The sequence below is a fragment of the Cytobacillus sp. OWB-43 genome (assembly GCF_034651445.1).
Lineage (GTDB): Bacteria > Bacillota > Bacilli > Bacillales > Cytobacillaceae > Cytobacillus > Cytobacillus kochii.
The window spans coordinates 1,441,790-1,499,460 of sequence record NZ_JAYEFF010000001.1; the positions used below are offsets into that span (position 1 = coordinate 1,441,790).

Consider the following 57,671-nt stretch of genomic DNA (forward strand, 5'->3'; position numbering starts at 1 on the left):
CAAACTTGTTATTGGTATAAGCACAACAGCTGCGATAATAAAAGTAAAAAATGTTACGGCAAACGGAGAATAGCGGTTGAGCGCAAATTTACCAAATATTGTATAAAGCGCATAACCAATACCTGAGCCTAAACCAGTAATTATACCTAAAATGGTTATTTGACTCTCTCCTAAAGCTAAGCCTGCAATTAATATACAACCTGCCATTGTCATAATAACGGCGATAATTTTATTTATTGTCATTTTCTCTTTTAAAAACATAAATGATAGAATCGTTACAAATGCAGGTGCTGTATAAAGAAATATAACTGCCATGGAAATACTCATCTCACTCATTGTCGTGAAATAACAAAAATTGAATAACACGATGCTACAAATGCCTGTACCCAGGAAGTACCGTACATCACCTACAGCGTGTAACTTCATCTCTTGGCGATAATGGATAACACCTATCAGCAATAAAAATAAAACAGCAAAAATAGCGCGAATCGCTACGATTTCCATTGAAGTGAAACCAGCAGAAGCTAATCCCTTCACAAATAAGCCAATAATTCCCCATAAACTTGCTCCAGCCGCAATCATTATAAAGGGCAGAATACGTTTCATCTTCCACTCCCCGTTTCTAGCGATATCTAGTTTAGTTGATAAATTGCACGATACTTATCTGTTAAATAATCAATAAGATATTGTACATTTAAGCCTTCTCCAGTTGCTGATTGAATGATTTCTAATGGCTCTTTCATACGCCCGTAGCGATGGACATTCTCAGTTAACCACTCTCTAATAGGGGTAAGATTGCCCTCTTCTAACAATTGATCAAACTCAGGTATACTCTTCAACATACTTTGTTTTAATTGTGCTGCGTACATATAGCCTAACGCGTAAGATGGGAAATATCCAAAGCTTCCGCCTGCCCAATGAACGTCCTGCAACACACCCTCAGCATCAGTTTTAGGGGTAACCCCTAAATATTCTTCATATTTTTCATTCCATAGCTGTGGTAAATCCTTCACTTCTATTTCATCATTAAATATTGCCTTTTCTAATTCATAGCGAATCATAATATGAAGTGGGTAGGTTAATTCATCCGCCTCAATACGAATCAAAGATGGCTTAGATTCATTAATTGCACGATAAAATTCATCTAAGGTAATGCGGTCAAATTGGTCTGGGGCATATTGATTGAGCAGTTCAAAATTATGTTCCCAGAACCCTTGATGACGACTAACAAAATTTTCGTAAAACAGTGATTGCGATTCATGGATTCCCATTGATGCGCCATCACAAAGAAGTGTATCTACCAACTCCTTAGAAATATTTTGCTCATATATGGCGTGTCCACCTTCATGAATCGTACCAAATACAGCCATGCGAAAATCATTCTCGTCATATCTCGTTGTAATACGGACATCTCCAGGATTAATACCAGTGGCGAATGGATGTACCGTATCATCTAGACGACCTGCATCAAAATCATAACCCATTTGATCAAGAATTTGCAGTGTGAATTCCTTTTGTTTTGCCTTCGGGAAAGTATCATAAAGGAAATCTGTACTTGGTTTATTCAGTGAGTCAGCGATGTCTTTCACTAATGGAACAATCGATTGACGTAACTTACCAAACACTTCATCTAAGGTTTTTACTGTCATCCCTGGTTCATATTGATCTAATAATGTATCGTATTTATGTTCTTTATATCCCCAGTAACCGATAAAACGTTTATTATAATACACAAGTTTTTCTAAATAGGGTAAAAACATTGCGAAATCAGACTTTTCTCGCGCTTCTTCCCAAATCGTTTCTGCATGTGCTTGAATTGTAACATATTCTTTATATTCATCTGCAGGTATTTTCTTGTTTAAGTCATACTCTTTCTTACATTCTTCTACCAATCTATTTGTCCGTTCTGAAAGACTCTCCTTTGCCTCTTTATTACTTAGTTTTCCTATGTATGCTGCCATCTCCTCGCTCGTTGACATTGCAAATAATTCAGAAGATAACATACTGATCGTTTCAGATCGTTGCTCGGCACCTTTTCTCGGCGCACCGGTTCTTAAATCCCAGTACATGAGTGAAACAGCCTCTTTATAAGCCATCATTTTTTTAACAAACGCTAAAAACTCTTTTTCAATGCTTAACATCGTCGCATTCATCTTCGTCTTTCCCCCTTCTTATTTCTAGGTTTATTTTAGCATATTCCTTTCTATAAAACTTGTTGTTTAATATCACTATATTGGCCTAACAGCGCTTCATTCTCAATTAACCATTTGTTTTTTCGCTTAATTTTAAGAAAAAAACTATTCATATATAATAAAAATCAACCAGTAGAATCAAAAAAAGAGAGACCAGACAAGTCTCTCCTTTTTCATTTTTACCGTATATTCACTTCCACAGGAAGTATTTTAAACACTTTATCTTTCACATCTCCAGGTTGATCATCTTCTAGTAATATATGCACTGTACCATGATCCTCATTTGTACGAATAAGACGGCCAATTCCTTGTCTCATGCGCAACAACATATAAGGCATGTCCACCTCTTCAAAAGCCTTACTTGTTTGTTCTCTTTTTGATTGGAACACTGGGTCATTAGGTGGAAAAGGTAATGAATAGATAAAGACATTTTCAAGCGATTCACCAGGAATATCCAGCCCTTCCCATAAATGAACCGACGCAAGAATGGACTGCTCTTCATTTTGGAATTTTGAAACGAGCGTACTGATTTCTGCTTCACCTTCAAAATAAATCGGGTAGGTAAGTTTTCCTTCTGCATAGTCTTTAAACAATGCTAACTCTTCTTTCTTTGAAAAAAGAAGTAAACTACCACCTTGCACTTTATTTAATTGCGCAATCATATAATCCATTTTTTGTTGATGGTCGCCTGTCTCAAAGAATGGTGCCAAGGCAGTCATATTATTTTCGTAATCAAATGGTGATTCTACTGTGAAGGAAAGAAAATCATCCACACCTAAGCTTTTCGCAATATAGTTAAACGATTGGTCTTCAGATAAAGTTGCTGATGAAAAGATAAAAGGAATGTTCTGAGAGAATACTTCCTCTCTCATAATTTCTTCTACCAATCTCGGCATAATGATCAATGTTCTTTCTTCTTTTTCTTCTTCAAACCAGGCGATACCACTTTGGTCTTTAATAAATAGTGATAAAGAATAGGATATCTGCTCAAGATACTCTTCAACAACCTTTAGTTCGTATTCATTAATGACATACATTTCACTCTCAAACACGAGTTCTTCTTCTAGCTGACTAATATGGGCAAATAGTTTTTTCGCCTCGTCTATTAAAGCTTTCTCTCGTTTAATCATTTGTTTTTCAGAGCCTGTAATTTTCTCAGTCGTTTGTGATAGTATGCGAAAGAACATTTCACTTTGGTAAATTGTATCTTCAATTGTATGCAATGTTTTTTCACGTACATCGTTCGCCATTAATCTCGTTAATAAAGACTCTAAAATTTGTTCAGTTAGTCGATAAGTTAAAGCTTTTTGAGCAGCATATTCTAACAAATGTCCTTCATCAAAGACAACACTTGAAGCTTCTGGCAATAGTGGTAGCTGTCCTTCTCGCTTCCTTGATTCCTTTGTCCAAATATGTTCCATATAAAAATCATGCGAGCAAATAATGATGTCTGTTGATTGGCGATAATGGTCTCGATGCAATGTTTGTCCACAACGGTGACGTTTTTCACAAGTGAAACAATCTTGCAAAGAGTCCCAACCAATCTGCTCCCATTGATCATCAGTCAGCTCCGGATAGCTTTTGCGATCACCATAAGGAGTAAACTTTTTCATCGAGACATTTTCCTCAACAAAAGATGGGAGGCTTTCGTGTACATCCATAAAGATATCATCACTATCAATCGATGCTAGCTGTTTATCCAGCTTATTCAAACATAAATATTGCTCTCTTGATTTAGCTAAACGAACATCGATATTTAAATTTAAAGCTTTCTCTAACTTGGCAATATCTCCTTCTGGCTTTACTAACTGTTCAATTAACGTTTCATCAGCACAAGCAATAATCGCAGGCTGGTGGCGGTACCGCGCGTAACAAAGGGCATATAATAAATAGACTATGGTTTTTCCTGTTCCCACTCCTGCTTCAGCAAATACGACCTTTCGATCTTTCATCGCATTTTCTAATTGGAAGGCCATATAAATTTGTTCATCGCGTATATCAAATCCACTCTCTGGAAGTAGATCATAGAATACATCACCAATCCAATCCCCAAGTTTCTCGTAGAATGATTCTGTTTTTTCAACCGTAAACGGCATCTGACTCTGTTGCATGACGTTCCCCCGTTTTCTTCTTTTATGAACCCTATTGTAGCAAAAAAAAGTCGAAACCCCTCAATCATACAAGGTTTCGATAAGCGATTACTATCTCTTTAATTTATTTTTGATAATGAATACGATAATGCATGCCTAATTTCTTGTTGGGCAGATTGCAATTTTTTTAGTGCATCACTATCTTTCATTTGATCTGTTGATATCGCTTGTATAGATCCATCAATTGCTTGCATTATTTTGTGAAAATCAATTTGCGTATCTTTCATTATCATGACCTCCATGAACCATTCGATATATGTATTCTATTCACTTTTATGGCATCATATACCTGCTTTAAAAAGAGAAATACAATCATAAATCTCATGGAGAGTCCATTAATTATTGCGTGGAGGTCGCTTGCCCCAATATTGATAGTAGTCTGTTTTAATAAACCCATTAAAAAGTTTTCTTTTCTTTGTTGCAGGTTTTCCAAACACTTGTTCAAATTCTTCATCAGAAGTAAGGATATAAATAGACCATGTATCAAGTAAAGACAAAGCTTCACCCATTTCTTTATACATTCTTTGGACTGCTGGTTTATCACCTAACCGCTCACCATATGGCGGATTTCCTACAATGACACCGTAGTCCTTTGTTGTTGTAAAATCACGTACTTGCATCTGTTTAAATTGCACAAGATCGCCAAGTCCCGCTTCAAAAGCATTCTCTTCAGCAATTTTCACCATTCGATGATCGATATCCGTTCCAGTAATGTCTAGTGGTTGATCATAATTAGCAAGATCTTCCGCTTCCATTCTTACCTCATCCCAAACTTTAGTAGGGATAATGCCCCAACCTTCTGAAACAAATTCTCTGTTAAAACCAGGAGCGATATTCTGACCTATTAAAGCAGCTTCAATAGGTATCGTTCCTGACCCGCAAAAAGGATCGACAAATGGTTTGTCTGGATGCCAATTAGTAAGCATGATCAGTGAAGCTGCTAAAGTTTCCTTTATTGGCGCTTCACCTTGTCCAGTTCGATAACCTCTTTTATGCAATCCACTTCCACTCGTATCGATTGTTATTGTTGCTACATCCTTAAGAAGAGCCACTTCAATCTTGTACAATGGGCCATTCTCATCTAACCAACCATTTGTTTTATAATTATGCCTCAATCGTTCGACAATCGCTTTTTTTACAATTCCTTGACAATCAGGAACACTGAATAGTTTGGACTTAACGGATTTACCCGAAACAGGAAACTCTGCATTTTCCGGAAGAAATGCTTCCCATGGTAAAGCCTTTGTTTTCTCAAATAATTCATCAAAAGTTTTTGCTTTAAATTCTCCCACTTTGATTTTGATACGATCAGCAGTTCTTAACCACATATTGCTTCGTGCAATCGCATGCGCATCACCTTCAAAAGTGATTTTTCCATTATCAACTTGACATTCATAGCCAAGCGCACGAACTTCCTTGGCTACAAGTGCCTCTAGCCCCATTGCAGAGGTGGCAATCAATTGAAATTTAGACACAACGTTCATCCTTTTATCTCTTATTCGGTCTCGCTTAACAGCAAGTTTATTAAGTCTAAGCATATAATTTCGTTTATTAAAGTACACCTAATTAACTGATTTCTATTCTTTAATTGAAAGAAAAGCTCTCCTTATAATAGGAGAGCCTATAATTTCTTTTTTTACATTAATTCCGTTCTGTAAGCCATGTTTTGTTCTACGTACTACAAACGGCAATGTATTGCCTCGTACATAGTGGTAATCATCTATCTACAGACGAATACGCCTGTCCTTCCTATCAGTTCATTTCCTTTAGGAAAGTGCCCCTACCATAATTTGGGTTTCTCACTCGCGGGGTTTACCTCGTTCCACTCTTCTCATTTCTGAGAAGACTTCGTCACTGTGGCACTTTTATAGGTATTCATACCCTATCTTTAAAAAGACTTAGGTATTTTCCCTGCCGTCAACTGTTAAAGTTGCCCTAGCTTATGTCTTCGCCAGGCACGAACACTACTGGCATCTCAGCCTGTGTGAGCATGGACTTTCCTCTACAATTTAAAAAATTGCAGCGATTACCCGAACGTTATTAATGATACAACGAATATTATATGTAATATTCTTATGAATAGCAAGGGCTTTTTTGAAAGTCACTAATGTTTAATTAATCGTACAATTTACTCCCAAATACATGCTTCTCTAAATTTGATAACCTTTTAAGGATATCAAAATTTGTTGTACCAGCTGGTTGAGAAGCTGCTTGTGGTCTTTTATTATTAGACTCCTCAAGTTCTTTTCTTAATTTCAAGTTTTCATGTTGTAATTCTTCAATTTCAGTGTGGAAGGTTTCATAATCTTTAATAATTAAATCTAAAAACTTATCTACATCTTCAGGTTTGTAGCCTCTCATGGCGGTTTTAAATTCTTTTTCTAATATATCCTTACTTGTTAATTTTACTTTATCAGATAGCATTATACTCACCTCTAGTATCGCCAATAGTATTCTTTATTTTTTCAAATAACAACACTTTTGTCAATTTAATTTATCGGTTTCACGCGTTAAAATCCACTTTGGGTCATTTGATCTTCTTCTACTATTAATTGTATATCATAAAACGAGATTTGATGTATGGAGTAATTTTTTTTATTTTGATAATTAAGTGCCTCTTCAAATAAATATTTGGGAGACCCTTCTTTTTCCGTATCATAAAAAAGGATAAGACAATCACTCTTCGATAGATGAAAAATGTTTTTCATTTTAAATTGATTAGGATTTTCATAAGGCTTACGCGAAACTGCATCAACATAATCAGCACTTGCTACAATTGATTCATACCATTCCTTATTATCTTCTTTCCAATTCCCCTCTACATTTAAAAAAGGCGTAATCACACCTAACTGTAAGTGTTCAAATCCTTCCTCCTGCAACTCGTACACGACCTCTGCAGCCCATAGCTCCGTTCCAAGCTGTCCACTAATGAGCACCCACTCTAATCCTTCATCAAGTAATGAAAGCAATTGTTTTTTTATGGCTCTTTTAATATACGTCACTGCTTGTTCATCTTTTTTAAAAATTCCTAATTCGAAAGGCTTATAACCTGATACAGTGGTTACTTTTACCAATTTTAACTTCTCCTTGCGTCTATTTCAAATACTTATTAGCCTAATTTTAACATATTCCCTTATTTAAATCGAAAGATTATAAAGAGAGGACAAGATATCTTTAGTTTTAACGTAATGATACCTGGAAATGATAGAGTTTCTCTTCCCTTATATGTCGAACCAATCTTTTCTAATAAGTGAACTTTTTAAACCAGCTTTATTTTTATTCCTACATTAATCGTATATTTACGAGCAAGTTTCTCAGCTTTCTTTCCTCACTTTGCTCATTATTGAGAAAGTTCGGATAGCAAACCGAAATTCAATCATAATATGCCCTCCAAATACATGTTGTATATTCTTTTTCTCACGCTATTAGTGAATAATTAAAAAAGGACCCATACAATATTATGAGCCCTTTAGTGATTCATGTTCAATACCTTCTAAACCTTCTGTTGAAAGGATGAACTGGCAAAGGGCGATACGGTACTTGCCCATGTAAAGCCGGTACTTCTGAAGAAGGATGATTGAAATGTACATGCTGATAATTAATATGTTTCACTGTTGTCGTATGACTGGGATGAAAATGTGGAATAATGATGGTCTCATAAACATGGTTAACATGATGATTAGTTGGATGAACAATCGGTTGCAAGTCATTTGGTTTAGGTGGAAATTGGTGCATAAAAATCTCTCCTCTCAATCGATAAAAAAACCTTTTTTTCATTCTATGAGAAGTTAGGAAATCTGCCCTGAGAAATTCACCTATAATCGCACCCAAATTATTTCATTATATAAATAGTAAACTATAAAAACTATCCTTCATCGTGGTCATAAACACGGCTGTAATAATAACGACAAAAAAGAAAATATATAAAATAGCTCTGTACATTTAAATATCATCCTCGCAATTAGCATTCATTTCATACACGGAATATTGTACAAGGAAATATCTTATAAAACAACTAAGAAAGTTGTCCTTTTTAGTGGTGTTTTTTTACAAATACAAATCCGAATGTCGCAAACGAAGTAAGTCTAAAGTCTTATAGAATTTCAGACAGCAATCTGTCGGCAAAGAACCTTTCCTCTTTCTATAATAGGATTGAAGAAAGAAATGGAGGTTTTCCAATGACAAAGATATGGTCAAACGGCGCAGCTGTTGCTCAAGTAAGAGTCGCACGTCCGACAAATCAACTAACAGAAATAGAACGGTTTTATTGCAGCGGTTTAGGGTTACAAAAGATAGGGTCTTTCCAAGGTCATAGTGGATATCAAGGTATAATGATTGGTTTACCAAATGCTAGTTATCACTTAGAAATAATCCAACACGAATCTGGACAGCCTGTTCCTTCACCTACAAAAGAAGACCTATTAGTTTTTTATATTCCTCAATTATCAGAAATCCTAGAAATAAAAAATAGGTTGCATAGCTTGGGATACCACTCTGTTTTACCAGAGAACCCGTACTGGGAGGAGAAGGGTTTCACATTTGCAGACCCTGATGGCTGGGGAGTCATTTTAATGAATACTTCAGGTATATAAACAAAGCTTTCCACCGGGACAATTACTCATCCTGGTGGATTCTTTTCTGTAATTTCCTTAAGAGTCTTTCACGCCGTTTATACAGACTCTCTTTATGCTTTTTATATTTCTCTTTCGTTTCAATTTGCTTTAACGCCTTATCTGTATATTGTATCGCTCTCATGAGATCAGGCAGCCTGTGTTCATATATTTTTGCCAACTCAACACATGCGCTAAATTTTTCTTGGTCATCACCATCAGAGGAAACCATCTGCCATAACTCTGCTGCTTTCCCCCATTGCTTTTTCTTTTTTAACTGCCAAGCCAGCTGATGTTTCGCTTTTATACCTGCCACATCATTCATTTGTGCTAATTCTTCATACCCCTCTTGCGCTTTTTTGATTTCACCAATAGAGCTAAACCACCTTGCTGTCTCATAGGCTTCTCTTGTGGTTTGCTCTTTATCTAACCCTAGTAATTGGTTAGACAAGTGGATATATAATGTGATCAGTGAGAGGATGTCTATTTCATTATGTTTCATTATACCTAGCATGCCTTCAGGGTTTTTAGTATCTAAATAATCAAAGTAAATCATCGGCGCAAGATAACCTGGGATATCATCCTCTCTTTTTACACCTAATACTTCTCTTTCAACAATAGATAACTTCGTCCGCTCAAGTTTATGTTTCCATAACCTTCTTGAAGCATGATATAAATCAAAATGACCGAATGGCGGTAGTTTGGGTAAATGTTCTCGAATTAATGTATGCCGTGTTTGTAACTGGGGCCAATCAAACGCTTTACCGTTATAGGTCACCATGGTTGTATAATCAATTGATTCTAAGAAGCTTTTATATAGAGCGATTTCTCCTCCAGGGTCAGGTAATATATGTTGTTTTAATGTGACGCCTTTTCGACTCACGCTCGCATACCCTAATAAGAAAATCGTATTGCCTACTCCACCTCCAAGCCCTGTCGTTTCAGTATCAAAAAAGAACAAATCCTCTGCTTGATGGCCTCTCGCTGTTAATGGGTGACTCTCGGTAGTTTCGTTCCATTTTTCAATGACCTTATATAATTCTTGAAAGCGGTAATTTCCATGTAAGTAATCTAAGGGATAATGAATTTCTCTAATGAGACAAGTACTACCTTCTATATCATGATAAGGAGAAACATGGTGTTGTTGCCATACGTCTTGGAAAGGGAAAACGGATGGGGATTTCTGCTCTACTTCTACTTTTTTTTCGGTAGTATGAGACATATGTGATTGTAAACGATTCAATTTATTTTTTAATGACACACTTCTCACCTACTCCTTATAGCCATGTTTGAAATAACTTTAACACATCACCTTTAGCCGTCTCAGAAGAAAGATCTGTTCCAATACAAGAAGGACAACCTGAGTCACAAGGGCATCTCTCAATCATTGAGATGGCTTCTCTTATTAGTTGATCAATTTCATCGTAGACTTTCTCACTTAATCCTACACCGCCAGGGTATTTATCGTAGAAAAATAATGTTGGTTTTTCATTATGAATAGCTTTTACTTGCGGAACGACATGAACATCCGTCTGATCACACATAACGAATAATGGCACGATTGCTTTAAGGGCATGAGCGGCACCTATTAAACCTTGCTCCAGTCGTTCTTTTCCGAACATCAATCCTTCTGCAAAAAAGGTCACCCACGTAGCACTTGTATGCAATTCTTCTTCTGGTAAAGAAATGGGTCCAGAGCCGATGTTATCATGCGTATCAAATTTAATTTTTTTGAATATCGTTGCCATTGCCGTTACACTCACATCACCATAGCCAATCTGTTCGTTTCCAATTCGCTTTGTTTTATCTTCCTCTAATACTTTTAATTCGACGGCTAAGTTGGCGTCTGTATAATAATCGACTGCCACTTCTCGTACAAAAGCTTTTTTCTCTTCCCAATCTAAATACTCAACTTGAAATTGAGTACCTTGGTGGAGATAGATGGCTTCATCATGTAACAATGTCATCGCAGAAAAACGGTCCATCTCACCAATCACCTTCACATTCGCCACATCTGATTGATCGATTATGACAACATTCTCTTGCGATGCGGACCGTAAACTGACATTATGAGCTGGAAAAGAATCATTCATCCAATAATACTTGTCTTGATTTTCGTGCAGTACCTGTTCTTCAGATAAATATTCTAATACTTCTTCAGTTTCAAAGCGACCAAATGACTCTCCTTTCTTAAAAGGCAATTCATAGGCAGCACATTTAATATGATCAATGAGAATGATTAAGTTATCTGGATTGATTCTTGCTGTTTCTGGATTTCGTTTAAAGAAATAATCAGGATGATCAATGATATATTGATCTAATGGGTTTGAGCTAGCAACCATAATAACGAGTGATTCACTATGTCTACGCCCAGCTCTACCAGCTTGCTGCCAAGAACTAGAAATTGTCCCTGGATAACCAGTCATAATACAAACTTGCAGCTGACCAATATCGACGCCAAGTTCGAGTGCGTTTGTACTGACAACTCCATATATCTCTCCATGACGCAAACCCTTTTCAATCGATCTTCTCTCAGATGGAAGGTAACCGCCACGATAACCTCTGATTGCTTTCGGTCCAATCTTATGCTTGACTAGCTCTTGTAAATACTTAAGTAATACTTCCACTCTCACACGGCTTTTAGCAAAAATAATCGTTTGTACTTTGTTCATTAGCATTTCACTTGCTAGCCTTCTTACCTCGAGTGTCGCACTTCTCCTTATATTTAATGGCTTATTGACAAGCGGTGGATTATAAAACACAAAATGTTTACGGCCGCTCGGCGCACCATTATTGTCAATTAATTTCATATTTGTTTCTGTTAGCTCCTCTGCAAGTTCAAGGGGATTGGCAATAGTCGCAGAAGTGCATATAAAAACGGGTTTACTTCCATAAAACTCACAGATTCTTAATAACCTCCGTAGAACATTGGCTACATGAGAACCAAATACACCGCGATAAATATGTAATTCATCAATAATAATAAAACGAAGATTTTCAAATAATGATACCCATTTCGTATGATGTGGAAGAATTGCTGAATGAAGCATGTCCGGATTAGTCATAACAATATGGCCAGCTCTTCTCACTTTTTGTCTAATATTTGAAGGCGTGTCACCATCATATGTATAGCTATTAACGGAAAGAGATGACTCTTCAATCAATTCATTGATTTCCATTTTCTGATCCTGAGCAAGTGCTTTTGTAGGAAATAAATATAAGGCCCTTGCTTGTGGATTATTTATGATAGTCTGCAATACTGGCAAATTGTAACATAAGGTCTTTCCCGACGCTGTTGGTGTAACAGCAACAATGGACTGATGAGCCATAACGGCATCGTAACTTGAGCGCTGATGAGTATACAGACGGGATATTCCTCTTTTTTCTAAGGCGCTCATTAAATGAGGATCTAGTCCAATCGGCATATCCGCTACTTGCGCTTCCTTCTCTTCCAATGTATGCCAATACGTTATTTGTTCTCCAAATTTATCGGATTGCTTGAGCTCTTTAATCAGTTCTTGTAAATTCTTTTTCACCTTCACGTTCTTCACCTCATCACTTTATTCTAGCGAATAAACGTTCGCAGAAAAAGGTTTTTTTACGATTTATTTATTAGAATATTATTCCATCTAGCCTATTTGAGTTTTAAAATCACCCAAACTTTATCGAGTGCATAGAATAAAAGGAATGTTTGATTTATTTGGGAGGGAGTTACATGAGTGAAAAAAGAAAGGAGCCGTTCGGAGATTTAATGAAATCCATGAATCAGTTTTTTCATGATAAACCTGTAAAAAACTTCATGCAGACAATGGACGACTTTTTTAAAAATCCGTTTCCTTTCGCTACTTCTTTTCATGTAGAAGTAAATGAAAACGCCGATGATTATATTATAAAAGCGGAACTACCAGGCATAAACCGTGAACAAATTGAATTGAATGCCATTAATAATTATATTAAAATTACGATTCACCGACTCGATATTGAGACAAGTGAAGATGACTTACAACAAATATATCAAAAAAAACAGGCATTCCAACAATCAACTAGGACGATCCCTTTACCTTTTATTATCGATGAAAGCACCATTCAAGCTTCTCACACAAATGGCTTACTCATCGTAAAAGTGCCTAAACCAAAAGGTAAAAGGATCAGCTTACAATAATATAATGACTGTAAAGCAAGTAGTAAATCTATTTTCTACTTGCTTCTGTATTTAACCACTGATTAAAAGCTCCTGAAGGTACACTGAAGTAGTCTCGTGTAAACTGAAGGAAAATTTCAGTATCTACTTCTCTTCCGGCAAACTGTTCGTAAAAGGAAGATAAATATTTCTCACCTACTTCTTCGGGACTAATCCCTCTATAAGCGTAATGTTCTTCGATTAATTCGATTATTTCCCAAGCAGGTTGTGCATTTAATATGGCTTCATGTTCAACCTCATTGATATTGGTATTGGATACTTGGCTTCCATTCACATGCTTTTCTAATGTCCCTAATTCTTCTTGTAAGTAAGCCAAAGCCTGTTGCTTACTTTCCTCACCTTGATCAACGCCGTATTGATAAGCAGCTAAATGCGATAGACCCGATCCAATCCAGCTATCATTTTGAGGATCCTGACTGATAGCCGATGCATAATAGAGAGCAGCCACCTCTTTAGCTAATATATATGGATTCCGAGCTTCTTCTGGATTCAGCATGACCATACCAGGCACACTCTCAGTTTCCAAGGAATCGCTAATAAAAATATCTGCTTGCTTAAATGGTAGAGGTGCTATCGCCTCTTCAAAATAATCAAAAACTGCCATGATCTCTTCTTCAGCTAAGTCCTTCCGTGATGAAGATTGATGCAAAAAGCTAACCTGCGTATCCTTTTGTGTAATCCTTTCACTTTTCTCCCAATTATCAGATACAATAGAAAAGGAGAAATTCTTCACATCATCGATGGAAACCTCTTCCTTGTCATTCTCAATAGCAGAAGATATAAATGTATATCCTGGTTGAAGGTCATAACTCACTTTAAATGAAGACAATAATGCATGATGATGATGAATATATGGATTATCTTTTGTCGCTTCTGCCCATCTTCCGTTTTTATATGGTGCTAAGGTAAAATACCAGTCTTGGAAAATATCAGCATCCTCTATTCCTCTCATTCTATAGTTAAATTGCACATCAAATTGACTCTCGCCTTGCCATTTTTTAGGTAACGTAATGTAATAAACGTCATCCTTTATTTCATATGGTAGATTTTCCTGGTTTACAATGATTTCATTCAGTTCTAATTGAGCTAAATTTCTCGGTGCAAAAAAAATGAGCTCTTTCCATTTATCTTCTGATTCGTTCTTAACTGACACTTCTTCTTTCACTGTAAACTCATTTGCACTTTCCATGGAAAGCTCTAAAGAATAGTCTCCTTTATTTTCATTTGTTACACCAATTTTCGAATCACTATATTGATTAACAAATATACCACCTAAAACAAATAATAGTAAAAGGATAGCAAAACCTACTTTATGTAAACTAAAGTTTAAAAATCGCTTTTCTCCTAATCTTTTTCGTGTTGGTCTCCCTTTTGGTTTAATTCCAGTTTTGATCCAAGGCATTCTAGCATAATCTGTTTGGAATTTATTTTTTAACCCCGCGGTTAATAAGCTAAAAGATATCGTGGTTATTAACAAAATGATAAGTGGCACCATTAAAATATATTGATTGCCCATCAAATTCTCTCTCGCTTGTCCAACAAGACCAGATAATTCTTTTGTAACCGATAAATAGATAACAGGATCATTTCTAACAATCGTTCCACCGATAAAAATATTTAATAAAGCTAACTGTCCCATGATTGTAATCACATAAACAATTTCCATTGTGAACATCACAAGTAAAGATTCTTTTAATTGGGGAAACACGTTACGCCATAACAGCCTCCACCTCTTTGCACCAAGAGTCATTGATGCCAAAACAAAATCTCTTTTATAAATTTCAGCTGTTTTTTGCCGAACAGAAGATACGATACTAGGAGTACCAATAAGTGAGGCAATAACGATGAAATATGCTATAAGAATAGGCGTTTCCAATATAGAACCAAAATTAATAGGCAACAAGCAGAAATATAAAATTAAAAATGCAGGTACATAACTCCAAGCTCCTTCAAAAGCGATAATGAAAGACGGTGTTTTTTTCCATGTACCAATAAACATCCCCAGTACTGTACCGATTATCATCTTTATCGTAGCAACTGCAATGGCAATCCACACCGTATATCGCAAACCATAAAGTATCATTGATAATAAATCGTACCCCCACCGATCAGTCCCTAAAGGGTAAGCCATTGATTCAAATGGTTTTAATGGTGGTGAAATGACATCGCCATCAATATACTTCACCTCTAAGGCCATGAAGATGGAGTGTGGTGCTATTTTCGGACCAAATACCGTAAAAAATAAGACAATCGTTACACTAACTATACCTAAATACAATGCGTAATTTCGATTATATATCTTATTCATAAATAAACCCTCGTTTAAATAAATAAAGTAAAAGTCTAATAACTACAAAGACAAGTAGAGAAATGAATAGCATGCCAAATAGCCCGATGGCAATAGGCTGAGGATCACCAAAACTTTGAAAAACAAACTTGGTTAGACCTGACACGTTGAGCAAATATTCCACAATAAATAAATTACCGATGGCAAGGGATAAAACTTTCACCAAATCAGCTACGAGAAACGGCTCAATATTTTTATACACATGCTGAAAATTAATACGATCAACTTTCAAGCCTTTTGCTACAGCTGTACGAATATAATCTTCTCCAGCTATTAAAAAGTACCTCTCAGAAATCAATTTAAATAGATAAATAGAAGGAGCAATCGCAACAAGAACCATCGGGAACCAAATATTCAATGCACCTCCATTCGGTAAAAAGGAGACGACTCTAAAGCCCGTCCATTTATAAATATTCACCGCAAAGAGTAGAGCAAAAATAATAAAAATAAAATCTGGAATGGTTGAGATAATATTCATCATGACACGGAAAATTTTTGTTAAGTAAAATCGACTTAAGAAAATACCGAATAATAAACTTAATAGAATTGAAAGTAATACACCCACAAAAACAATATAAAAGGAAGTGAAAAAATTATCTCCAATTTCTGAAGCAATCGACCTTTGCTCCATCCCTACATAATATGTACCTAAGCTGCCGGTGCTCAACTCTTTAAAGAAATTTCCTACCATTGATGGAAATTGAGCAAAATTCAAACTAACCGTACCATTAGTAGGGTTAACTAAAACGATTGATGGTAAAGTTGCTAGAAATAAAATAAGAAAGATGACGATAATCATTTGCTGGATATAACGAACCATTTCTTTCCCCCTTCTGCTTCTTTCGTCATGCTAACTATTTTTCATCTTTCCTACATTATTGTCAATATTTTTTTGATAATTCCCCCATTTCCGAATACAGGACCTTTCATTCAGATTTATATTTATTAAATAGCCTTTCAAATGGAAGAAAAAAGGGCGGCCAAATATTACTGTGCATTACCTCTTTTTTATGATGACATGTCTGAAACAAGTCATCATAAAAAGCCATGTGATTTTTTGCGGTCACATGGCCAAAGTAAGTATATGTCTGCATTAATCCAATTAATAATTGCCACCTTAAAGAACATTGCCTTTTACTTATTCATCAATGAACCTTATGATCATCTTATTAGCATTTAAACCCTACACCTTAAAGAAACCACCGACCCCTTTTACCATTGATGACACTTGGTTTACAGCATTCATCATTTGTCCCGCTGTATCCATCATTTTATTAAAATCGAGTGAACCATCTTGTGACTTAAAGCTATTCATAATCGATTGAACATTACTAGGTTGTTTCGCAACAAAAGATTGTTTTGGATAAGGGTTCATGGTGTTATATTGGCTTTGCATATTATAAGATTTATTTACCGGCTGTTCATTGGGCTCGAGTGGATTGTGAAAATAATTCGGACTATCCTGTAAAGGGTAGTTTGGTTGGTGATTATTTACATCATGTTGAGGTGGATACATATTCCCATATGGAATTGTCTGATAGGGATAATTATTCGTGTAAGCATAATTCATTTGAGATTGATTCCATAATGGCTGTTGTTGTCCATTCATTATTGGGTGTGGAACGGACTGCATTACCGGCAGTTGTCTTATTTCAGCAGGGTAGGACATATTAGATTGGTAAGGTGCATAATATGGATTAAAGCTCCATGCAACAGGCATATTTCGTTTACTTTTCTCATTTCTTTTACGGCCAAACATGGGCAAACATCCTCCTTATTCATCATCATTATACTGTATGATGAATAGGCGAATTAGGTGATTATCCTCAATAATATTTCCATTTTAAAAAAGATATCCTTACTTTTCAATCTGTCATTAATTGTTGAACTTTGTCGGAAGTTTAAATTTTTGAAAAATAAACAATCTATTTATTTCGTGTTACTATAAATTTAAAGATTTGTTTTTTCCTACATTTCTTTAAAACTTCATATTTCATCGCATGATTGGATGAGTATCCTTTTAAGATTATTTCATTATTTGGGGGAGGAAGATTCAAATGAATATTCACGAGCTAAAGCAGAAGTTTCAACAAGTGAAGGAAGTTAAGCCAGATCACGCGAACCAACTACTAGATTTCTCTAAACGAGCTTATATCCACAATGAAATTTCCATTTTGGATTATCGAAATCTTGTTCGTGAATTAGAATCATTAGGTGCTGTCATTCCTGAAAGTTTTTTTAAAGACGGATCCCTAATTACTATGAAATAGGAAAAAACATTCATAACTCAGAAGGAAAAAGGAGTCACTTTTTTAGTGACTCCTTTTTCCTTCTATAATTTATACTGAAGCTTGCTCTCCCTTTCCACTCATTCTGTGTAAGAAAAAGTCGCTCAATTATTTCATTCGCCCGAAGTTAGGAGCTTTAAATCCTCTGTCTTAGGCTTGTTCACACTTCACTTTCTTCTACGATTCTTAACAACGTCTCAACAACATATTTTGCAGACTGCAATTGATTTGTAAATCTCGATTTACTTGTTTCAGGGTAAAAGGCTTGAATGGAGCATGTTTCAATTTGGTCATAGGCGGAATTAATTTGCATCGGCCACAGCTTCTTTGTTGCTTTGGACTGTAAAAAATGAAGTGCTTCTTCCTTCCATACATCCAACTCTTGTTTCACCTTGTCTGCATACGGCTTAACTTCGCCGAAAAAATCCGCTTTTTTATTTTCTTTTCTACCATCTATATAGCGCTTCTCTATCCAATCCAAATGCATTAACATCTCTTTTGAGTGTTTGGCTAGCTTGTTCATCATGTTCATCTCCAGTCATTCTGTAAAAATCATAGATGAGCTAACCTTATTGTAGCTTACGACTATACTACTCGTAAATGATTAGCGATAACCAAGTTTGTATTTCACAAAATGTGAATCCGTCGTATCTTGTTGATGAAGCTCGTCCATCGGAAACTTTTCTAATTCCTCTAACTTTTCATGACACGCTTCTACTTTTTCTATTTGTTCTTCTTGTTGATTGAACTTTAATTGTTGTAGATTCTTTTGCACAGCTGTCTCTAAAGCCTCCAATTGATTATAGATATCCTCTAGCATGAGTAACAATTCTTGTTTTTCTGTCATATTGGGTTTCATTGACAAGTCATGCCTCCTTTAAGGTCGCGTCTTTGATATAATGTACATTCGCTTTCCTATTTCTTTCTCCTTTGCGATTGACAAAACTAGAACTGATTCGGCAAAGAAAGAAGGATTTTTTATATAATGACCTTCTTTCGACAGCATATGAATAAACGTTTGAAAATATGACTAAACGGCAACACTGAAAAGAAAATGAAACATTTTTGCCTTCTATTACGTCAAATATTACAAAACAAGTACACCTTGTTGGATTAGTGCTTTTTGACCACCCGATTACATCTTGCTTCTGGTATGATAAGGTATAGTTTGTGAGGTGAAGTCTATGGCATTTCATTACCCGAACGGGAGGAAATACGTACCTGCAGAAAAAAGCACATTAGAAAAAAGTAAACGCAAGAATCCGTCATATGGTAAAAGAGGTATGACATTGGAGGACGATATTAACGACAGCAACCAATATTACTTAGATAGAGGGATCGCGGTCATACACAAGAAACCAACACCAGTACAGATTGTTCAAGTGGATTATCCTGCAAGAAGTGCAGCCGTTATTAAAGAAGCATACTTTAAACAGGCATCCACAACTGACTATAACGGCATTTATAAGGGTAAGTATATTGATTTCGAAGCAAAGGAAACTAAAAACACTACTTCATTTCCTTTTAATAACTTCCATTTACATCAAATTGAACATATGAGGAACATCATTAAACAAAGGGGCATTTGCTTTGTCATTTTACGCTTTTCGACAACTGACGAGTTATTTTTACTAGAGGCTAAGGAATTACTCGTTTTTTGGGAACGTATGGAAAATGGTGGAAGGAAATCGATGACAAAGGATGAAGTGAGAGAAAAAGGGCATCGCATAATACTTGGCTTTCAACCAAGAATTGATTATATTAAGATATTAGATAACATTTATCAGCTTGATAGCTCAACATAAGGTTTGAGATAGAAAGGAAGGACTTATATGTCAGAACAGTATAAATCTAGGGAGGAGCGCCGAAAACAACAACAGCAATCACCTAAACCGAAGAAGAAAAAATCAGGGAAAACGCTATTCAAGAAGATTTTTCTCACATTAATTGCACTCGGTATTGTTGGGATGATTGCAGGCGCAGCTACATTTGCCTTTATGGTTAAGGATGCTCCCGAGCTAGATCCAGCACTATTAAAGGACCCTATTCCGTCGGTACTTCTCGATATAAATGGAGAAAAAATTACGGAAGTCGGTGCTGGAAATTTAGATTATGTTGAATATGAAGATATACCCGACCTTGTTGAAAATGCTTTTCTAGCAACAGAAGATGTTCGCTTTTATGAACATAATGGCATGGATTTAATTCGATTAGGTGGAGCAGTTATCGCCAACGTAACAAAAGGTTTTGGTTCTGAGGGCGCTAGTACGATTACACAACAGGTCGTAAAGAACTCATTCTTAAATAATGAAAAAACAATTAGCCGTAAAGCACAAGAGGCTTGGCTTTCATTCCAATTGGAACGAAAATATACAAAGCAAGAAATCTTTGAAATGTATGTGAATAAAATTTACATGTCAGAAAATAGTCACGGTGTTTTAACAGCATCACGTTTATATTTTGGTAAAGATTTGGATGAACTGGAGTTACATGAAGCCGCATTACTTGCAGGGATGCCGCAAAGTCCAAACAACTATAACCCGTTTACTCATCCAGAAAATGCTGAAAAACGACGTAACATTGTTTTATCTTTAATGAACCAACATGGATTCATTTCCGAAGAGCAAAAGACTGAAGCACAATCTATTCCTATCACTGAAGGGTTAGTTCCTGAAGGTGAAAGAGAAATAGAAGATGATACACCATATGATTCATTTGTCGATGTTGTCATTGATGAAGTAACTGAAAAATACCCTGACCTCGATATCTTTTCCGATGGTTTAACAATTCATACAACAGCAGACAAAGATATCCAAAAATATGTTTCAAATATCTTAAATAGCGAAGATGTCATACAATATCCAGATGAAGAATTCCAAGCAGGGATTACTTTATTAGATTCAAGTAATGGTGAAGTTCGGGCGATTGGCGGCGGACGGAATCAAGAAGTAAAACGTGGCTTCAACTTTGCCACAGACCAAAAACGTCAAGCAGGTTCAACATTTAAACCGATCGCCGGATATGCACCTGCCATTGAATTTAATCAATGGGGCACTTATCATACACTTGTTGATGAGCCATATAAATACAGTGAAGGAACCGAAGTAAATAACTGGGATAACTCGTTTAAAGGGACGATGACTATGCGCCAAGCATTGGCAGAGTCACGGAATATACCTGCTGTTAAAGCTATTCAAGAAGTGGGCACTGAGCAATCAATGGAATTTGCTAATCGACTAGGCTTTAACTTTAAAGATGAGTATTATGAGTCATCTGTACTTGGTACAAAGGCCGTTTCTCCAATGGAAATGGCAGGTGCTTATAGCGCATTTGCCAATGAAGGTTTCTATACAGATCCTCATACTGTCAAAGCCATTGAAATGCGTGATGGTACGAAGATTGACACCACACCTGAAAGTGAAGCGGTGATGAATGATTACACTGCCTTTATGATTACAGATATGCTGAAGACAGCTATCTCAAGCGGTACCGGTACAACAGCAAATATCCAGGGATTACCTGTAGCTGGAAAAACAGGAACAACAAATTATACAGCAGAAGAAAAACAAAAGTATGATATCCCTAACGGTGCAACACCAGATGCCTGGTTTGCTGGTTATACAACGAATTATACGGCAGCAATTTGGACCGGATATGAAAGTAGGAAGACTTACCTACCCTCAAACGGTTACGATCAGAAGATTGCCCAAATGCTCTTTAAAAACATTATGCAATATGCTTCAGAAGGGAAAGAAACAGCTGATTTCAAAATGCCTAACTCTGTTGAAAAAGTGGCGATTGAAAAAGGTAGCAACCCTGCAAAACTAGCAAGTGAATATACACCAAGTGATCAAATTATTACAGAGTACGCTGTCAAAGGAAATGCACCAAAAACAGTCTCTGAAAAGTTCGATAAGCTTGAAGCACCGAATGGTTTCAATGCCAAATATAATAAAGAAGCCAATACGATCGAACTCGTATGGAAACATAAAGACAAAGATAATACTCAGTTTGTGGTAACCGGCGCTATTAATGATGGCGGAGCCCAAGAGCTCACGACAACATCTGAAACATCACTTACGATTGAAAATCCTGAACCTGATAGCACATATACCTTCACTGTAAAAGCGGTTCAAGATGGTAAGGAAAGTGATGCTGCCCAAACATCTGTTAACATACCGGCCAATGAAGAAGAGCCAGAAGAAGTCGAACCACCTGAAGAAGAAACGCCAGGTGATGGACAACAACCACCTGGAGACGAAGAAGGTGGCAATGATAACGAGAATGGCAATGGTGACGGAAATAACAGCGAAAATGGCGATGGTAATGGAAATAACAATGGTGAGGGCAACGATAACAACAATGGTAATGAGAATGGTAATGGTAATGGTAATGGTAATGAAGATAATAGTGAAGAAGAAAATCAATCACCTGAAGAAGAACCATCACCACCAGATGAAAATCCTGAGGAATAATCGTTATTTTAAAAGCAGAGAAGCTATCTTCTCTGCTTTTATCTTACCTGTGTGATTTTCTTCAAAATATTCAAGCAGGCATTTACTTAAGTTTCTGCATAAGAAAAAAACACTCTTCGCATTTTTATTGCTTCGAGTGTTTTTTTCTTATCCTATTCTTAGCATCTAATTTAATCACTTCATTTATGAGTTCAATTAATTGAATAAAAGCTAAATGAAGTGCAGGTTGCCCCATAATAAATTGTAATCGATCGGCAAAGTTGAATGGGAGATGTACCAAGCCATCACCTATTTGTTGTTCATCCAATGATACTGGTTTTTCATTTAACCAATAAACATATTGAACTAAAAGGGCAACTCCCAAAACCATGAGTTGCTCTGCTTCCTGCTTATTTCTTTGTTGATGGGCTGATTTTAGCCTGATCTTTAATTGATCCCATTCTTTAAGAATCATTGCGATGAATCGCTCTGACTCTTCCCAAGGTTTTTCAGAAGCTATTCCTTGATACAACTTTCTTTCGTAATAAAATGGGACAAACTCTCCTACTTGATCCTGTATATTATTAAAAAAAGGATGTTGTAACCTTTTTAACCGCTCATTCATATTATTTTACGCACCTAAACTTTTCATTCTCTTTTTACCTTCTCTACAAATATCAAGAACGGGACATTCCTGACACTTTGGATTTTGTGCTTTGCAATGGTAGCGCCCAAAGAAAATTAAGCGGTGGTGGGTCACAGACCACTCTTCTTCTGGTATTTTCTTCATAAGTGCTTTTTCGACCTCTAGAACTGAATCCTTCCATCTACAAAAGCCAAGACGTTTACTTACCCTCTCCACATGTGTATCAACAGCTATTGCAGGGACATTAAAAGCCACTGATACAACCACATTCGCTGTCTTCCTTCCGACTCCTGGTAACTTTGTTAATTCATCCCGATCAGCAGGAACCACACCATCATAGTCATCTATTAACATCCGACATAGTTTTTGAATATTTTTTGCCTTATTTCTATATAAACCAATCGAGCGGATATCCTGTTGTAATTCTTCAATGGATACATTTAAATAATCCTCTGGTGTTTTGTACTTTAAAAAAAGCTTGCTCGTCACTTTGTTCACTAATACATCGGTACACTGCGCTGATAATGCCACCGCAATTACAAGTTCAAAAGGATTCTTATGAACGAGCTCGCAGTGAGCATCGGGAAACATTTCTCCCATCTTATCTAAACAATATCTAATGTCTTTCTTATTTAACATATATCATCACCATTCATACTATTGTTCTAACCAATTATAAAAAGGTAGCGACTCATTTCTCTTATCACTATTCTCTACACTTTTCATTCTCTTCACTTGGTTTTGTCTAAATTTCTTCCCTTGATTCGTTGCTTGTTCTACTGTTTTTATACCATTCTTTTTCCATTCAAACAAGATACGATCAATATAGCGGAAATTCAATTTACCAGATATGACCGCTTCTTTTAATGCTGCCTTAATGATTTTCACCTCATGATGGTCATCATCTAACCAAAGCGCTAGAGTTTCACATTCAAAAGGAGAGAGCGGCCTGCCAAATTCACTTTCAAACACTGAATACAAATCAATTTCGTCTTGCTGATTTTCTTTTGCTTCATTTCTTTTATCTGCAATTAAAAAAGCATCTGCTAATTTTTCCCAAAAATTATCTAAACAGTATTTTTCAAAGCGAATACCCTCTTCACTATAACCCTCATTTATAGTGATTAACCCTTTTTGTATTAAACGGCGAAGCATCCCCGCACAGTCCTCTGCTGAATAGGTCATTACTTCTGCAAGTTCAAAAGGTGTCGGGAAGTCATTTCCCTTATCACTAATTGAAATCAAATGGAGGATAAGGACTACTTCCTCTTCTTTTAGGTTCATTGCTTTGTACTGCGTTAATAAAGCTCCAGGAATTGTAATGTCTTTTTCCTGTAACCATTTTAATAATATCTTCTTTGGCATCATACACACCTCCATACAAGTATATCATGAACCCTTTTAAGAAAAGTATAGAAATGTATTCAAATAAAAGGTGTAAAAAAGTGAAAAAGAGCCACAAAATGACTCTTTTTCGTTTGTTATTGTGTGAAAAGCTTAAGGATATAAACGGTTTAGAAGTCTTGGGAATGGAATCGACTCTCTCACATGCTCCACACCACTAATCCAAGCAACTGTTCGCTCTAGACCTAATCCAAAACCAGAATGAGGAACTGAACCGTATTGTCTTAATTCTAAATACCATTTGTATGCATCCATGTCTAATTCATGTTCTGCCAATCTTTGTTTCAATAGCTCGTAATCGTGGATACGCTCTGATCCGCCAATAATTTCTCCATATCCTTCTGGCGCTATTAAATCCGCACAAAGGACAACATCTTCTCTTTCAGCATCTGGCTGCATGTAGAAAGGCTTGATTTTTGTTGGGTAATGTGTAATAAAAACGGGTTTATCATAGCTCTCGGCAATCGCTGTTTCGTGTGGCGCGCCAAAGTCTTCTCCCCATGTAATATCATCAAACCCTTTTTCTTGTAAAAATGTAATGGCTTCATCATATGAAATTCTTGGGAATGGTGCTTGAATTTTCTCCAATTTAGACACATCTCGGTCTAATGTCTTCAATTCAACTTGGCAGTTTTTCACAACAGCTTGGACAATATAGGAGACATATTCTTCTTGCACTTTCAGATTGTCTTCAAACTCATAAAAAGCCATTTCCGGTTCAATCATCCAAAATTCGATTAGATGGCGTCTCGTTTTTGACTTCTCAGCTCGGAATGTTGGCCCAAATGAGAAAACTTTCCCTAAAGCCATCGCCGCAGCTTCCATATATAATTGACCGCTCTGAGATAAGTATGCATCTTCATCGAAATACTTGGTAGCAAATAATTCAGATGTTCCTTCAGGTGCACTACCTGTTAGAATCGGTGGATCAACCTTTGAGAAACCATTTTCATTAAAGAATTCATATGTAGCACGAATGATTTCATTACGAATTTTCATCACAGCATGTTGTTTTCGTGAACGTAACCATAGGTGACGGTGATCCATCAAAAACTCTGTTCCATGATTTTTCGGCGTAATTGGATAATCAGTAGATTCATGAATCACTTCTACATCTGTAACGAGTAATTCATAACCTAAAGGTGAACGATCTTCTTTTTGTACTTTCCCTATTACGTACACACTAGATTCTTGTGTAACCGATTTTGCTGCTTTAAATACTTCTTCAGAAACATCTGCTTTTACAACCACACCTTGGATAAAGCCAGACCCATCACGTAGCTGTAGAAAGGCAATTTTCCCACTGGAGCGTTTATTTGCAATCCATGCACCTATTTTTACTTCTTGATCAACATATTTATACGTTTCAGCAATTGTCGTTTTAATCAATTTAATACCCCTTCCAAAAACATTTACCAATTAGATTCAAGTCGCCTTTATTATACCCTTCTCTGATTCTCGAGGCAACTTTTCATCATACATAACTCTAGCATGAGAAAAGGAAGTGAAGGGCTCCACTTCCTTTAACGATTACTGCAGTTTTTGATTCACAAATTCATGTATTCGACGAACAGCTGCTTCTAATAGGTCAAGTGATGTCGCATACGATAAACGAATATTTTTCGGAGATCCAAAACCAGAACCAGGAATAACAGCTACCTTCGCTTCTTCTAATAATCCTTTTACAAACGCATCAACATCTTCATAACCTGTAAGCTTTGCTGCTTCTTCTACGTTAGGGAATAGATAAAAAGCACCTTGTGGTTTAATACATGTGAAACCTGGAATAGCTACTAATTGTTGATAGATAATATTTAAACGTTCTTCAAACGCATTTTTCATTTCTTCTACAGGTTGCTGTGAACCATTATAAGCTGCAATCGCTCCGTATTGAGAAGGAGTAGTTGGATTAGATGTACTATGACTTGCAAGGTTTGTCATTGCTTTTATAATGGCTGTATTTCCGGCAGCATAACCAATTCTCCACCCTGTCATTGAATGAGACTTTGAAACTCCATTGATGATAATCGTCTGCTCTTTCAATTCTGGACTGATTTGTGCGATCGAAATATGCTGATGTCCATCATAAGTCAACTTTTCATAGATTTCATCAGAAATAATTAAGATATTATGTTTCAAACAAAATTCACCAATCGCTTCTAGTTCCGGTTTGCTATAAAGCATGCCTGTTGGGTTACTAGGTGAATTAATGATGACGGCTTTTGTGCGATCTGTTATAACTGTCTCTAACTGCTGAGGCGTGACCTTATATTCATTTTCTTCAAGACCATCAATAAATACCGGCTTTCCGCCTGCTAGTTTAACTTGCTCTGGATAACTTACCCAATACGGAGTTGGAATAATGACCTCATCACCTTTATTCAAGATGACTTGGAATAAAGTGTATAACGCATGCTTAGCACCACTTGTAACAATAATATCCGACGCTGGAATATCAATCCCTTGATCTTGTTTAAACTTGTTAGAAATGGCTTCTTTGAGTTTAGGAAGTCCTGCAGCTGCAGTATACTTCGTATATCCTTCATTCATAGATTGAACAGCTTCATCAATAATATGCTGGGGTGTATTAAAGTCTGGTTCACCCGCACCTAAACCAATAACATCAATTCCTTGTGCCTTCATTTCTTTTGCCTTAGCTGTAATTGCTAAAGTTGTAGATGGTGTCAGTGATTGCACTCTTTGTGCTAGTTCAAAGTTCATTATCCTAATCCTCCAGAATGTGTAATCTATCTTTATATATATAAGCTGACCATGGAATAGTCAGCCAAACCACTTATTTAAAGATTTTCTAATATTTTTAATTCTTCGTTACCTGTCTCATAATCTATTACATAATAATTCAGAAGGCCTTCGCCAGTTTTATAGGAAATCTCCCACAGAGGGATAGATTTTTCCATTCCAAGGTTGACAGAAATAATATCATTGGGATTTTTTTTATTCTTTACCTTTTCGATTGCTTCTTCTTTTGAAATCCCATCTTCTTTATTTTTTATAATCACTTCATCCTCAGAATCGGCTGAAACCCATACATACACCTCTTCATCTTCTTGTGTAATGCCATCAATAATGTAATACGTTTCATTACCATTATATAGAGTTACTCTTTTTACGGTCTGTAGATTCGCCTCATTTTCCGCTTTTTCTTTTGCCACTTTTTCCGCTTGATTTATCGGCTCCATCGCTTTTATATAAACTTTTGCCGAAAAACCGATAATGACAACCATAATGGCTAGTACGATGATTAGTATTTTTTTCATTCTTTTCACTACCTATGTACGATATATTGTAAAAACAGCTTTGCTATCATCATCCTTATCCAATGCTAAGCCGAACATTAAATCTTTTTCTTTTAATGTTCTGTTTAAACTATCAACAACTTTGTATAAATCTGGACTATTTTGAATCGTTACTGTTGATAAGATCTCAATCTTGCTTTCCATCTGTATTTCCTCCTTGACAAGTAAGGCCGATTTTCTCTGTTACGTCTAATAGTATACCAGTAAAAATGGTTTGCATAAATATTAGACGATTAGTTTTTAAAAATTATAACCATTCTTCAATGATATGAATCGTTTCATTCAAATCACACTCTTTAGCTTCAACAGACGGTATCGATTGTAGAAAAGCTTTTCCATAACTTGCAGTTTTAATTCTTCTATCAAATACAATCACAACACCCCTGTCGGTATTCGAACGAATTAAGCGGCCAAACCCTTGTTTAAAACGAATCACAGCTTCCGGTATAGCGAGCTCTTTAAAAGGATTTCCCCCATCTCTTTTCATCTTTGCAGCTTTCGCACTAGCTACAGGGTCATCAGGCGGTGCAAATGGTAGGCGAACGATAATCAAGCATGATAAGTCTTCTCCAGGAATATCTACACCCTCCCAAAAACTACTTGCGCCTAATAATATCGCTTTATCAAACTTTTGGAAATTTCTCGTCAATCGCGAGCGACTACCTCCTGAGATTCCTTGAGCAAAGATCGCGTACTCACTAAGAAAGTCCGATTCCTTTATGAGTTGATACGTTTCTTTAAGCATTTCAAATGAAGTGAATAAAATGAGCATGCGCCCCTTGGTTACTTCAGCAACGGAAATAATTTGCTCTGCGATACTGGCAATATACTCTTCCATTTTCACCGCTTTAATATCTGGTAAGTCTTTCGGTATAATCATTTTCACTTGTCTTTCATATTGAAATGGTGAAGGGATTTGCTGACTAGTACAAGGTAAACCTTCTAGGCCTAATTCTTTCTCCATATATTGAAACGACTGGTTTACGGTCATTGTAGCAGAGGCTAAAACAACACTTTTTTTCTTGGTAAAAAAGGACTGACTTAGCCGTTCAGAGACATCTAATGGTTCCGCATAAATAGAAGTGACATTCTGAATTGCACGTAAATCAACTTCTACCCATGATGCTAAGGGAGAATCTTGGCTGTTTTTAAAAAAGAAGTCCAACGAATTGACATAACCTTCTAATTCCCTTACAGCAGATGCGACATCTTCTAATAGAGGCTGTGACTTTTCCGCAATAGGAGATGGTCCATTTTGAATAGCATGTAGCCTTGCTGTCAACATTTGAATAACCTCTTTTAGAATAGAAGAAAACCTCTCCACTTGGATATCCATTTGACGCCCATATTTAGCGATTAGGTTTTGGACATTCATTTTCACTCGCACTAATTTACTCTTCTTAGGACTAGATTTTTGCACAAGCTTCGAAATTAAGTAAAAGAACTCATCCATTTCTGTATGTAAGCTCTCCATCATCTCATTTACCTCAAATGAATGAATAACCTCATTTGAAACACCGACTTCTTCTAGCAATTGCTCAAGCTGAAAGATCCACTCTTTTTGTTCGAATAATCCTAATTTATTAATCGTGAGCCGAACAGTCATAAAATCTAGCATGCGTCCAAAATAAGGAGATGCAGCTTTTACAAAATGATGAGCCTCATCAATAATTGCATATTGATATGATGGCAAGATATCATAATCACTGATTGTATCAGAAAGTAACATACTGTGATTCGTAATAATCAATTGTGCTGACTCAGCTTGCTTCTTTGCACGATTATAAAAGTCTTTTTCTCTAAAGTCCTTGTCGTTAATAAATAACATGCGGTTATTTTTAATTTGATTCCAATACAATTGACCGCCACTAGATAAATTAAGTTCGTCGACATCGCCTGTTGTTGTTTCCGTTAACCATACTAAAATTTGCATCTTCGTTAAGCATGTATCATAGTTATCATCATGACTTCTAAGTGTATGAATAAACTTTGCTAAACTAATATAATGATTTCTTCCCTTTAGAATACTTGCCTTTATTGGCATTGGTATCATTTGCGTTAGTAAAGGTAAGTCTTTCTGAAGCAATTGATCTTGAAGTTGAGTTGTGAAGGTACTAATCACAATTCTTTCGTTTTCCTGCAAAGAAAAAATAATAGAAGGAAGTAAATAAGCCAATGATTTACCTACACCAGTTCCCGCTTCAATAAGTGAATGTTGTTCGGAAATAAATGCCTTATAAACTGCATCCATCATCTGATATTGTCCCTCTCGTGATTCAAAAGGTTTGAACACTTTTTGCAAATAAGCTTCTTTTTCTTCTTTTGTATAAGGATACAAGATACCAGATTTGTTTAATTTACCTTCTTGCTTGTTTTGACTTTTACGAAGAGCGATTCCATGATCAATTTCTAAATTGCTAGGAAGGGATTGATGGCTCTCCTCTTTCCATTGAATCCAATCATCTAAATATAAATCTAAGTCACTTTTTAAGCCAAAGGAAATATCTTTTAATTGTTTCAAAGTAAGCAATGGTAAGCTTTTCATTTTCTGTTCTAATATTAAAAGTAATTCTGCTGTTACATAAGCATCGCTATCCGCTTGATGTGGTCTCACATGAGAGAGACCTAAGTTTAGCGATAAATCAGATAGCTTATAGCTATCCTCACTTGGTAAAAAAATCCTTGCCAGTTCAACTGTATCTATAATTGGCCCATAAAAACCGGCTAAACCAGCCATTTTAAACTCTTCCTGTAAAAACGATAAATCAAAAAGGACATTATGTGCAACGAAGTAGGCACCTTCAAGCATTTGCTCCACTTTCTTGGCAATCTCTGAAAATTTAGGTGCTGTGGCCACCATTTCGTCTGTTAGTCCGGTTAGTTCTTCTATAAATGGAGGAATACTGTGACTTGGTTGTACAAGTGAAGCGTACTGTTCAGTTATCTGTCCATTTTCAATCACTACTGCTGCTAATTGTATAATTTGATCACCCTTTTTAGGTGAATTTCCTGTTGTTTCTAAATCTACGACAACATATTTATTACTCATGGTTACACCTCGAACATTCTGTCACACAAAACGTTATCATAAAAAGGATAAAAGAGAAAGTTATCTTTCTTTATTTCGCAAATGAGGAGTTTAATCATCAAAAAGATACCCTTCGTTTATAGTAAATAATTCTAATAAATTTGCATAACCCTATCAATTTACACCTAACCAAATGAGCTTTTCTTCTCTTCTGAACACTTTTGCAAATTGTACATTCTATCTTCTTATTCACTCACGTTTTTTAAGAATATCTCACTAATCTCTTCCCAGTTATCAAGAAATGATTCCCTGTTCAGTTGATCCAGTTCAAGATAAAGATTACGTGCTTCTTTATCGACTTGTAAATAGTATGCCCGATAGTTTTCATCTAAGCGTAAGAAAACATCGGTATCTATCTTGTTTTCCTCATTTAAATAATTGATAGCCAATTGTAGATTTTTACGCTCTCTATTCATCTTTTCCTGCTCTTTTTGATGCCAGTCATTTAATTGTTTTTGCACCGTTTTATTAAGATTATTAATGGCATCATTGCTATTTCTATGCCATTCTGACCATACTTCAGCCATTTCCGTGGTTCGTTTAAATTCTGCCTTTAAATCCTCTTGATTTTGGACATTAATAAACTGCCCATTTGCAGCCCTTGCCATTTCTTTCAACTGCGTTAAGCCATCGTTATTAACTTGATAGCCAATGATTTGAACGACTGGACTTAAGTTAGAATCACTCAGTTTTTCCATTGCCTGTACAGGATTTCCTCCACAAGTTTCGATTCCATCACTCACAAGATAAATAATATTCGTATTCTCTGAACCATCATGTGATTCTAAATTAACCATTGCTTGTTCAACTGCTTTTGTCATTGGTGTCCATCCAGCTGGATTAAATTTACCTAGAGCATTTGTAAACTCTTTACTATCATAGGCTGAAAGAGAATACACTTCTTCTACAGTACTGCATGAAACTTCTTTATCTGCTTCATCTCCTGTTCCTTTATGTCCATATACAGTTAATGAAACTTTCGCTTTTTCTGGCAAACTATCAACAAATTGATTAATCGCTTCTTTTGCAAGTTCCATTCTTGTTTTACCATTTTCTAGGGCACCCATACTACCACTAGCATCAAGTAATATAGCTACATTATAATTTTTCTTTAATTGGCTTTCCTCATCTGTAACGGTTGGATCTGCAAATTTCATTGCTTGCCATTGATCAATCGGTACATTTGGCATACTTAAATTCTCTTTAAATAGGGAAAAGATGTCACGTTCATAAGCATCAATCTCTTCTTCTGTAGCCTCCATCGTAATAGAGGGTAGCTGATCAAGTGCCGACTTTACTTCATTGGAAAATTCCTTCATCGCCCATTCCCCTGTGTAACCATAGTCAACTGATTCCTTAAACGATTGGGGAATAGGTAACGAAGTTTGAGAAACTGGATTTTCTTCATCTTTTATATCATTTGCTTTATCTGCTACAGCCTCAATTGATTCATCCTCATCTAAAACTTCTTCTTTTTTTGTCTCTCCGTTACTACACGCAACAATGATGAATATCGACAAGACTGCTAATGCTAATAATAAAGCTGTTTTTTTCACCTTGACCGTCTCCTTCAATGGTTTATTTCTCTTTATCCCTTCAAACTCATACGAATTATTTTACCATTATTAACTAAAACTGTTGTCATTTTGTGCAAAAAGAAACTATGAATATAACAAGTCTGCAATGACCCCTATCTGCTTAGTAACTATTTGTATCGATAAACACAATAAAAAGCACAAACAAATCCTTTTTTAAAACAGAATTTGTTCGTGCTTATTCACTCAAGCATTTTTCTCAAACAGTTCTATAATTTTACAAAATCGTACTAGCTGGTTCCTGGTGAAGCATATCAATGATTTGATTATCTGCTCCCATAATCGCTACTTTTGGTTGATGACCTTTGAGTTTTTCCTCCGCTACTTGAGCATATGAAATGATAATCACAATATCCCCTTGTTGAACGAGACGTGCGGCAGCGCCATTAACACAAATAACACCACTCCCTCTTTCACCAGGAATAATATACGTTTCGAATCTTGCTCCATTATTGTTATTAACGATTTGTACCTTCTCATTTGGTAACATATCAACAGCATCTAAAATATCACTATCAATCGTAATACTGCCGACGTAGTTTAGGTTCGCTTCTGTTACTGTTGCTCTATGAATTTTGCCATTCATCATTGTTCTGTACATATTAAACCCTCCTCTATGACCTCATGCTGTGATGATGATATTATCGATTAAGCGGGCCTTGGTAAATTTCACGGCCAACGCTATAATGATTACACCATTAACTTCATCGCTTGGTTGTAATTCTGGATAAGAAAGAACCTCAATATAATCGACTTCACCACTTGTCTTCTCATGGAGCATTGTTTTCATCACGTCAATGATACGTGCTGTATTTTTTTCTCCTTCTGTGATGATTGCTTCCGCTGCCTGTAAACTCTCAAAAAGCACAGCCGCCTCTTTGCGCTCTATTTCTGTTAAAAATACATTTCTTGAGCTCTTTGCCAATCCATCACTTTCTCTCACCGTATCCACTGCAATAAGTTCAATCGGAAAATTTAAATTTTTCACAAGCAAATCTATTACAGCAAGTTGTTGTGCGTCTTTTTTACCGAAGTAAGCTCTTTCCGGCTGAATTATATTAAATAATTTAGAAACAACCACGACAACACCGTCAAAATGTCCAGGTCTAGAAGCACCACAAAGTCTTTCTGTTCTTTCTTCAACATGCATTGTTATTGCTTGCTTCTGCGGATACATTTCTTCTGCTGTTGGATGAAACAGGTAATCTACCTTCACTTCTGCTGCTAATTGCATATCTCTTTCTAAATTTCTCGGATAAGTGGCTAAATCTTCATTTTCTCCGAACTGTAGCGGATTTACAAAAACACTCATGACGACTATATCATTTTGTGAACGTGCTTTTTTAGCTAATGTTAAGTGGCCTTCATGCAAATAACCCATAGTCGGGATAAGCCCAATTGATTTTCCTTCTCGTTGGAAGCCTTTGATGATTTTCTGCATTTCTTTGATGCTTGTCACTTTTTTCATTTCTTTCCTCCGTAGAGACTTAAAAGTTCTTCTTCTTTCATATTAAAAGAATGGCTATCCTCTGGAAATTGTCCACTCTTAACCTCTTTTACATACGAAGAAATGGCTTCTTCCATCATTTCTCCACTATTTAAATAGCGCTTAACAAACTTTGGTACGCGCTCCACGCCATATGTGAGAATGTCGTGGTACACAAGTACTTGGCCATCTGTATGCACACCCGCACCAATCCCAATTGTCGGGATATTTAAGATTAATGATACTTCTTTAGATAGCTGTTGCGGCACACATTCAAGAACAAGAGCAAAAGCCCCCGCTTGTTCACATTTTCTTGCATCATTGATTAGTTTTTGGGCTGCTTTTGCATCTTTTCCCTGTACTTTGTAACCACCTAACACACCAACTGATTGTGGTGTTAAACCTAAATGTGCCACAACTGGTATACCTGCATTTGTCATTGCAGTAATTTTATCTATTACTTCATCTCCACCCTCAACCTTAACTGCATGAGCACCAGTTTCTTGAATCAGGGTTCTCGCATTTATGAGCGCGTCTTCCATGGAAATATGGTAGCTCATAAACGGCATATCTACCACGATAAAAGTGTCTTTTGCCCCGCGCTTCACAGCTTTAGCATGGTGAATCATATCATCCATTGTGACCGGAATCGTTGAATCATAACCTAATACAACCATTCCTAGTGAGTCGCCGACAAGAATCATATCGACATTAGCTTGCTCTGATAATTTAGCCTGTGGAAAATCATATGCCGTGAGCATGGCTATTTTCTCACCTTTACTTTTCATTTTCAAAAAATCAGTCGTTTGTTTCATCCTACTTCCTCCTTTTTTAATAGGAAGAGGTGATGATCTACTGATAATGAGAAAGACATAAAAATAACCTTCTACAAAAAAGTGCAGAAGGATAGTGTGTGTTCTCATTATTAAACTCATCCCTCTGTCCTGGTCCTAAATGGATCTAGGCAGATTTCGCGTATAAATGATGGTCAAACAGGTGCAGTTCTTACCGATACTGCCCACACAAAGTATATCAATAATTGTGTTAACTTTCTATAAAAAATATCTATTATTCTAAATCAATGTCTGCAGAATAAATTTGATGTCGCACACCAGCCTCATCTTCTAAAAGCAATATGCCTTCATCTGTAATTCCTATCGCTTTGCCCACTATGGTACCAGATAGTGTACGCGCTTTTATATTCTTCCCTATACTAATGGCATAACTTTCCCATAAAATTCTTATCGGTTGAAAACCATTCTGTAAATACAGTTGATACAGTTTTTCGAGCTTGAATAAAAGGGTTTGAATAATCTGTGCGCGCGAGATTTCTTCTTTCTTTTCAATTGCAAGGGAGGTGGCGATAGGTTGAATCTCCTCGGGATAGTCTTCTAATTTCTGATTCACATTAATACCAATCCCCATAATAATAGAAACGATTCGATCTGCATCTGCTTGCATCTCTGTTAATATCCCTGTTACTTTTTTGCCATTAATCAACACATCATTAGGCCATTTAATTTCAGCTGTTAAACCGGTCACTTCCTCGATTGCCTGAACAACAGCAACAGCTGCAATAAGTGTTAATTGCGGTGCACGATGAGGAGGAAGCTGCGGCCTAAGAATGACACTCATCCAAACACCTGTATATTTAGGGGATATCCATTTTCGATCCATTCTCCCTCTACCGCTAATTTGCTCTTCTGCTACTACAATCGTACCTTCACATGCACCATCTGTTGCTAATTGATGGGCGACTTTTTGTGTGGAGTCCACTGATTCTTCATAATGGATATGACTACCAAGTATATTTGTTTTCAACCCATAACGTATTTCATCAGCAATCACTTTTTTGGGTGTAGCAACGATGCGATATCCTTTTCGTCTCACCGCTTCAAATTCAAACCCTTCTTTACGAAGATTCTCTATATGTTTCCACACTGCTGTGCGTGAACAACCGAGTAAATCTGCAATAGCTTGCCCTGACAAATAATCATCTTGGTGAGTCGTGAAGGCATTTAATAACTTCTTCCTTATTTCTGATTCCATTGAAACAGCCACTCCCTGATATCTTCTTTATTATTTTGTAATTCTCCAAGTATAATTGCTTCCTCCACTTTTGCTAACAATTCCTTTAGCCAAGGACCAGCTGATTGCTGACTCCAAGTGATAATATCATTGCCATTGACTGCTAATTGTTTTCTTGAAGTAATCGCCAATTTGCTATACATTTCTACTAAATGATCAGGATATTCTACTCTTTCATGATTGTAAACTTGATGAAGTTTTTCAGCACTCACTGCTACTGATAAACCACTTTGGTAAATTGTAGTAGCTTGAAAAGGTGTTGATAGTCTTTTTTGGAACCATTGATATAGATTGAGTATTTCTTTCATGTCTTTACTTGACATCTTCCATTCTTTTAATCCTATCTTTGCTTCATGCTCATTTAATTGAAAAACCTTTAAGAGCAGAACCCATATTTCAAGCAAAGATAATGATTGAAGAGGATAAGTGACGAGCTGATTAAGTCCCTTCTCCTTTTGCGAAAGCATTGGTAAATAGTGATGCAAGTTTGAGTCTTGCAGAAGCGTCAAGGCATCTACTCGATAGTCTCCTTGTAATAATTTATTAAATTCAACGAGCTTCCTTTCAACTGCCACATGTTGCAGTAGATGCACTTTCTTTTTTAATGCATCATATGTTCCTTCTTCGAGCAGGAAACCTAATTGACTTTTAAAGCGCAGCGCTCGCATCATTCTTAAGGCATCCTCATTAAAGCGTTCTTCACTTGAACCAACGGTCTTTATTTCTCTATTTTTGATTGCTTCCCTTCCAGCGAAGGGGTCAATTAATTCACCATTTTTATCCATAGCAATGCTATTCATAGTAAAGTCTCTTCTCTGTAAATCCTCCTTTAAATGACGGATAAAACGGACTTCATCCGGTCTTCTAAAGTCACTATACGTTGACTCTGCCCTATATGTTGTTACTTCATATGCTTCACCTTTTAGAAGAATAAGTATGGTACCATGCTCAATACCTACATCAACCGTTTTAGAAAAAATCGCTTTCATTTCAATCGGTGTTGCAGATGTAGCGATATCTACATCTGCTATTTCACGACCAATTAGAAGATCCCTCACTGCACCACCGACAAAATAGGCTTCATAACCTGCTTCCTCAAGCTTTTCAATAATCGGAATAGCTCTTTGAAATATTGGTTTCATCATTTCGCCTCACTTAATAGATCAAAATAAAGCTGCTCGTATTGTGAAACAATCCTATCGGCATGGAAACTTGTCAGTACAGATTCTTTTGCTTGTAATGATAATTTTGTATGTAATTTTTCATCTTGTAAAATATCTAATGCGACTGCTGCAATACTTTCAATATCACCCAGTTCACAAATATATCCATTTACACCATCTTGGATAACTTCCGGAATACCTCCAACATTAGTCCCTATACACGGTACATTGCATGCCATTGCTTCAAGTGCGACTAAGCCAAAGCTTTCCTTTTCGGACAATAAAAGCATCAAGTCACTAATGGAATAAAGTTCCGCTAAGTTGTCTTGTTTGCCAAGAAATATAACTTGGTGTTTTAAGGATAATTGGTCTACTAATTTTGAAATATCACTCATCTGTGGACCATCACCTACAAGTAGGAGCTTAGCTTTTATATGTTCGGCAATTTTAGCAAACGAACGCACGACGTCATCTACTCTTTTTACACCACGAAAGTTAGACACATGAATAATAACCTTCTCGTCTTCAGCTATTTGAAATTCTTCTTTCAAGTAATCTACATCTTTTTTTACATATTCACGCTCATCAATAAAATTGTATACGGGAATAATTTTTTTCTGTGGATTGATTAAGTCGTAAGTTTGTGCGATTAATGCATTGGAAACAGCAGTAACACGATCCGATTGTTCAATTCCAAACTTTATTGCATCAGTTAACGATGAGTCATAACCAAGAACCGTAATATCTGTTCCATGCAAAGTTGTAACGATTTTAACATCTCGCCCGCTCATTTGCTTCCCTAATATGGCACAGATCGCATGTGGCACTGCATAATGTACATGAAGTAAGTCAAGATTTTCTCTTTTAATGACTTCTGCCATCTTGCTTGCTAACGCGATGTCATAAGGCGCATATTGAAAAACAGAGTATTGATTAACCTCTACTTGATGGTAAAAAATATTATGATATATCTTATTTAAACGAAAAGGAATGCTAGAAGAAATAAAGTGAATTTCATGTCCTCTTTCTGCCAGCATTTTTCCGAGTTCTGTGGCAATTACCCCTGACCCACCAACAGTCGGATAGCAAGTAATCCCTATTTTAAGTTTTCTATTCATTCTTACACTCCAAATAAATCGTTTTCGATCATCAAAGGTTTTTTCACCTTAAAACCTTCTGCATATTTGACACCAACTTGCTGTCCAAATAGGCGTTCTCTAGCTTCAACCATTTCCACATAGCCATTTGTTAACGGAGTATCGACAGCTCCCTCCGTTTTTGTGAATTGACTTTGGTAAGCATTTAAACTGGCGATCTTTTTGTCTATTGTTGATGTAATATCTATCATAAAATCAGGTTGGTGAAAACCATTAATCATATAATAGTAAAAGCTTTTCACTTTATGATCCGTTTGATACTCATTTGTTTGATATTTACGAATACCTGCAGAGAAGACTGCTTCTTCAACAATTTTCGTTGCATTCGCATGATCCGGGTGCCTATCTATTTCATATGGTGCAAAGACAATTGTCGGCTGATACTTCCTAATCATTTCTACTACCTGTTTGATACGCTCACTTGTTAAAAATAACTGTCTATCACCTAAATGAAGTCCTTCTCTTACAGACACATTTAATATTCGCCCTGCTGCAATTGCTTCTGTTTTCCTCAGAGTAGGATTACCGTTAGAAGACAGCTCGGCTTCTGTTAAATCGCAAATCCCTACTTTATAACCTTTTTCCACATACTTCGCTATTGTTCCTGACATGCCGATTTCTACATCATCGGCATGCGCTCCGAAAGCAAGGATATCAAGCTTTATTTCGTTCATTTCTATTCACTCTCTTTTATAATTTCTCTCCAGGAAAAATCTCCTCGTTCAAGTCCTTTAATTAGGACTTCCGCTGTGCCCATATTTGTCGCTAATGGTACAGCGTAAACATCACATAATCGGATTAACGCCGTAATATCTGGTTCATGTGGTTGTGCGGTGAGCGGGTCTCTAAAAAACAAGACGAGATCCATTTTATTTTGCGCAATCATACTTCCAATTTGCTGATCCCCACCAAGTGGTCCAGATTGAAAACGATGCACAGTTAGATTAGCTTCCTGCTGTAACCTTAAACCCGTCGTACCAGTTGCAAATAATTGGTGCTGTGAAAGAATAACTTGATACGCTTTAGAAAAATTCACAATATCATTCTTCTTTTTGTCATGAGCAATTAATGCAATGTTCATCGGCACCACCTCCATACTTACTCGATAATATTTTCTAATCCGTAAACTAACGTATCAATTTTAACTACAGTATCGACAGCTAATGCAACACCACTCATGAATGATTCGCGATTGTATGAATCATGGCGAATTTGCAGTGTTTGTCCACTAGAACCAAACATTACTTGTTGATGTGCAATTAAGCCAGGAAGTCTAACGGAGTGGATATGCATTCCATCAAAATCAGCCCCACGAGCTCCAGCTAGCGTTTCCTTTTCATTAGGATGCCCTTGTTGCTTACTCTCTCTTACATCACGAATCATCTCAGCTGTTTTAACAGCAGTGCCAGATGGTGCATCTAGTTTTTGATCATGATGCATTTCAATAATCTCTACATCATTAAAGTACTTAGCTGCCATTTGTGAAAATTTCATCATAAGCACAGCACCAACTGCAAAGTTTGGCGCAATAATCGCACCTAAATTAGTTTCATGACATAAATCCTCTAGTTCTTGTAAGTTCTCTTTGGTAAATCCAGTTGTACCAACAACTGGTCTCACTCCATAAGTAAGCGCTGTTTTCGTATGATACATACCAACTTCAGGCGTGGTTAAATCAATAAGAACATCACAATCTTCATTTTTAAAACATTTTTCTATATCAGAATAAACAGGAACATCGATTCCCTCAAAGCCTTTAAAATCACTTAAATTACCACCATCATTTTTATGATCTACAACAGCTACTAATTCATATTTATCTTTTTTCTGAACTAACTTAACTGCCTCACTCCCCATTCTACCTCTTGGACCTGCAATCACGATCTTAATTGTCTTCATTATTTTTTCCCCCTTCTTCAATACGTGTCCATCTATCTTTATCGCGCGTTTGAAACTTATGCATCACTTGGTCATGCGCTTTTGCTAAATCTATTTTTAGAGAATTAGCAAGACAAATTAAAACAAAAAGCATGTCTCCCATTTCTTCTTCTATTGCTTTTTCTTTTTCTGTACTCTTTTTTGGTTTTTCACCATATGTATGATTGACTTCTCTTGCCAGCTCCCCTAATTCCTCTGTTAATCTTGCCACCATAGCAAGTGGACTAAAATACCCCTCTTTAAATTGCCCAATATAGGTATCTACTTCCCTCTGTAATTCTTCCATCGACTTACTCATTGTTTCTCACCTCATATACATACCTTTTCAAATCATTTTATTCACACTCTCCATGTTAGCTAAACATAACCATTTTTACAATTCCTATCGTTTAATTCTTTATTTCTGTCCCATAAAAATAGTATATGTATGCGAGAATCGGCTGCCATGCTCCCCTATTAATGTGTGATTGCTTATCCTCTATTGAATCTATATAATGAGATGGCAAGTAATATATGTCATTATTTCGGAGGGCACAGTGAATGTTTGGATTGAAAATTAAGAATATTATCCTTATTCTGTTTGGCGCTAGTATATTCTCTTTCGGTATTGTTCACTTTAATATGCAAAACAACTTAGCAGAAGGTGGCTTTACAGGTATCACGCTCTTATTGTATTTCTTATTTGATTGGAATCCATCTTATACGAATTTGATTTTGAATATTCCTTTATTTTTCATAGGATGGAAACTACTTGGTAAAAAAGCCTTTATCTATACGATTATTGGTACGCTAGGCGTTTCTCTTTTCCTTGAAATATTCCAAAGATATCAAATACATATGCCATTAAAGAATGATCTTACTTTAGCTGCACTGTTCGCAGGTGTTTTTATCGGTGTTGGTCTCGGTATAATTTTCAGATATGGTGGAACAACGGGTGGCGTTGATATAATTGCACGACTCGTTAATAAGTATACCGGTACTTCTATGGGTAAAACGATGTTTGTATTTGACTTTTGCGTGATTGCATTATCACTGATTTTTTACCTCAAATATTATGAGGCAATGTATACTCTAGTTGCCGTTTTTGTTGGCGCGAAAGTAATCGACTTTATCCAAGAAGGAGCTTATTCTGCAAGAGGTGCAATGATTATCTCTGAGAAAAATGAAGAGATATCAGCGAAAATTCTCTATGAAATGGAGAGAGGTGTCACAGTTTTAAAAGGTCGAGGGTCATTTACTAAGCTGGATCGTGAAGTATTATATTGCGTAGTGGCTCGAAATGAACTAACTAAATTGAAGAACCTTATCCATTCAGTTGATCCTAATGCATTTGTCACCGTATCACAAGTGCACGATGTCTTAGGAGAAGGATTTACATTGGATGAAAACAAAAAACCTTTAGAACGCTGAGATTACCAAAAAACTAACAAAAAGCAACTACCTCAAGTGAGCAGTTGCTTTGACATTTAAAATATATTAATCATCATTGTTCATGCCAATAAAAGCAAGAACAAAACGCAGTAATTCCATAACAGCGATAACTGTTGCCGCTACATAAGTTAGAGCTGCTGCATTTAATACTTTTTTAGCGCCAGACTCTTCATCATTTCTAATCACACCAGAGCTTACCATAACATTGAGTGCTCTTGATGAGGCGTTAAACTCAACCGGTAATGTAATTACCTGGAATAATACCGCTGCTGCAAAGAAAATGATACCTAGTAACATCATACCAGTAAATTGAAACAATAATCCTCCTAAGATGAAAAAGAAGGATAAGTTAGAGCCAATGTTCGCAACTGGAACAAGCGCATGTCTAAAGCGTAAGAAAGCATAGTCTTCAGCATCTTGAATGGCATGACCCACTTCGTGTGTCGCCACTGATACAGAAGCAATGGAAGATCCATAATAATTATCCTCAGATAACCTCACGGTCTTATCTCTCGGATCATAATGGTCTGAAAGTTGCCCCTTTACTGGTTCGATAGAGACATTATAAAGCCCATTTTCATCTAAAACTTTTCTAGCCGCTTCTGCTCCAGTCATATTTGAAGAAGTAGATATTTGTAAATGTTTCTTATACGTCTTCTTCAAGTACATTTGAATAGCAATCGGGACAATCATAATAATGATAAAGTAAATCAAAAACGACATAGGTGAACCTCCTAATAAAGTATAAGCTTATCATCTACATGTGCATCATGTAGACAAACACTGGAAGAAATATTCACATACTAAGTTAAAGCTTTTAGTTAGTCTCTTAGTATGACAGAATGGCCTTGTAAATAGTGAAAACACGACTTTACATGGATACTTGTTTCTAAAAAAACTTGATTATTGGTCCATTCTTGCTTACAAACAATTCAAAAAAAAATGGGTAGCTTCGTCTCTAGATGCCTCAAGATGAAAGTCCATTTTTCCTGCCATCTCATTCTCCCATTACCTTTTCCTTCTTTAATTTATCTAAAGGAAAAGCTTATCATGTTTATGCTTTGATTTTATTTTACCTTTTTCTTATAAGACAATTCAAGCGTTTAGCCTTAGCTCTCTGGATTTTTTTCTTTTTTCTTTCCGCCCTTATATTTTTTAAAACCGACATACGAAAGCGTTAAGATAATTATACTTCCAGTTGAAATAATTACCCACCATAGTGATGGATCAGCTTCATCATCCGTAATTGTATCAAAAATGTCTTCTAGCTCACTATTCAATAATTCTAGTTCCCTTTTACCTTCTTCTTTCACCATTACATCTCGACGATATTGATCAATATATTGAATGCGTGTATGCAATTGTTGAATAGTTGCTGGCTCTACTTCTAATTTTAATGAAGGATAAATCGTATCATAAAGAGAGAGAAAGGTATTATACTGTGTATGAAAGCTCTCGCTATCACCCGCTTCTATTGACTCCCTTACTTCCCCAAGTGTACTTAACATCGGACCTTTCATTTCATGCCACATCGGTTCTTTCGCAGGAGATAGGGCGTCCATTAATATCCGAAGTTTTGTTGCTTTTTGTACTTTCGTCTCATAAGAGCTTTGTTCTTTATTTATTTCTTCAACTACTTCTTGGTGAACAGATGTGACAGTTCTCAAACTTTCCCTCGTCATCGCAGTTGATGTGCTTGTAGCCAATACAAATTGGTCTGTGAAATAATTCAACATTCTACTAGCATCTTCATATTTTTGCGCTTTAACCAAGTGTAGAACTTCATCTGATAATAGATCCAATTGATTCATCATACCATCGTCATTTTCTGTCTCTGCTACTATCATGTAAGGGAAAATGAGTGCAATAACTAAAATAATAGCCACAACTCTCCATTTCATACGTACCTGTCCTCCTTATCGGATTGCTAATAGCATTGTATGACAATGTGGACAAGGTTAGACCATTAATCAATAGATTTATCTACGAAACACTAGAAGCAATATGGCAATAATGAGGAAATAAAGCTAGAAGGCTTCTATAAGGAAGTTCTAACTTTATTTTTTTATTGATAGGCTATGTTAATCTTTGTTGTTGATATTTGTTTTTATCGAACAAACGAGCTATGAATAGCGAGGTTGGTGATGAATGTGAAGGTAACTGATATTTTAAAAGCAATCCATAAACTAAATCCAGCTGAGAAACACCGATTAAGAAAATATCTAATTGAAAAACCAACTGCATCATCTAAGGAGATAAAAGGAAGAAAGCCTCGTAAGTGTGATGCTGCAAGGAAACGTGGCATAAGCAAAGAACAAGTATGTGTTCTAGTCGCAAGAGGCCGTGATAAATTAATAAATTTCACGTACATTGGGTATGGGTAGAATAACCAAAGGGAAATTAGATAAAGCAATTGGACATAAGCTTTCAAAAGGTAATATATAATGTACTGATGCCTGAAGAGCTTTTAAAGTTTACGCGAATGAAAAGGGAATGGAAATATATCAACTCAAATCAGATGGAAAAGTACGCACAAAAGGTCTTTATCATATTCAGAACGTAAACAATTATCAAGGAATGCAAAAAGGTTGGATACAACGATATCACGATAGACAATTACTTCTTGGTTTCAAGTCTTAGAAAGCATACAGTATCAGAACAATGTAGTTACTATAAAAGACTTGATTATCCAAGGGAACCTTACACAAAATACAGAAGCATATATATGATACATTAAAGTTAAGAAAATTCACGATATAGAAATTATTTTCATACGGCAAACGGCCTTTAAGGGAGAAAGGATTGTTTGTACTAATAATCGAGACTGGAGAGTGAAGGTGGTTTAATTGTTTAGGTCAGCAGTATATTTGGTACACGTATTAATATTCATATTAGTAGCTCTTATTGGTATAGGTCCAATGTTTAGCATTGCTGCACCAGACCCACACCGAGCCCCAATTTATAATTGGGGTTGGGGTTCATTGATTGGTATTTTTATTTTTCTTGTGTTGGTATCTGCTTATGTACAGTTAAGGATAAAAAAAGTTTGGGTGTTTTTAATATCCGTAATAGGCTTGATTGCTTTTTTTATTCTCACTTTACTATACTTATACCCTTTCGTTATGAATTTTTTTTAGAATTAACAAGGTAACAAGTGTTTGATTAAAGATTGCGATAATAGAAGAAGCAAATATTAAGCAAAAGAACTTCCATAAATCGGAAGTTCCTTTTTTCTATAAATATAAACATTAATTTTTAACATAGCTTATTGATAAAAGGTTATTGATGAATCGAAGGCATTTTCAGCTGAAATCGCCCTTTTCGAATACATAATAGATAGGTCAAGCCTAAAGAAAATATGCTAAGCCAGAAAGTAAAATAACCGATTTGAGGAATATATTCATTAAGTACAGAATATCTCGGTAACATAAAGAAAACGTAGTCAATCACATCATTATGCAAAGTCCAGATAGCAGCAATTATAAGATGCCAAGCCTTTATGCGATAAAAAGGGGCATAGAGCACACCTTGTACAGCCATAGCACCATGGGAAATAATAAGCATGAGCGCCGTTATCTCCACTTCACCAGTCACTTGAAACACAAGTAAATTCATCACAACTGCCCAGATACCGTATTTCACGAGTGTAACAATTGCGAGTGCTTCAAAAATAGGCCAATTTCTACCTAATAAAAAGGCAATAAGAACAATAACAAAAAACAAACTAGCAGTTGGACTATCAGGAACAAATGGAAGGAATATTGCTGGTGTATCAACTAATTGCCACATATACCAATCGTAACCATATACAGTCCCGGCAATATTGATGATTAATAGAAGAATTAAAAAGCTTCGATTACCCAATATCGTATATATTTGTTTCATAGACTACCTCACTTACTACTTTTTATGTACGATACGAAAAGAAGCTGACAACTGCTGGTCAGCTTCTTTTTCACTTTATTCAGATTCTATACTGTCGATAAATTCGACCACTTTATCAAGTTCTTCATCACTACCTGTGAATATACCTGCTGGCATAGCTCCACGGCCGTTTTGAATCACATCTTTAATTTCTTCAGGTGATAATTCAACATCGATTAAAGCAGGTGCACCTGCACCACCTTGCAATTCATTACCGTGGCAAGTTAAACAAGTATTCGCTTCCATGAGCTTATACCCCTCTGCCTCGGTATCGACTTCAGCATCAGCAACGATTTTCCCTTGTTCTGCTGCAGCCTCCCAGTCATGGTGAGCAACTGATTCCCATGTAAGGAAGGTAACCCCCGCCAATGCAAGTAACATAAAACCTGTGGCAAAAGGACGTTTTGAAGGTCTACGTTCAGGACCGCGATCGATAAATGGCGCCAATGCAAGTGCACCAAATACTAATCCTGGAATAATAAATGCACCAATAACATTATATGGTCCTGATGCATATGTGTATTTTAGCAATTGATATAAGAATAAGAAATACCAGTCTGGTAGCGGAATATAAGCTGTATCACTCGGATCCGCGATTTTTTCAAGCGGTGGTTCGTGCGCAATTGTTAAACATAAGAAACCTACTAGGAAAACGGCTCCTACCATCCATTCTTTCAGTAAGAAGTTTGGCCAGAAAGCTTCTGTTTTGCCTGGATATTCCGAATAATCTTTCGGAATGAAAGTCTTACGTTCAGCAGATATACGGGAATCACCTACGAATTTCATTCCTTTTCCGCGATGCATGTAATAATTCCCCTCCTTTTAATAGAAGATTTCATTTTACAATGGACCAGAAATACCTTGTTTACGAATCATAATAAAGTGAGCAGCCATTAAGCCAAATAATACTGCTGGTAGGAAGAAAACGTGAATGGCGAAGAATCGTGTTATCGTTTGAGCTCCGACAATAGATGCATCCCCAGCAATAAGTGTTTTTAACATTTCACCAATAAATGGAGTTGATTCGACAATTTGAATGGTAACTTTTGTTGCAAATAAAGCTTTCATATCCCATGGTAATAGATAGCCTGTTAATCCAAGTGCTAACATTACAAAGAATATTCCTACTCCAACGAGCCAGTTTAATTCACGTGGTTTTTTGTAAGCACCTTGGAAGAATACGCGTAAAGTATGTAAAAACATCATAACAATAACTAAGCTAGCTCCCCAGTGATGCATGCCACGAACAATTTGTCCGAATGCTACATGGTTTTGTAAATAATACACAGACTCCCAAGCATTTTTGATATCTGGAACATAGTACATCGTTAAGAACATTCCAGATAAGATTTGAATGACAGTTACAAAGAACGTTAGACCTCCGAAGCAGTAAACAAACGCCGAAAAGTGATGCGCTGGGTTTACATGCTCAGGTACTTCGTGGTCAGCAATATCTCGCCAAATTGGCGTAATATCCAAACGTTCATCAATCCAATCATAAATTTTATTGAACAATGATTACGCCTCCTTATCGCGGTTCTGCCTTACCTAAGTGTAAGAACCCATCTACTTCTTTTGTTGGAAAAACATCAAGTGCTGCAATTGGTGGTGTACCTGGAACATTTGTACCATCTTTTGTATAAAGACCTCCGTGACAAGGACAATAGAAATGATTTTCATTTGCCTTATCTCCATTCCAGTTAACTGTACAACCTAAATGTTTACATACAGGTGATAATGCGACAACTTTATCATTCTCATCTTTGTAAACCCATGCAGTTCCAGTTTCTTCCGAAGAATACCAGCCATCTTGTTGTTCAAACGAATAGTCAACCCTAGTAGGCTCAGTTGTTAGGTCAGCTACCTTCTGATTTGTTGCAATAAAATCGCTTTCACCTTTCTTTTGTAGGACCGGATCTACTGCAAACCGCACCATAGGTAACAACATTCCTGCTGCCATGAATCCGCCTACACCTGTGAGTGTGTAATTAAGGAATTGACGTCTTGTCACACGATTTTTGCTCATACTTTTCCCCCCTCTATTATGAAGTTAAGTCCAACGGACAAAGTTCAACACAATATAAAACTAGGACATACCAATGATATATCAATCTTTATGGAAGGTCAATATAATCCTTCACTGAATCATCACAACTATGAGATTTATGTGACTCTTCAATCATTATTCTGCCATTTTTTCACAAATACATTCAGTAATTGTTTTACCTGATCTTCTAAAATTGAAAGCTTGTACTGATCATCCATGTTATCAAGCGGAATTGAAGGCATCCAAATTAACCCTCCATCTAACTGTTCTTCTACAGTTTTCCAATCACTATCAGAAGTTATGTAAAAAATATGTTTAAAATCTTGAGAAATTAATTCTTTTTCCCATTCTATTAAATCCGCAAGCCGTTTTTCCTCAGAAATTGTCTTTAGATAGCTCATTCCTGGTAACATAAGAATTCTGCCTTTAAATTGCTTTTCAAGTTGCCCAGATAAGAGGTTAATAAATTCGGTCATTGCTACTGTTTGCTTTATATCATCTGCAAAAGATACCGGATAAAGAGGAAGTATGACTGTATCAATATAATCTCTTTCTTTCAAAAACAATTGTATATCCTGTGTATGCCACTTCATCCTAATCACTCCAATTACGCCTTAATATTCCTTATTTATCATACCACGGAAATGACCTTCTATCAAAAGGCAACAGTGTCTATTTTTTGAACATTTCAGAATTAATTAAATATACTTTTTATACTTAGACGACGATGGAAAAGGGATTATAAATATTCCTTAGATTCATTAGCCTCTTACATGCCCATTGTTTTAATTAAAACCTTAAAACTCTAGAATTAAACTCAAAAAGCTTGGTGCTTTATTAGGACTTTCCGCATTCGCTTTTCACAAGAATAATATGCCCCCTGTTTTCATTTCATCATCTATTCGTCTTAACATATAATGAAATCAAAAAAAAAAGATATGACTCCCTTGAAAAACAGGAAGCATATCTTTTTTATCTGTACTTTTCTATAAATATAAAGAAAAAACCTATGTTTGAAGTTTATTCAATTTTGTTGTTAATTGAATAAATCTTTCTTTATCTTGTTTATCTAATGCCTCATCAATTTCTTTGAGTAATTTTTCCTTTTGAAAACGCGCTAAGCTCTCTGTTAAGAATCTTTCAGCTATCATACGGTCTTTTTCACTTATTCTTAATGTCTTTGGCATAAAAGGATTTTCTTCTAACACCGCTGCATATTGATGAGCTTTATTGGCAGCATGGAAGTTCAACTGAATAAATATATCTTCTTCTCTATTTAAGCGGATATCATGAAATGACTTTTCTGCGTCAGTTGTCATTACATTCTCTTTGTAAAAACGAAAAGGCGCTTCATCGACACAATGTGTAGACATAATTAATCCTCTCGGACAATACTGAGCCTGTTCCACAAAATGAACCTTCTCCATTAATTGATCATGACTCATTAAGTAGTTAAGAATCCAAACACACTCTCTTCTTTTTAACTGATAATGATTAAGAAACCAACGAATAAAGTCTTTCTTTTCATTGACAGATACAGGGGCCGTCATTTTGATTCCCTCCTCTGCTGCAGCTTTAATTTTTTTTACTTAAGCTTCAGGTAGACTTTCTGATGATGCAAACCTCTACGACTCATCTGAAAGCCGCTGCAGGATATCCTGATATTCTTCGTTGTGAGGTTCCAAACGAGTAAGCTTACTAAAAAGTTCGGCAGCCTCCTTTCGTTTTCCTTCTTCAATTAGAAAATATCCATAGTCTGCCAAGAAATCCGGCTGCTGTTTAAAATAAGTATATGCTTCATTGTATTTGTTTAATGCCTGTGAATATTCTTCTATTTCTTGATAACTTTTTGCTGCATCCCATAATAGTTGTGGATCAATCACTTCTGCGCTTTGCATTAATTCTGCAATTTCAATTACATCATTGAAACGCTCGTTATTCATAAAAACTTTATTTATCACAATAGCAGCATCAATATATTCTGGATCAATCGCTAACGCTTCTCTTAGGAGGTCAACTGCTAGTTGTTCATCTGGAATTTTCAAGGCTAGCTTACCACCATAAAAATAAAGTTCTTTATTATATTCATCTTGTTTAATTCCCAGTTTTACTGTTGCTAAAGCTTCTTGAACTTGTTCTTCACGTTCATATGCCTTTGCCAGATGCAAATACAGCGAGTGAAATTCTGGATCTATTTCTTTGAGTTCATTAAATTTCTCAATGGCTACTTGATTATAACCAGCTTGTAAAGCTGTGAATGCATAGCTAAATAGCGTATGTATTTCCAACTTTTCTTCAAGCGCTTTTTCATAATAAGGCAATGCTTCCTCAAAAGCTCCACCTGCACTTAAACTTTCAGCCATTCTTTGGTTAACGTTAACACCGCCAATAAGCTCCTTTTTTGTCAGTACTTTTTCATATAATTTAACTGCTTCTAAAAATTTTCCTTGCTCTGCACTCAACTCACCTAAGGCAAAATCGATAATTGGCTCATCGGGAAGTATCGCTTTCGCATCTAATAACTTCCTTTCACTGACCTCATATAAACCTTCCATCTGATATAAGTCTGCCAACAATAATAAGGCTTGGGGATAACTAGCATCTTGTTGATTTACTTGCTCTAATACGAGCACTGCTTCTTCTTCATTTCCTAGATCAATGAAGATTTCTGCTTTCATTACAAGCAGTTCGCCTTCCTCAGGGTAGGCATCTAACAGCCTCTCTATTAGTTGGTGTGCCTCCTTTAGAAACCCATATTGCATCAGTTCTTCCGCTAAAACAAACCTTTCTTCATGTGTACCGTGAGAAAGTATTTCTTTATATTTTTCTAATGCCTCATCATGTAACCCATTTTCTAACAAGGCAATAATCTTTTTTACTTTATCCATATCTATATCCTTTCAATACTATTATGATAGCTGGTAGTATGATGGTGTCTTAATCATGACTCTCTTACCAAATCCTTCAAGCGGATGATGCCAATCACCTGCCCGTAAGACTCTCCCACGTAAGCATGAGATGACCAGCCTCTCTCTATGATAATGATATACATCTAATTCTTCAATATTTGTGATTTCCCTGCCTCGTTTGTAAAAATTATAATTCGCTTCTAATCCAGGTTGTAATTGTGTTTTAAAAGGGTATATACCGATTGTTGCTTGCGTTTGCTCATTGATTAATTCACCATTTCTCAATGGATGAGCCACATATGGCAGGCGATGCTTTTTCATATAATACACCCACTTTTGTTGCAGTAAACGGTAGTCTTTTTCATTATCAACAAGCTTAAAAATAGGGATTAAGGTACTAAAGTAAGGAAAGAACGCTTCTTTCACCCATCCCCATGGCATATCGTCTAAATCATTGATTCCCGTTATTTCCACAAAAACAGCAGGAATTTTTTCTTTTCTTAATAATCTTATCATGTCTGGTTGCAGTGAAGCCAATGGCAATTGCACCCCTAACAAATAATCAATTGGAGAAATTTTCAGCTTATCATCCAACAGTTGGATAGCTGACTTTAATTGATGTTTATAGCTTATTTCCACCTTCGTCATAAACACTAGACACCCCTTTAAAATCAGCTCAGAAAGAAAGAAGTTAGGCATATCGTCAGGTATTGTCTCAACATACTTAACAAGGGGAGGAGAAATCACGTACGGATCTCCGTCTATTTTCATATACGTATATTGCCTAAAGGGTGCTTCTCTAACGGCAAGGATTTTCTCATTACCGATAACGTAAGAGGTAGGAACATAGGCGCCCTTGCTTTTATTCTGCCGATAAACGTTCTCAATCATATATACCATTTATCATCATCCTTATCTCATCTTTTTAGACAAGCTATGATGAAAACAAGAATATATGATTAGTTTTTACATTTCGCTCACAAAAAGAAAAACTTGTGGTGCATACCGTATGTCATCATTGGCATGTACCACAAGCGAATAGATATGAATTATTTTACTAATAAATGATCAATATGATCAAAGAAGCTTGGATATGAAACAGCGATAGCATCTGGCTGATAGAGTTCTATATCCCCGTCTGAAATTAATGAAGCAATGGACAGCATCATACCAATACGATGATCACCATAGCTCTCGACAGTTCCTCCCGATAGAGAAGTTTGACCTTCAATAATCATCCCATCATCAGTTGCTTCAATATTTGCACCTAGTTTTTTCAACTCATTCACAACTGTATCAATACGATTCGTTTCTTTTACTTTTAATTCTTGCGCATCTTTAATAATCGTTTTCCCGGTAGCTTGTGTCGAAAGTAGGGCAATAATTGGTATTTCATCAATTAATCTCGGAATCTTATCTCCGTCAATTGTCACACCTTTAAGTTCAGATGTTTCAATAAAGATATCACCCGCCGGCTCCTCGTGACCGTTACTCTCATAAGGCTCAATCGTCATTTTTGCACCCATTTCTTTTAGTACATCAATGATACCTGTTCTTGTTGGATTTAAACCCACATTTTTAAGGACGATTTTACTATTAGGTACGATAGCTCCTGCTGCTAGGAAAAAGGCAGCTGAGGAAATATCTCCTGGTACAATAAGATTCGTTGCTGTAAATGACTGACCACCTTCAACTGAAATCGTTCCATTATCATTTGAAACATTTCCACTGAAGGCATGAATCATTCTTTCTGTATGATCTCTCGTTTTTTCAGGTTCAATAATCTTTGTTGTCCCTTTTGCTTGTAATCCAGCAAGGATGATGGCAGATTTCACTTGAGCACTAGCTACTGGTAAAGTGTAGGTGATTGATTCAAGCTCACCACCAGTAACAGATAAGGGAGTGAACTCACCTGATTGACGTCCCTCTATTTTAGCACCCATCTCCTTTAAGGGTCCAACCACTCTTGTCATAGGACGTTTACCAATGGACGAATCACCGATTAAAACACTATGAAAAGGGCGCCCAGAAAGGATACCCATAATGAGACGAATGGTTGTTCCTGAATTACCGACATCAAGCACTTCTTCTGGTTCTTTTAGGGCGTCAATACCTTCACCATGAATAATAACTGTTTGATCTTCATGCTCTATTTTAACACCAAGTTTTCTAAAACAAGCAATTGTACTAAGGCAATCTTCACCAGCTAAAAAATTCTTAACGACTGTTTTCCCTTTTGCAATTGAACCGAACATAATCGACCGATGAGAAATCGATTTATCACCAGGGATATGAATCTCACCAGATAATCCATTATGTGTAAAATTCAAATTCTTTACACTCACACTTAATCACCCTTTTTTTTTAACATAGTTACATGCCAATTGTATGTTCAAAAGATGTTTGTCTATTTATGCAATCTATTGCACGATCACGATCCTCTTCTGTTTGAAAGCTAATCACAAGCACGCCAGTTATTTCTTCTCTCGTTTCTCTAATACTAATATTTGTGATACTAATCTCTTCTTTTGCTAAATAACCAGTAATTTCCGAAATGACCCCTGGATAATCAGGGACATCGACAAATAGGTCATAAAAGGCCGGAATGGCTCCTTTTTGTTTTTGTGGCATTTCATCACGAAAGGTTTTGGCAGATTGAAAATATTGAAAGATCTCTTCATTATCCGCAGTAGTAAGCATATCATAGACATAGTTCATTTCTTTTTTCCAGTCTTCTAATAAACCTAATAACACCTCATTATTTTGCAAGAGTATATCACGCCACATCGCTGGGCTACTAGAAGCAATTCTTGTGATATCCCTAAAACCACCTGCAGCAAGACGAGGAATGAGCTTTTGTGTTTGACTACTCTCTTCTGCTCGACGAACGAGAGAAGCAGCAATAATATGCGGGAAATGACTAATCACACCTGTTAAGTAATCGTGCTCATGTGGTGTCACTGTAATAAACTTAGCCTTTGTACTTGTCAGCCACTCTTTTAAACGATCGATTTTCTCTTCCGTAATATGTGGTTCAGGTGTTAAAAGATAGAAGGCATTCTCAAATAAAAGTCGTCTGGCTGCAGATACACCACTCTTATGTGAACCGGCCATCGGATGACCGCCAATGAATGTAAAACCTTTTTGTTTTAAATAATTGGCAGATGATATAATTTCTTTCTTCGTACTTCCCGCATCGGTTATAATTACATCTCTTTTAAGATTCATGTGTGCGAGTTCTTCTACTATTCTTTTTGTCTCATTTACTGGTGTAGCAATAATAATCAGGTCAGCCTTCTCAGCACCTTCACGAATAGTTGAAACTGACTCATCAATTACACCCAGCATCTTACCGAGTTTTAACTGTTCTTTATTTACATCATAACCGCTACATTTGGCTTCAAGATGAGTATGCTTAATTGAAAGTGCAATAGAACCACCGATTAATCCTAGACCAATAACAAATACTTGTCCATTCATGTTTTAACACACCTCTTGTTAGAAAACTCATTGATTGACGAAGGTATGAGGGTAAACTATTAAATAGAAAAACACCACTACCCTACAAATACTTTTTCGTGTAAAACAATTTCAGAGACGAATTTCGCCTCTGAAATAAAAAATTCCTAATTAAGATACTGTCTTGATTTCAGATAGAAATTGAGACATCGCTTGTATAACACCGTCATTTTGTTCCTTTGATCCAACTGTTACACGAACAGCTGTAGGAAACCCTAAGGCTTGACCCGATCTAACAATATAGCCCTTTTCTAATAGTGATTGAAACACGCGATTTCCCTCCACAGCAAAGTCGATCAAAATAAAATTTCCTTGGGATGGGTAGTAATCTAATCCGTTTTCCTCACAAAATTGATAAAATTGCGCTAATCCACTTCGATTTTCTTGTCTACATTTTTCAATGAACACATCGTCAGATAATGCTTGTATAGCTACCTCTTGACCGAAGCGGTTGGCATTGAATGGTTCCCTGACTGGCTCTAACGCGCGAATGAGTGGTGCTTGAGCAATCCCGTAACCAATACGTAGGCTAGCAAGTCCATAAATCTTAGAGAAAGTACGAAGAGCGATGACATGTGGAAAAGCCTCAACAATTTTAATGGAATCATGATAATCTTCTGCTGTCGTATATTCACAATACGCTTCATCTAGTACAACTAATACATCTTCAGGAACTTTACTTATAAACGCCACTAGTTCATCGTTGGGAATATAGGTGCCAGTTGGGTTGTTCGGACTACAAACCCAAACGATTGCTGTTTGCTCATCAATTTGCGCTAACATATTCTCTAGATCATGTTGCCCTTCTTTAAGCGGTACCTCACGTACCTCCGCTCCTTCAATGATTGCATTATGTTTATATTGAGGAAAGGTTGGTGTAGCCATAACAGTATTTGTTTCAGGACTTAATAATGCACGAGAAAGCATCATAATTGTCTCATCCGAGCCATTTCCAAAGATTAATTGATCCTGACTCACACCAAGATGACTAGCTAGGGCTTCACGCAAATTTGTAGCATAGCCGTCCGGATATAAAGCAAAAAATGCAGAAGGTTGCTGAATTGCCTCTGACGCTTTTGGTGAACAACCGAAGGGATTTTCATTAGAAGCAAGTTTTGTTATTTCACTTAGGCCATATTGTTTTTTTACTTCATCTATAGATTTTCCAGGTTGGTAAGGGGTCAAATTTAATATTTGCTGCTTCCACTTCATTTTCCTCATACTCCTCTTCTTTATCTATTTAATTCTTGTTGTAAATCCGGTCGTAATGATACTGCATTTCCTAAATAAATATGAGAAATTTTTTCTTGAGCAATCTCCGTGTTCACATGCATCATTACCCGAATACATTTTGTTAAACCTTTTGGAACAGGAATTTCTCTCATACACATGACTGGCACATATGTCCATCCCTCAATTGCCCGGAGCGCCTTTGCTGGAAAGGCTTCTGTGATGTCATCTGTTACAGAAATAAATACACTTACGACAGAATGTGCGTCTATATGATTCTCCTTAATCATTTCCCGTAGCAACTGCTCGGTAGCTGCCACTATTTCTTTTTCTTCATTCTTTTCAACAGTAACCGCACCTCTCACCCCACGTATCACCTTTATCCCCCCTTATGAAAGCTTGCCAATTCTTCTAGTATGATTTCATCGGAAATATCCTCTAAAACTGGTTTCCCGATTCTGGTTAACAACACAAACTTTACTTGGCCTGCCACACTCTTTTTATCTTGTTTCATTCTTTTTAATAGTTTTTCATGACTTATATGATCGGGAATCGTGGTTGTATATCCTAAAATCTGTAACCATTGTGTGAAATCTTCTACATTAAATGAAAGATTTAATTTTTTCTGACTTAATTTAAGAGCAAAAATCATTCCAACTGCGACCGATTCACCATGCGTCCAACCGCCGTAGCCCATTTCAGCCTCAATCGCATGACCTAATGTATGACCAAAGTTTAAATATGCTCGCACACCTTTTTCTTTTTCATCCGCTGCGACAAACTCTCCTTTTATTTCTATGCCTCTTGTTAAAAAGGATGAAAGTAACGTAGGAGAAAGTTCTTCTAGCGTATGGAGTTCACTACGCATCTGTGCATAAAACACTTCATCATGAATGAGTCCATGCTTAATTACTTCAGCGAACCCTGAGCGTTTTTCTTGCAAGGATAGTGATTGCAAAAATTCTAAATCATAAAAAACTGCTTCCGGCTGATGAAAAGAACCAATCATATTCTTTCCTAAAGGATGATTGATGGCTACTTTACCACCTACTGCACTATCGTGAGCAAGAATGGTAGTTGGTATCTGTATAAAAGGGATACCTCTCATGAATGTAGAAGCAACAAACCCTGCCAAGTCACCAATTGCCCCTCCACCTATTGCAATAATAAGCGATTTTCTATCGAGCTTTTTCTCAAGTAAAAAGCCGGTAATGTCATAATAGACATCAAAAGTCTTGGCATTTTCTCCGCTAGGTGCAATGTAAACGGAGAAGGGCAGCTCACTAAAAGCTGCCTTTAAGTCGTTCCAATAAATATCCGCTACCTTTTCATCAATAATGATGCCAATATTGGTGACTTCCTTCATATTTTCTTGAATGAATGCTTGTACACCATGAATAGCACCGCTACCAATAACGACTGGATAAGAGTGATGTTGAGTTGAAATTTGCAGCTGCACCATCTTTAAAACTCCTTTGCATACCGTTTTTGATCGGCAATTATATCCTTTAACGTCTCAAAGCGATCTGCATAGAATTGTTCAACAATCGCGCTTGCTAACTCCCAAGCAATTACATGCTCTGCCACTACTGCCGCCGCTGGTACTGCACAACTATCTGAACGTTCAATACTAGCATTAAAAGGCTCTTTCGTATCAATATCTACACTTTCTAATGGTTTATATAGTGTTGGTATAGGTTTCATTACACCTTTAACAACAATCGGCATACCAGTTGTCATGCCTCCTTCAAAACCACCAAGATTATTCGTTTTACGATAATAACCTTTCTCCTCACTCCAAGCAATCTCATCATGTACTTGACTACCTGGCTTTCTAGCGGCTTCAAAGCCAATACCAAATTCAACACCTTTAAAGGCATTTATACTCAACATCGCATAAGCAAGTTTTGCATCTAGTTTACGATCATAATGAACATAACTACCAACTCCCGAAGGCATACCTTCTACAACTACTTCAACGACACCACCAATAGAATCACCATTCTTCTTGGCATTGTCAATCGCTACCATCATCTCTTCTGCTGCTACACTGTCTAAACAACGAACTGGAGACTCTTCAGTTATTGTTTTTAATTCTTCCATTGAAGAATAACTTTTCACATTTGAGACGATTCCACCGATCTCCACAACATGCCCCACAACTTCAATGCCTAAAGATGATAATAACTTTTTCGCTACAGCACCCGCTGCAACTCTCACTGTTGTTTCTCGAGCTGATGAGCGCTCTAATACATTTCTCATATCTCTATGACCGTATTTTACAGCACCATTTAAGTCCGCATGACCAGGTCTCGGTCTTGTTATTTTTCTTTTTACTTCTTCTAATTCCTCCGGTTCAATTGGTGCTTGCCCCATAATCTTAGTCCAATGCTTCCAATCATCGTTCTCAACGACAAGGCCAACCGGTGATCCTAATGTATATCCATGTCTAACGCCGGATGTAATCTGAACAGTATCTTTTTCAAT

56 protein-coding genes, 1 other RNA gene and 1 pseudogene (2 of these 58 running past the window's edge) are annotated in these 57,671 nt (G+C 36.5%); 7 read left to right on the forward strand and 51 right to left on the reverse strand.

Features of this window, described 5'->3' with window-relative positions:
- From U9M49_RS06990 to U9M49_RS07030, 9 genes are all read right to left on the reverse strand, one after another.
- Positions 1-606, reverse strand: the 5' portion of a protein-coding gene (locus U9M49_RS06990; protein ID WP_322909544.1) for a DMT family transporter. 306 nt of this gene lie to the left of the window's left edge; the window shows 606 of its 912 coding nt (coding positions 1-606); its start codon is at positions 604-606; the stop codon falls past the left edge of the window.
- A 26-nt stretch (positions 607-632) separates the two neighbouring features.
- Positions 633-2,153 (reverse strand): carboxypeptidase M32, encoded by a 1,521-nt coding sequence (locus U9M49_RS06995; protein ID WP_095372811.1) that lies wholly within the window; start codon positions 2,151-2,153, stop codon positions 633-635.
- Between the two features lie 218 nt (positions 2,154-2,371).
- Positions 2,372-4,303, reverse strand: a complete 1,932-nt coding sequence (locus U9M49_RS07000; RefSeq protein ID WP_322909545.1) for an ATP-dependent DNA helicase — start codon at positions 4,301-4,303, stop codon at positions 2,372-2,374.
- A gap of 98 nt (positions 4,304-4,401) precedes the next feature.
- Complete coding sequence (locus U9M49_RS07005; RefSeq protein WP_157733946.1) at positions 4,402-4,569, reverse strand: hypothetical protein; 168 nt, start codon at positions 4,567-4,569, stop codon at positions 4,402-4,404.
- A gap of 108 nt (positions 4,570-4,677) precedes the next feature.
- Complete coding sequence (locus U9M49_RS07010) at positions 4,678-5,826, reverse strand: THUMP domain-containing class I SAM-dependent RNA methyltransferase (protein WP_416337088.1); 1,149 nt, start codon at positions 5,824-5,826, stop codon at positions 4,678-4,680.
- Between the two features lie 166 nt (positions 5,827-5,992).
- An RNA gene (rnpB, locus tag U9M49_RS07015) (RNase P RNA component class B) lies at positions 5,993-6,380 on the reverse strand.
- Between the two features lie 77 nt (positions 6,381-6,457).
- Positions 6,458-6,766 (reverse strand): cell division regulator GpsB, encoded by a 309-nt coding sequence (gene gpsB / locus U9M49_RS07020; protein WP_095372809.1) that lies wholly within the window; start codon positions 6,764-6,766, stop codon positions 6,458-6,460.
- 86 nt (positions 6,767-6,852) lie between these two features.
- The gene (locus U9M49_RS07025; RefSeq protein ID WP_322909547.1) at positions 6,853-7,416 is read right to left on the reverse strand and encodes a DUF1273 domain-containing protein; all 564 of its coding nucleotides are present in this window, start codon (positions 7,414-7,416) and stop codon (positions 6,853-6,855) included.
- Between the two features lie 409 nt (positions 7,417-7,825).
- A complete protein-coding gene (locus U9M49_RS07030; protein WP_095372807.1) occupies positions 7,826-8,077 on the reverse strand; it encodes a CotD family spore coat protein in 252 nt (83 codons plus the stop codon).
- Between the two features lie 443 nt (positions 8,078-8,520).
- Here U9M49_RS07030 and U9M49_RS07035 point away from each other — a divergent pair, with 443 nt between their 5' ends.
- Positions 8,521-8,934, forward strand: coding sequence for a VOC family protein (locus U9M49_RS07035; RefSeq protein WP_095372806.1), 414 nt, complete (start codon positions 8,521-8,523; stop codon positions 8,932-8,934).
- Positions 8,935-8,956: 22 nt separating this feature from the next.
- Here U9M49_RS07035 and U9M49_RS07040 read toward each other — a convergent pair whose 3' ends face one another.
- A complete protein-coding gene (locus U9M49_RS07040; protein ID WP_322909548.1) occupies positions 8,957-10,213 on the reverse strand; it encodes a ribonuclease H-like domain-containing protein in 1,257 nt (418 codons plus the stop codon).
- 16 nt (positions 10,214-10,229) lie between these two features.
- Positions 10,230-12,494: a DEAD/DEAH box helicase gene (locus tag U9M49_RS07045; RefSeq protein WP_322909549.1), complete on the reverse strand. Its 2,265-nt coding sequence runs from the start codon at positions 12,492-12,494 to the stop codon at positions 10,230-10,232.
- A 173-nt stretch (positions 12,495-12,667) separates the two neighbouring features.
- On the opposite strand from U9M49_RS07045, the gene U9M49_RS07050 reads away from it, so the two are divergent.
- Positions 12,668-13,114, forward strand: coding sequence for an Hsp20/alpha crystallin family protein (locus tag U9M49_RS07050; RefSeq protein ID WP_095372803.1), 447 nt, complete (start codon positions 12,668-12,670; stop codon positions 13,112-13,114).
- A gap of 28 nt (positions 13,115-13,142) precedes the next feature.
- Here U9M49_RS07050 and U9M49_RS07055 read toward each other — a convergent pair whose 3' ends face one another.
- The 3 genes from U9M49_RS07055 to U9M49_RS07065 all read right to left on the reverse strand — a co-directional run bounded on the left by U9M49_RS07055 (position 13,143) and on the right by U9M49_RS07065 (position 17,259).
- Positions 13,143-15,461: an ABC transporter permease gene (locus tag U9M49_RS07055; RefSeq protein ID WP_322909550.1), complete on the reverse strand. Its 2,319-nt coding sequence runs from the start codon at positions 15,459-15,461 to the stop codon at positions 13,143-13,145.
- Entirely contained in the window at positions 15,454-16,320 is an 867-nt protein-coding gene (locus tag U9M49_RS07060; RefSeq protein ID WP_307313084.1) for an ABC transporter permease subunit, read from the reverse strand. Before U9M49_RS07060 ends, U9M49_RS07055 begins: the two co-directional genes overlap by 8 nt.
- 363 nt (positions 16,321-16,683) lie before the next feature.
- Positions 16,684-17,259: a YppG family protein gene (locus tag U9M49_RS07065; RefSeq protein WP_233435226.1), complete on the reverse strand. Its 576-nt coding sequence runs from the start codon at positions 17,257-17,259 to the stop codon at positions 16,684-16,686.
- A 298-nt stretch (positions 17,260-17,557) separates the two neighbouring features.
- Here U9M49_RS07065 and U9M49_RS07070 point away from each other — a divergent pair, with 298 nt between their 5' ends.
- On the forward strand, positions 17,558-17,770 hold the full coding sequence (locus U9M49_RS07070) for a YppF family protein (protein ID WP_095372800.1): 213 nt from the start codon (positions 17,558-17,560) through the stop codon (positions 17,768-17,770).
- A 178-nt stretch (positions 17,771-17,948) separates the two neighbouring features.
- Here the strand turns inward: U9M49_RS07070 and U9M49_RS07075 are convergent, their stop codons facing one another.
- Both U9M49_RS07075 and U9M49_RS07080 read right to left on the reverse strand, forming a co-directional pair.
- Positions 17,949-18,311 carry a DUF1798 family protein gene (locus tag U9M49_RS07075; protein ID WP_322909551.1) on the reverse strand — a complete coding sequence of 121 codons (363 nt, stop codon included), beginning with the start codon at positions 18,309-18,311 and terminating at the stop codon, positions 17,949-17,951.
- Between the two features lie 81 nt (positions 18,312-18,392).
- Positions 18,393-18,653 (reverse strand): hypothetical protein, encoded by a 261-nt coding sequence (locus tag U9M49_RS07080; protein ID WP_307313076.1) that lies wholly within the window; start codon positions 18,651-18,653, stop codon positions 18,393-18,395.
- A gap of 319 nt (positions 18,654-18,972) precedes the next feature.
- Here U9M49_RS07080 and recU point away from each other — a divergent pair, with 319 nt between their 5' ends.
- A complete protein-coding gene (gene recU / locus U9M49_RS07085) occupies positions 18,973-19,593 on the forward strand; it encodes a Holliday junction resolvase RecU (protein WP_095372797.1) in 621 nt (206 codons plus the stop codon).
- Between the two features lie 27 nt (positions 19,594-19,620).
- On the forward strand, positions 19,621-22,263 hold the full coding sequence (locus U9M49_RS07090; protein ID WP_322909552.1) for a PBP1A family penicillin-binding protein: 2,643 nt from the start codon (positions 19,621-19,623) through the stop codon (positions 22,261-22,263).
- A gap of 124 nt (positions 22,264-22,387) precedes the next feature.
- On the opposite strand, the gene U9M49_RS07095 is transcribed toward U9M49_RS07090, so the two are convergent.
- From U9M49_RS07095 to U9M49_RS07185, 19 genes are all read right to left on the reverse strand, one after another.
- Positions 22,388-22,867, reverse strand: a complete 480-nt coding sequence (locus tag U9M49_RS07095) for a YpoC family protein (RefSeq protein ID WP_095372795.1) — start codon at positions 22,865-22,867, stop codon at positions 22,388-22,390.
- Positions 22,868-22,873: 6 nt separating this feature from the next.
- Positions 22,874-23,527 carry an endonuclease III gene (gene nth, locus U9M49_RS07100; protein ID WP_095372794.1) on the reverse strand — a complete coding sequence of 218 codons (654 nt, stop codon included), beginning with the start codon at positions 23,525-23,527 and terminating at the stop codon, positions 22,874-22,876.
- Between the two features lie 18 nt (positions 23,528-23,545).
- Positions 23,546-24,253 carry a DnaD domain-containing protein gene (locus tag U9M49_RS07105; RefSeq protein WP_307313069.1) on the reverse strand — a complete coding sequence of 236 codons (708 nt, stop codon included), beginning with the start codon at positions 24,251-24,253 and terminating at the stop codon, positions 23,546-23,548.
- A gap of 132 nt (positions 24,254-24,385) precedes the next feature.
- Positions 24,386-25,678 (reverse strand): asparagine--tRNA ligase, encoded by a 1,293-nt coding sequence (gene asnS / locus U9M49_RS07110; RefSeq protein ID WP_157734009.1) that lies wholly within the window; start codon positions 25,676-25,678, stop codon positions 24,386-24,388.
- 144 nt (positions 25,679-25,822) lie between these two features.
- The gene (locus U9M49_RS07115) at positions 25,823-27,013 is read right to left on the reverse strand and encodes a pyridoxal phosphate-dependent aminotransferase (protein ID WP_095372791.1); all 1,191 of its coding nucleotides are present in this window, start codon (positions 27,011-27,013) and stop codon (positions 25,823-25,825) included.
- A 77-nt stretch (positions 27,014-27,090) separates the two neighbouring features.
- A complete protein-coding gene (locus U9M49_RS07120; RefSeq protein WP_095372790.1) occupies positions 27,091-27,570 on the reverse strand; it encodes a DUF5590 domain-containing protein in 480 nt (159 codons plus the stop codon).
- Positions 27,571-27,582: 12 nt separating this feature from the next.
- Positions 27,583-27,753, reverse strand: coding sequence for a YpmA family protein (locus U9M49_RS07125; protein ID WP_095372789.1), 171 nt, complete (start codon positions 27,751-27,753; stop codon positions 27,583-27,585).
- Positions 27,754-27,856: 103 nt separating this feature from the next.
- Positions 27,857-30,658, reverse strand: a complete 2,802-nt coding sequence (dinG, locus tag U9M49_RS07130; protein ID WP_095372788.1) for an ATP-dependent DNA helicase DinG — start codon at positions 30,656-30,658, stop codon at positions 27,857-27,859.
- 224 nt (positions 30,659-30,882) lie between these two features.
- On the reverse strand, positions 30,883-32,253 hold the full coding sequence (locus tag U9M49_RS07135) for a vWA domain-containing protein (RefSeq protein WP_095372787.1): 1,371 nt from the start codon (positions 32,251-32,253) through the stop codon (positions 30,883-30,885).
- A gap of 256 nt (positions 32,254-32,509) precedes the next feature.
- On the reverse strand, positions 32,510-32,893 hold the full coding sequence (panD, locus tag U9M49_RS07140; RefSeq protein WP_095372786.1) for an aspartate 1-decarboxylase: 384 nt from the start codon (positions 32,891-32,893) through the stop codon (positions 32,510-32,512).
- Positions 32,894-32,914: 21 nt separating this feature from the next.
- A complete protein-coding gene (panC, locus tag U9M49_RS07145; protein WP_322909553.1) occupies positions 32,915-33,760 on the reverse strand; it encodes a pantoate--beta-alanine ligase in 846 nt (281 codons plus the stop codon).
- A complete protein-coding gene (panB, locus tag U9M49_RS07150; RefSeq protein ID WP_307313060.1) occupies positions 33,757-34,593 on the reverse strand; it encodes a 3-methyl-2-oxobutanoate hydroxymethyltransferase in 837 nt (278 codons plus the stop codon). The genes panC and panB overlap by 4 nt, the downstream gene beginning before the upstream one ends.
- Positions 34,594-34,846: 253 nt before the next feature.
- Positions 34,847-35,827, reverse strand: coding sequence for a biotin--[acetyl-CoA-carboxylase] ligase (locus U9M49_RS07155; protein ID WP_095372783.1), 981 nt, complete (start codon positions 35,825-35,827; stop codon positions 34,847-34,849).
- Complete coding sequence (locus U9M49_RS07160; RefSeq protein WP_095372782.1) at positions 35,812-37,008, reverse strand: CCA tRNA nucleotidyltransferase; 1,197 nt, start codon at positions 37,006-37,008, stop codon at positions 35,812-35,814. Before U9M49_RS07160 ends, U9M49_RS07155 begins: the two co-directional genes overlap by 16 nt.
- Entirely contained in the window at positions 37,008-38,147 is a 1,140-nt protein-coding gene (gene bshA, locus U9M49_RS07165; protein WP_322909554.1) for an N-acetyl-alpha-D-glucosaminyl L-malate synthase BshA, read from the reverse strand. The genes U9M49_RS07160 and bshA overlap by 1 nt, the downstream gene beginning before the upstream one ends.
- A gap of 2 nt (positions 38,148-38,149) precedes the next feature.
- Positions 38,150-38,860, reverse strand: coding sequence for a bacillithiol biosynthesis deacetylase BshB1 (bshB1, locus tag U9M49_RS07170; protein ID WP_095372780.1), 711 nt, complete (start codon positions 38,858-38,860; stop codon positions 38,150-38,152).
- A 2-nt stretch (positions 38,861-38,862) separates the two neighbouring features.
- A complete protein-coding gene (gene mgsA, locus U9M49_RS07175) occupies positions 38,863-39,267 on the reverse strand; it encodes a methylglyoxal synthase (protein ID WP_224937444.1) in 405 nt (134 codons plus the stop codon).
- 17 nt (positions 39,268-39,284) lie between these two features.
- Complete coding sequence (gene dapB, locus U9M49_RS07180; RefSeq protein ID WP_095372778.1) at positions 39,285-40,085, reverse strand: 4-hydroxy-tetrahydrodipicolinate reductase; 801 nt, start codon at positions 40,083-40,085, stop codon at positions 39,285-39,287.
- Positions 40,072-40,422, reverse strand: a complete 351-nt coding sequence (locus tag U9M49_RS07185; protein WP_322909555.1) for a nucleotide pyrophosphohydrolase — start codon at positions 40,420-40,422, stop codon at positions 40,072-40,074. Before U9M49_RS07185 ends, dapB begins: the two co-directional genes overlap by 14 nt.
- A gap of 242 nt (positions 40,423-40,664) precedes the next feature.
- Here U9M49_RS07185 and U9M49_RS07190 point away from each other — a divergent pair, with 242 nt between their 5' ends.
- Complete coding sequence (locus U9M49_RS07190) at positions 40,665-41,534, forward strand: YitT family protein (RefSeq protein ID WP_095372776.1); 870 nt, start codon at positions 40,665-40,667, stop codon at positions 41,532-41,534.
- Positions 41,535-41,600: 66 nt separating this feature from the next.
- On the opposite strand, the gene U9M49_RS07195 is transcribed toward U9M49_RS07190, so the two are convergent.
- Both U9M49_RS07195 and U9M49_RS07200 read right to left on the reverse strand, forming a co-directional pair.
- Positions 41,601-42,278 (reverse strand): zinc metallopeptidase, encoded by a 678-nt coding sequence (locus U9M49_RS07195; protein WP_095372775.1) that lies wholly within the window; start codon positions 42,276-42,278, stop codon positions 41,601-41,603.
- Positions 42,279-42,664: 386 nt separating this feature from the next.
- Positions 42,665-43,456 carry a sporulation protein YpjB gene (locus tag U9M49_RS07200; protein WP_095372774.1) on the reverse strand — a complete coding sequence of 264 codons (792 nt, stop codon included), beginning with the start codon at positions 43,454-43,456 and terminating at the stop codon, positions 42,665-42,667.
- A 348-nt stretch (positions 43,457-43,804) separates the two neighbouring features.
- Between U9M49_RS07200 and U9M49_RS07205 the strand changes: the two are divergent.
- Positions 43,805-44,315: pseudogene (locus U9M49_RS07205) on the forward strand (IS1595 family transposase); the annotation flags it as partial.
- A gap of 519 nt (positions 44,316-44,834) precedes the next feature.
- On the opposite strand, the gene U9M49_RS07210 reads toward U9M49_RS07205, so the two are convergent.
- The 14 genes from U9M49_RS07210 to aroC all read right to left on the reverse strand — a co-directional run.
- Positions 44,835-45,440: a DUF1405 domain-containing protein gene (locus U9M49_RS07210; protein ID WP_095372772.1), complete on the reverse strand. Its 606-nt coding sequence runs from the start codon at positions 45,438-45,440 to the stop codon at positions 44,835-44,837.
- Positions 45,441-45,515: 75 nt separating this feature from the next.
- Positions 45,516-46,283, reverse strand: a complete 768-nt coding sequence (locus U9M49_RS07215; protein WP_095372771.1) for a menaquinol-cytochrome c reductase cytochrome b/c subunit — start codon at positions 46,281-46,283, stop codon at positions 45,516-45,518.
- 36 nt (positions 46,284-46,319) lie between these two features.
- A complete protein-coding gene (qcrB, locus tag U9M49_RS07220; RefSeq protein ID WP_095372770.1) occupies positions 46,320-46,994 on the reverse strand; it encodes a menaquinol-cytochrome c reductase cytochrome b subunit in 675 nt (224 codons plus the stop codon).
- A 13-nt stretch (positions 46,995-47,007) separates the two neighbouring features.
- Positions 47,008-47,505, reverse strand: a complete 498-nt coding sequence (locus tag U9M49_RS07225) for a ubiquinol-cytochrome c reductase iron-sulfur subunit (protein WP_095372769.1) — start codon at positions 47,503-47,505, stop codon at positions 47,008-47,010.
- Positions 47,506-47,654: 149 nt separating this feature from the next.
- Positions 47,655-48,119: a YpiF family protein gene (locus tag U9M49_RS07230; RefSeq protein ID WP_095372768.1), complete on the reverse strand. Its 465-nt coding sequence runs from the start codon at positions 48,117-48,119 to the stop codon at positions 47,655-47,657.
- Positions 48,120-48,533: 414 nt separating this feature from the next.
- On the reverse strand, positions 48,534-49,076 hold the full coding sequence (locus U9M49_RS07235) for a ReoY family proteolytic degradation factor (protein ID WP_095372767.1): 543 nt from the start codon (positions 49,074-49,076) through the stop codon (positions 48,534-48,536).
- Between the two features lie 75 nt (positions 49,077-49,151).
- Positions 49,152-50,414, reverse strand: a complete 1,263-nt coding sequence (locus tag U9M49_RS07240; RefSeq protein ID WP_095372766.1) for a tetratricopeptide repeat protein — start codon at positions 50,412-50,414, stop codon at positions 49,152-49,154.
- A gap of 21 nt (positions 50,415-50,435) precedes the next feature.
- Positions 50,436-51,335 carry a hypothetical protein gene (locus U9M49_RS07245; RefSeq protein ID WP_322909556.1) on the reverse strand — a complete coding sequence of 300 codons (900 nt, stop codon included), beginning with the start codon at positions 51,333-51,335 and terminating at the stop codon, positions 50,436-50,438.
- A 149-nt stretch (positions 51,336-51,484) separates the two neighbouring features.
- Positions 51,485-52,780 (reverse strand): 3-phosphoshikimate 1-carboxyvinyltransferase, encoded by a 1,296-nt coding sequence (aroA, locus tag U9M49_RS07250; protein WP_307313051.1) that lies wholly within the window; start codon positions 52,778-52,780, stop codon positions 51,485-51,487.
- Positions 52,781-52,808: 28 nt separating this feature from the next.
- Positions 52,809-53,915: a prephenate dehydrogenase gene (locus U9M49_RS07255; protein ID WP_095372764.1), complete on the reverse strand. Its 1,107-nt coding sequence runs from the start codon at positions 53,913-53,915 to the stop codon at positions 52,809-52,811.
- Between the two features lie 150 nt (positions 53,916-54,065).
- Positions 54,066-55,166: a histidinol-phosphate transaminase gene (hisC, locus tag U9M49_RS07260; protein WP_322909557.1), complete on the reverse strand. Its 1,101-nt coding sequence runs from the start codon at positions 55,164-55,166 to the stop codon at positions 54,066-54,068.
- Between the two features lie 20 nt (positions 55,167-55,186).
- The gene (gene aroH, locus U9M49_RS07265; protein ID WP_095372762.1) at positions 55,187-55,561 is read right to left on the reverse strand and encodes a chorismate mutase; all 375 of its coding nucleotides are present in this window, start codon (positions 55,559-55,561) and stop codon (positions 55,187-55,189) included.
- 2 nt (positions 55,562-55,563) lie between these two features.
- On the reverse strand, positions 55,564-56,646 hold the full coding sequence (aroB, locus tag U9M49_RS07270; protein WP_095372761.1) for a 3-dehydroquinate synthase: 1,083 nt from the start codon (positions 56,644-56,646) through the stop codon (positions 55,564-55,566).
- A 2-nt stretch (positions 56,647-56,648) separates the two neighbouring features.
- A protein-coding gene (gene aroC, locus U9M49_RS07275; protein ID WP_095372760.1) for a chorismate synthase crosses the window boundary here: on the reverse strand, positions 56,649-57,671 show its 3' portion. 150 nt of this gene lie beyond the right edge of the window; the window shows 1,023 of its 1,173 coding nt (coding positions 151-1,173); the start codon falls outside the window, past its right edge; the stop codon is at positions 56,649-56,651.

Bases quoted from the DNA above. Each gene is read 5' to 3' on its own strand.
- U9M49_RS07195 (WP_095372775.1), bottom strand. From the start codon at position 42,278: ATGTCGTTTTTGATTTACTTTATCATTATTATGATTGTCCCGATTGCT.
- U9M49_RS06995 (WP_095372811.1), bottom strand. From the start codon at position 2,153: ATGAATGCGACGATGTTAAGCATTGAAAAAGAGTTTTTAGCGTTTGTT.
- U9M49_RS07055 (WP_322909550.1), bottom strand. From the start codon at position 15,461: ATGAATAAGATATATAATCGAAATTACGCATTGTATTTAGGTATAGTT.
- U9M49_RS07010 (WP_416337088.1), bottom strand. From the start codon at position 5,826: ATGAACGTTGTGTCTAAATTTCAATTGATTGCCACCTCTGCAATGGGG.
- U9M49_RS07115 (WP_095372791.1), bottom strand. From the start codon at position 27,013: ATGAACTTTGAACTAGCACAAAGAGTGCAATCACTGACACCATCTACA.
- U9M49_RS07245 (WP_322909556.1), bottom strand. From the start codon at position 51,335: ATGGTATATATGATTGAGAACGTTTATCGGCAGAATAAAAGCAAGGGC.
- panB (WP_307313060.1), bottom strand. From the start codon at position 34,593: ATGAAACAAACGACTGATTTTTTGAAAATGAAAAGTAAAGGTGAGAAA.
- panC (WP_322909553.1), bottom strand. From the start codon at position 33,760: ATGAAAAAAGTGACAAGCATCAAAGAAATGCAGAAAATCATCAAAGGC.
- U9M49_RS07185 (WP_322909555.1), bottom strand. From the start codon at position 40,422: ATGAGTAAGTCGATGGAAGAATTACAGAGGGAAGTAGATACCTATATT.
- U9M49_RS07050 (WP_095372803.1), top strand. From the start codon at position 12,668: ATGAGTGAAAAAAGAAAGGAGCCGTTCGGAGATTTAATGAAATCCATG.
- U9M49_RS07200 (WP_095372774.1), bottom strand. From the start codon at position 43,456: ATGAAATGGAGAGTTGTGGCTATTATTTTAGTTATTGCACTCATTTTC.
- U9M49_RS07035 (WP_095372806.1), top strand. From the start codon at position 8,521: ATGACAAAGATATGGTCAAACGGCGCAGCTGTTGCTCAAGTAAGAGTC.
- U9M49_RS07030 (WP_095372807.1), bottom strand. From the start codon at position 8,077: ATGCACCAATTTCCACCTAAACCAAATGACTTGCAACCGATTGTTCAT.
- U9M49_RS07210 (WP_095372772.1), bottom strand. From the start codon at position 45,440: ATGAAACAAATATATACGATATTGGGTAATCGAAGCTTTTTAATTCTT.
- U9M49_RS07095 (WP_095372795.1), bottom strand. From the start codon at position 22,867: ATGAATGAGCGGTTAAAAAGGTTACAACATCCTTTTTTTAATAATATA.
- panD (WP_095372786.1), bottom strand. From the start codon at position 32,893: ATGTACAGAACAATGATGAATGGCAAAATTCATAGAGCAACAGTAACA.
- nth (WP_095372794.1), bottom strand. From the start codon at position 23,527: ATGTTAAATAAGAAAGACATTAGATATTGTTTAGATAAGATGGGAGAA.
- hisC (WP_322909557.1), bottom strand. From the start codon at position 55,166: ATGAAGTGGAAGCAGCAAATATTAAATTTGACCCCTTACCAACCTGGA.
- U9M49_RS07235 (WP_095372767.1), bottom strand. From the start codon at position 49,076: ATGACGGCCCCTGTATCTGTCAATGAAAAGAAAGACTTTATTCGTTGG.
- dinG (WP_095372788.1), bottom strand. From the start codon at position 30,658: ATGAGTAATAAATATGTTGTCGTAGATTTAGAAACAACAGGAAATTCA.
- U9M49_RS07005 (WP_157733946.1), bottom strand. From the start codon at position 4,569: ATGAAAGATACGCAAATTGATTTTCACAAAATAATGCAAGCAATTGAT.
- U9M49_RS07070 (WP_095372800.1), top strand. From the start codon at position 17,558: ATGAATATTCACGAGCTAAAGCAGAAGTTTCAACAAGTGAAGGAAGTT.
- U9M49_RS07075 (WP_322909551.1), bottom strand. From the start codon at position 18,311: ATGAACAAGCTAGCCAAACACTCAAAAGAGATGTTAATGCATTTGGAT.
- bshA (WP_322909554.1), bottom strand. From the start codon at position 38,147: ATGAATAGAAAACTTAAAATAGGGATTACTTGCTATCCGACTGTTGGT.
- U9M49_RS07230 (WP_095372768.1), bottom strand. From the start codon at position 48,119: ATGAAGTGGCATACACAGGATATACAATTGTTTTTGAAAGAAAGAGAT.
- U9M49_RS07190 (WP_095372776.1), top strand. From the start codon at position 40,665: ATGTTTGGATTGAAAATTAAGAATATTATCCTTATTCTGTTTGGCGCT.
- U9M49_RS07155 (WP_095372783.1), bottom strand. From the start codon at position 35,827: ATGGAATCAGAAATAAGGAAGAAGTTATTAAATGCCTTCACGACTCAC.
- U9M49_RS07240 (WP_095372766.1), bottom strand. From the start codon at position 50,414: ATGGATAAAGTAAAAAAGATTATTGCCTTGTTAGAAAATGGGTTACAT.
- recU (WP_095372797.1), top strand. From the start codon at position 18,973: ATGGCATTTCATTACCCGAACGGGAGGAAATACGTACCTGCAGAAAAA.
- dapB (WP_095372778.1), bottom strand. From the start codon at position 40,085: ATGAAGACAATTAAGATCGTGATTGCAGGTCCAAGAGGTAGAATGGGG.
- U9M49_RS07090 (WP_322909552.1), top strand. From the start codon at position 19,621: ATGTCAGAACAGTATAAATCTAGGGAGGAGCGCCGAAAACAACAACAG.
- U9M49_RS07000 (WP_322909545.1), bottom strand. From the start codon at position 4,303: ATGCAACAGAGTCAGATGCCGTTTACGGTTGAAAAAACAGAATCATTC.
- mgsA (WP_224937444.1), bottom strand. From the start codon at position 39,267: ATGAACATTGCATTAATTGCTCATGACAAAAAGAAGAATGATATTGTG.
- gpsB (WP_095372809.1), bottom strand. From the start codon at position 6,766: ATGCTATCTGATAAAGTAAAATTAACAAGTAAGGATATATTAGAAAAA.
- U9M49_RS07160 (WP_095372782.1), bottom strand. From the start codon at position 37,008: ATGAAACCAATATTTCAAAGAGCTATTCCGATTATTGAAAAGCTTGAG.
- U9M49_RS07105 (WP_307313069.1), bottom strand. From the start codon at position 24,253: ATGCCAAAGAAGATATTATTAAAATGGTTACAGGAAAAAGACATTACA.
- U9M49_RS07215 (WP_095372771.1), bottom strand. From the start codon at position 46,283: ATGCATCGCGGAAAAGGAATGAAATTCGTAGGTGATTCCCGTATATCT.
- U9M49_RS07225 (WP_095372769.1), bottom strand. From the start codon at position 47,505: ATGAGCAAAAATCGTGTGACAAGACGTCAATTCCTTAATTACACACTC.
- U9M49_RS07255 (WP_095372764.1), bottom strand. From the start codon at position 53,915: ATGAATGGACAAGTATTTGTTATTGGTCTAGGATTAATCGGTGGTTCT.
- U9M49_RS07060 (WP_307313084.1), bottom strand. From the start codon at position 16,320: ATGGTTCGTTATATCCAGCAAATGATTATCGTCATCTTTCTTATTTTA.
- U9M49_RS07065 (WP_233435226.1), bottom strand. From the start codon at position 17,259: ATGTTTGGCCGTAAAAGAAATGAGAAAAGTAAACGAAATATGCCTGTT.
- aroB (WP_095372761.1), bottom strand. From the start codon at position 56,646: ATGGTGCAGCTGCAAATTTCAACTCAACATCACTCTTATCCAGTCGTT.
- U9M49_RS07125 (WP_095372789.1), bottom strand. From the start codon at position 27,753: ATGGAAAGCAAGATTGAGATCTTATCAACAGTAACGATTCAAAATAGT.
- U9M49_RS07120 (WP_095372790.1), bottom strand. From the start codon at position 27,570: ATGAAAAAAATACTAATCATCGTACTAGCCATTATGGTTGTCATTATC.
- bshB1 (WP_095372780.1), bottom strand. From the start codon at position 38,860: ATGAACGAAATAAAGCTTGATATCCTTGCTTTCGGAGCGCATGCCGAT.